This window comes from Albidovulum aestuarii, from assembly GCF_029961185.1.
Classification (GTDB): domain Bacteria; phylum Pseudomonadota; class Alphaproteobacteria; order Rhodobacterales; family Rhodobacteraceae; genus Albidovulum; species Albidovulum aestuarii.
Map to the genome: position 1 here is coordinate 279,337 of NZ_JASBQQ010000001.1, position 57,092 is coordinate 336,428.

Consider the following 57,092-nt stretch of genomic DNA (forward strand, 5'->3'; position numbering starts at 1 on the left):
GCGATGTAGTGCGTCAGATGCGCCTCATGGCCCTGCCCGAAGATGATATAATTCAGGTTTTCAGGGCGTTCGATCGAGAAGTTGAAGTGACGGAAGATCACAACATCCTCGATCGTGACCGGCACATTGTCCCACAGGACCGCCCCGGGCGTACCGCCGCCCGCATTGGAATAGCCGTCATAGATCGTCGCTTTGAACTGCCGCACTTCGCCCGCCTTGATCTCGGGCAGGGTGAACTGGTCGTCCGCGACATTGATCAGGTTATAGGCCGTGCCGGGATTTGCCGCGCGCAGCTTGCGGTATTCCGCCATCTGCTCTTCGGGCAGGCTCGCGCGCAGCACGACCTGATACATGTGCTTTTCCATCGTGAACATCGGCATGTGGAGCAGAAATAGGCTGTCCTCACCCACCATGAACATGCCGTGTAGGCCGGGTTGATCGGCCGCATCCGGGCCGGGCCCATGCGCGCGGGATGGGATGGCGAGGCCGATAAGGAGGAGGATCACGAGGGCCAGCGCGAGGGCGTAGGATATGGATCGGCTCATTCGGAAAACTCCTTGGAAATGGCTACACCGGTCACGGGCTGGCTGCTCGACGCCGTGCCGAAGAGGAATGAGAAGTCAGAGGCGAGCGTCGTGCTGCCCGCAATGGTCGCGCTCTGGTGGCAGGCATTGCAGGAAGGGCCGAGGCCGGGCGTGAAAAGCTGGGCGTAGGTCTCCATCGTCGTATTGGCGACTGGCGCATTGGCTTCGGACTGGAAGGTGCCGTAGTTCAGCGGCACGACGGCATTCGCCCCCGGTTCAGGCGACGGCGGTGCCGCGGCACCGTCCCAGAGGACGTTGACGAGTTGGTAGTACTGGAAGACCGATTGGCCGCGGCTACTGGTCGCGAAGAGCTTCTGAACCTCGCTGTTAGTCGTATCGAGACCGGTGGAGATCGGCACCTGCCGCGTCACCTGAATGGGTTTGGAATAGTCGCAGGTCTGGCCGCATTTCGGCATCACGTTCGGCGTGTCGCTGCTTTGCGGATTGTTGAAGCTGTAACCCGCGGGCGGCGTACCGTTGCCGGGTACGTTGTCCACCTGTTCAAAGGTCGACCAGATGAAATTCGGCATCGAGGCAGTCTTGTGGATGATATGCAGCCCCACCAGCCCCACGACCGTTTCGCTGCAGCTGCCGTCCGGCGCGACCAGATAGGCGGCCGAGGTCAGGTATCGGTCGTAAAGTGCTGTATTCGTTCCAAGGTTGCGCCAGGCGGCCTTGAGTTCGAAGGCGCCGAGTTGATCCTGGCCCTGCACGCTCGTCCCGGCGGGCAGCCCCTTGGGCAGCGACAGGCCCTCGGGCGTGGAGCCATCGGCATTGGTGGCGACGGCCATTTGATTGGCAGCGTCATAGAGCTTCTTGCCGACGATATAGTCGTATTCCGCCTTGCCCATCAGGCGTTCGAAGAAAACGAGGTTGCCCGATTGATCGGTCAGCCAACCGCCCGTGGCTTCGAGTATTTCGTCCGAAACGGTCGAAAGCGTCCCGGTCCCAAGGTTGAATCGGTGTACCGGATGCGTCGCGGATTTCGAGGTGGCGGTCAGCACCCTGCCCGTCCCGCCCCTGCCGAGCGTGCTATTGGCAGAGGTGCAGGTCGAGGGCGGGGGAGGCACGACGCCCCAATCCGTCGGCGTTGCGGCCCCGGGTTTGAAGACCTCGGGCGCGGCCATGAAGCTTTGCCAGACCGTGGCCCCTTCCATCGCCTGCCCACCCTGCCCCGGCAGGCCGAAATCGGCGATGGTCGCGCTGCGGTCAGGTTCACCCGCCTTGGCGGGCGTTGCGGGCCAGCCGGGATCGACCGGCCAGTTGAGCGACAGGAACATCTGCCAGGAATAGCAGTTCATATCGGCCTGGGTTGCGGTGAACGGCGTATCCCCCGTCAGGAACTTTGACGAGGTCGGATCGGTGATGAGCTGGCCGCTGCAGGACTGCGCCTGAGCGGCGCCGGTGGCGAGGAACAGGCTGATGACCAAGATGCAGAGATGAGAATGGATTTGCATGAAATACCCCTGTGCGGAGATGAAATAACAGGGCGGCCCTGGCGGTTTCGGGGCCGCCCTGTCGCTCAGGCTGACGGGATGAGGGCCAGCCCGGCTTCCCAGGGATGTTCGGCAGGCGTAGGGTTCTGCCCTTCACCGGGGTTCAGCGCCCGGACCTTGACCGGACCGGGCGCCGCCCCTTTTGCAACCGTTACACTCATCACATACCCTTGTGTGCCGCCGCCATTGGTCTGCCCCGGTACGGCCGATGCATTCTTGAGAAACTGCTCCACCACGCAGGTGACATTCGGGTCTGAAAACTCGACCCGTGCCGATGCGGGCGTCGTGTTTTCATCTGCCCCCTGCACGACCAGCACAAATCGGTTGGTCGTTCCCGGCACCAGAAGCGCGGGCAGGTCCGACGGGGATTCGCCATAAAACAGGCTTTCGGGCAGAAGCTGTACCGGCCATGGCTGAAGCCCCGTCTTCCGGTCGGCGACGCAGGCCAGCGCCGTGAGGTCGGGCGCGTCCCCGTTCGGCGTGACAGCAAGTGCGATCTTCATCTGGTTCAGGATCACGCCGACATGGCTGATCGGAATGCCGTAGATGGTGCAATCCTCGATCGAAAACCCCGCGCTGTCGGGAATGTCGAAGGTGACATGCAGAATCTGATCAGAGCCGTTCGGCCCGGTCCCGGCGGTGCCGCGGGTGATCTGCCAATAGCCCGAGATATCCTCGCCATTCGGGCCCTGCCAACCTGCGAAGCTTTGCGGCTGCTGGATGTAAAGGCCGACCGGATCGGTCAGGGTAAGTTTCGACTTGCGCGACGCCTGATTGGCGGCGAACCCGATATTTGGATCGGAGTTACGGAAGTTCTGGCCGTATTGCGCGCAGCAGATCAGCGTCTGGGGATTGGTATTGACCGAAGCCGACCGTTGTATCGTCGCTGCGGCAGCAAGATAGACCTCGGCCGAAAGCGTGTTCGGGGGTGAGGTGAGGTGCATGGCGCCACCAAAGGACCCGATCACACGGCTTGGGCCACGGTTCCACTTGTTGGTCGGGTCATAGGCCGGGTTGCCCGTCGTCGGGTCGATGACAGGATCGCCCTTCTTGCCCGTCGGCTGATCGTATTCGTAGCGCAGGTAAAGGTCCTCAAGCTGCACTGTCGGGTCGATATAGGCCTTGTAGATGCCGAGAACCGCCTTGGGGTTCTGCCGCCACATCGTCAGGTAATAGGCAGGGTTTTCGCAGGTGAAGGCAATCGACTGCATCTTTCCGGCCGCATTCCGCAGGATCGACCATTCACAATACTCATCCTGCCAGCCGCGCGGACCCGGGGGCGAGAAATCGGTGTATTTGCCGGTCCAGTTGATACTCGGGCAGCGCTCGGCCGGGATTTTCAGCAGGACCTGCCCCGGTTGCGGGTCGTAGAGCACGAAGGTCGTGCCGTTCTTCGCGATCTGCCCGGTATCGGCGAGCGCCTGCACCTCGTCCATGGTCAGCGGGGCGGTCAACTGGCCGCCATTGGTGATGCCGGGATTGGTCAGGAACTGAATGAGCCGGTTGGGAAACGGCGTCCATTCTACCACGGCGGCGGTCGCGGTACCCATGCCGGCAGTCAGCGGATTGTAATAGTTGTCGCGCGGCGCGTCGTTCAGGTTCGACCAGGGATTGCCGATGATCGACATCTCGGTCCAGCCGGCGACATTATCGCTCCAGCCCTTCTGGAACGCGGCGAGATCGGCGGCAGGCAGGCCCAGTTGCTGATAGTCCTTCGGCCCCTGATGGGCCGGCGTCGTGAAACAGGTGAAGCTCGACATTCGGAAATCCTTTCGGTCTGGGACGTCAGTGGCAGCAGGGCCGCTGTAACGACCGGTCGACGGGGGCGAAACGCAGGTCCCCCCAGTGGAAAACAGGGGTAAATCCGGGCAAAGCCCGATACTCGTCGTCACTCAATTCATGTCCGGTATGCAGATGGCTGACCCGGAGGCAGAGCCCCGGCTCCTCTCCGGCGGACAGTCCCAGCGCCGCTGTCGCGCGGGAGGCGTCCAGCATGCGCGGGACGCCATGTCGGATGCAGCGACCCTTGTCGTCCGCGATGCCCATGCCGATGCGGCTGAAACGGCCGACATAGGCGGGATTGTCGGCCCGCGCCTCTCCCGCCTTGCCACCCAGGAAGACATCGATCGCGTAGCTGTCATGGGTGCAGCGCACGCCGTCGAAGATGACCCATGCAGCACCCCGGGCGCTGGCGGACGGGGCGCTGGCGGACGGGGCGCTGGCGGACGGGGCGCTGGCGGACGGGGCAGGCCCACCACTCATCGCCTGCCCCGTCCTCGCGCCGGACCCAGCCACCGGCGCGCGCCCCGTGAACTGCGGCGCGACAGGCGGGCCATAGTCGTAGCCCAGATGTCGGCTGTCCTGCGCCAGATCGCCCAGCGTCGTAAAGCGCCACAGGTCGGGAGTCGCTTCATTGATCTCTGCCGCCACCGGGCCGGTAAAGGGCCTGAGCGCCACGCCAGCGGTGTATTGCGCCACCGGATGGGCGCGGAGCCAGACCTCCAGCATCCGGTCGATATTGGCGTGGTAGCAGATGAAGATCGGGTCGAAGGCGGTATAGGCATTGTCGGCCATGTCGGCGCCGATCCAGCCGTGGTAATTGTCATGCGGCTGCTCATAGGCGCCGTCGAAATTCTGGTCGCGGTAGGGGTAAAGGTCATCCGGCTGCGGCGGATGGAAGGCGGGAATATTGGCCCATGGAAAGCCGGGCGATCCCTGCGGTACGCTGAAAGTCGGGAATTTCAGCGCATCGACCACCTGCTGCTGGAAAATCTCCGCCATCGCGAAGAGCTTCGCCCGCTCGGCCCGGTGATCGTCACCCCTGGTGTAAAACAGCGGATCGCGCTGGACATAGGTGCAGTCGGGACCCGACATCCTGCCGATGGCGCAAATCTTCGACTGCCCGTCCTTGGCCGCCGCGTAGCGCAAAGGATTTGGCCGGGTCTCACCGGTGCCGGGATGCACATAGGTCTCATCCAGAAAGCATTGCGGCAGTCCCGCCGACGGGCTGCCATCAATGCTCGCATCCTTCGCCATCCAGTCCCAGTAAGGGATCGGGCAGCCAAGAAGCGTCTCAAGATACATCAGGTATCCGCGATGCCAGAAGGCAAAGGCCTCCTGATAGTGCAGGCACCAGTTGGTATGGATATAGGCCCATTTCTGCCAGGGCGAGGACGTGGACGGATCGCCGACCTGCATGATGTCGTCAAGCCGCGCGCGGAAATCGTCGATCTCATCAGGACGCATCGCGGCCAGATCGCGCCGGATATAGGGCTCGGAAGGCGGGGCCGGCGGTTTGGGGATACGGTCGGCCTTGTCGATCGGATCGGAGGACACCCTGCGCCAGCCCTGATTGACCCACAGCCGGAAAGTTTCAAGCGCATCGAAGGGCCAGAACTGCCGCACATCGTCCGTCAGCGGCATCGAGCGCGACGCAAGGTGATTGTAGATCGTCACCGACCATTCGCGGACAGACGCATAGTCGCCAAGGTCAATCAGATAGCCTTTCATGCAGCCGCGCCAGCCCTTGGCAATATCTGCGCGATCTTCGGCGGGCAGCCAGTAAGGGGCTGTGAAATAACAACTAATGTCGTCTGTCCATATGGGTTGCGATGCAATCATCAGGCATTCTGCCTTGAGGTAAAATTCCTCTTCCAGATGTACCCGTCTGAGGCGAAAAACCGTATCTATTTTCGCCCGAGACTGATAGTTGGTTTTCACCAAAAATGCTGTTGGGGAAAAAAACTTGCACGACGTCGATATTTCGATTCTGAAATTGCTTCAGGAAGATTGTTCGCTCTCATTGGAGGCGATCAGCGAACAGGTGAACCTCTCGGTGGCAAGCTGCCATCGCCGGATCAAGGCGCTGGAGGCAAAGGGTGCGATCAAGGGCCGACGGGCCGTACTCGACGCGAATATTCTGGGATTTCCAGTCACCGGCATATTCCTAATCAAGCTCGCCCAGGACGGACCGGATGTGGACCGCCGCCTGATGCAGCGGTTGGAACGCGAACCGGCAATCGTCACCTGCTATCTTGTGACCGGAGAGTTCGATTTCGTGATGATCGCGAAATTCCGCACCGCGGCCGAGTACACCGATTATATCTACAGTTTTCTCGACACTTACGAGGATATTCGAATCCAGAGTTACACCTCTTCACTGGTCGTCCGCACGCTCAGGGACACCGCCGCGCTGCCGCTCTGAACGGCACGCAACGGGTTGCAGGCATCAGCGTTCTGGGCAACGATCCAGCGCGTGGCAGTTAAAGGGGGACTTCATGAAACTCGTCCGTTATGGGGCTCCCGGTGTGGAAAAGCCGGGGCTGATTGACGCAGAAGGCACCTTGCGGGACCTGTCGCACCATGTGCCAGATATTGCCAGTGCAACCCTGTCGGATGCGGGGCTGGCGGCGCTTTGTGGGCTCGACCCGGCCAGCCTTCCACAGGTCGCGGGAAACCCACGTCTGGGCCCCTGTGTCGGTGCGATCGGCAAGATGCTCTGTATCGGGCTCAACTACTCCGACCATGCCGCTGAGGCAGGCATGAAGATCCCGGAAAACCCGATCCTGTTCATGAAGGCCAACTCTGCCATCGTCGGGCCGAATGACGATGTGATCCTTCCGCGCGGTTCCACCGAAACCGATTGGGAGATCGAACTCGGCGTGGTGATCGGCAACGCAGCCAAATACGTCACCAAGGAAACCGCACTCGACCATGTCGCAGGCTATTGCATCGTCAACGATGTCAGCGAGAGGCAGTTCCAGACCCGGCTCAGCGGTCAGTGGACCAAGGGCAAAAGCTGCGACACGTTCGGCCCGACCGGCCCATGGCTGGTGACACGAGACGAGGTGCCGGACCCGCAGGCACTGACCATGCGGCTTGATGTGAACGGCACCCGCCGCCAGACCGGCAGCACCGCCACGATGATCTTCACTGTGGCCGAAATCATCGCGCATCTGTCGCAGCTCTTCACGCTGCATCCGGGCGATATCATCAGCACCGGGACGCCGCCCGGCGTCGGCATGGGAATGAAACCGCCGCTATTCCTGAAACCGGGCGACGTGATGGAACTGGAAATCGACCGGCTTGGCCGTCAGCGGCAGGTGGTGCGACAGGACGCCTGAGGTCAGCCGAGGACGATCCCCAGAACGACCATCATCAAGCCGAGCCCGGACAGAAGCATCGCGCCGAGATTAAGCGCCACGGCCTTTTGCAGCTTCGCGCGCAGATCGGCATCCGGCAGGCCCGCCTTACGTGCCCGGTTGATGCCGAAGATGATCCAGACAAGCAGCGCAAGCCCCGCCAGCGTGACGACAGCGCCAACCCAGATCAGCCAGTCCATGTCGCGTCCCCCATGTAATTGCCCCGCCCTAGCGTGAAGCCGCCAGAAGGGCAAGGCCGGGCCTTGAAGCACCGCGCCCGACCGACTAGTCAGGGCGCCAGCCCGTTTCAGGAGATGACGTCATGAACCAGCCCGTATCCGATGCCACCTACAATGTCGCCGCCGACGAACTCAGGCAGTTCATCGAACGCTATGAGCATCTGGAGGCCGAGAAAAAGGACATCGCCGACCAACAGAAAGAGGTGATGGCCGAGGCCAAGGGGCGCGGTTACGACACCAAGGTCATGCGCAAGGTCATCGCCATGCGCAAACGCGACAAGGACGATCTGGCCGAAGAAGAGGCGGTTCTGGAAATGTACAAGGCCGCGCTCGGCATGGCCTGATCCGGGACGGAGAATTCACCCCCGGCGTCACGTCATTCTGGCGTGACGCACCGATCGGGTTCGCACGCTGTCCGGATCAGGGCTGAATGAAGGTCACACCCGCCATCGTGGCGATCTCGGCGCAGTCGTCTTCGTAGTTGGAAGTGACCTGCCTCAACAGTTCTTCGGTCCATCCCGGCAGATCAAGCTCGGCTTCCAGTTCTTCAGGTTTGGCGTATTTTTCCAAAAACGCGGTTGTTATGCGCCGTCGCTGCGCCAGTGTCCGGGGCGGATGCGCCTCCAGATAGGCCTTGAACTTGGTCATCCCCTCTTCCGTCATGAGGGCGGTCAGCACGTCGAAATCGCCCTCCAACGCATCCTCGGCGCCGAGCCCGGCCAGAGCCCGCAAAATCTCGGGCCAGATCAGCGGCACATCCTCGTGGCACCAGACGGTCAGGTTCACGTCGGGATGGTAGGCGAGTATGCGCCGGATTGTGGACGACCAGCGGATCTCGGTCGGTCTGGTCTGGCCCATGATCCGCTCATAGGTACCTCCTGCGGGAAGATCGATCAGCGACGGGATCAGCGTGGCCGGGTTGACAAGCGCCAGATAGAATTCCTTCGTCGCCGCCGGGAAGAGGTTGGAATAGGCCTCGATCCGTTGCGGGGCCATCGAATAGAAACCGTGTTCCGATATGACATTGGCCGGAAAGCACACAAGGGAATCGTGGCTGAAGATCACGCGCTGCGCATTCTCGACGTCAAGAACCGCGTCCAGAAGGACATGCTGAGCATCATCGACGACCTGCCCGGATTTCAGGCTTTTCGCGACCTTGGGCAGCACTTGACGATAAAGCTTGGGCGCAGGCACGGCGACACCCATCGCTTCCAGCGTCCCCCGGTTCTTCAGGAGCGCGCGAACGATCCATCCGTCATCGGTGCCGTGCGCGCCAATATGATACACGATCTCCATGTCGCCCGCTTGCCCGGTCCAGACCTTCGCCGCCTTCGGTTGACGCGACCCTATACGGGCTTTCTGGACAGTAAAACCGCTTTCCTGTAACCGCTTGCCCATGACCGATAGAAATAGTCAAGCTCTGGGGCGGACGGGGATGCACGGCGTGGCGCGTCGGGATGGAAGCGGCATCTGGTCGGTCGGCGCGCTTGCGATTGCCGCCCTCGTGATCCTGCCCATTCTGTCGGTTCTGGTTCTGGCCTTCGCGCCGACCGAGAACATCTGGCCGCACCTTATCGCAACAACCCTGCCGCGTTACGCCGCCAACACCGTCTTGATGACGCTTGGCACCGGTGCCCTGGCGGCCGCGATCGGCGCCGGGGCTGCGTGGCTGATCACGATGTACCGGTTTCCGTTGGCAGGCATTCTGGAATGGCTGTTGCTGCTGCCGCTCGCGATCCCGGCCTATATCGGGGCCTACGCGCTTGTCGATTTCCTCGATTACTCCGGCCCGCTTCAAGTTGCATTGCGGGAGACGATGGGCTGGACCTCGGCGCGCGATTACTGGTTCCCGCAGGTCCGGTCCCGCTGGGCCGCTGTGATCGTGCTGGCGGCGGCACTTTATCCCTATGTCTACATGCTGGCCCGCGCGGCGTTTCGCGAACAATCGGCCGGCAGCTACGAGGTTGCCCGCGCCCTCGGTGCCGGGCCATTCGGGCTTTTCCGGCGCGTGGGCCTGCCGCTCGCCCGGCCCGCCATCGCCGCAGGCGCCGCCATCGTGATGATGGAAACCGTGAACGATTTCGGCGTCGTCGACTTCTTCGCCGTTCAGACCCTGACAACGGGTATCTTCACGGTCTGGCTGGAAACCGGCAATGCCGGGGGGGCGGCGCAGATCGCCTGCGTCATCCTTGCAGTGATCCTCGCCCTTGTTGCGCTGGAGAAGGTGAGCCGACGCAATTCGCGCTACTACCATTCCGCGCGCCAACCCCGCCCGATCACCAAGGTTGCGCTAAGCGGCGCACCGGGCTGGATCGCGACAGCGCTTTGCGCCCTGCCGGTCTTCGCGGGTTTCCTTCTGCCCGTCGCCGTGATCGCAAGCCATGCCCTCGACCGGCCTGAAACCTGGGTGAGTTCCGGCCTGGGCCGGGCGTTTCTGAACACGCTGACCGTTGGGGGCACGGCATCGGTGCTGACCGTCGCCGGGGCGCTCTTCATGGTCTACGGCGTGAGACAGACCGGGCGGCAATTGCCGAAACTGATCCTGCCGGCCACCACGATCGGCTATGCCGCCCCCGGCGCGGTGCTGGCCGTGGGCATCCTGATCCCGGTCGCGGCTTTCGACCACCGGGTCGCAGACGCAGTTCTGTGGTTGACCGGGCGCGATCCGGGCCTGATCCTGACCGGCTCGGCCGCCGCCATCGTTATGGCCTATTTCGTGCGCTTCTTCGCCATCGCCCAGGGTGCAACCGACGCGGCCTTTGGCCGCGTTTCGCCGTCATTGCCGATGGCTGCGCGGTCGCTGGGCCGCACGGCCGGAGGAACGCTGCGCGAGGTTTACCTGCCGCTGATGAAGGGGTCGGTGGGAACCGCGCTCCTGCTCGTCTTCGTCGACTGCGTTAAGGAACTGCCCGCGACGTTGCTCCTGCGCCCGTTCAACTATGACACGCTCGCGACCCGTGCCCATGAGAAGGCCAGCCTAGAAAATATCGGCGAGGCCGCCCCACCGGCACTTCTTGTCATCCTCGTGGGTCTTGTTGCCGTCGCGTTTCTGGCGCGGACCAGTCTCGGCGCCGCGCGCCGCTGACAAACGGCGCCGGGCTTGCGCATAGGCGCGGGCCGGTCTATGTGCGGATCAGTGCCCCTATAGCTCAGCTGGTAGAGCATCTGATTTGTAATCAGAGGGTCGGCGGTTCAAGTCCGTCTGGGGGCACCAATTTATTCTATTTTTTACATAATTTACAGTTAGTTAAGAGAATTCATCGTGAGTCTATCCACCTGCAAAACCACCCTTAAAGGATCGGTAGCGAGCGAGCTTGTTTGACGCAGTGTGCTTGCCTACCCGCGACCGCAGGACTTCTGGCCCCCTGCACCGCAGACCTCTTTGACACTCCAAGACACGTTATTACAGCGGCACGCAGCCATCCGCATTCGGGGAAACTCATTGCACCCAGTTGCAACGGACGTCATTCAGACTGTCTCGCACAGCCGTCCTATGCCACGACCTTCAGAACTATTCGCCCGCTTCCTAACTCCTGTCTGTAGATGAGCTACTTTACTTTTCGGACAATACAGCCTCGGCTTGCGCGATTACAGTGCGAACAGCTTCCTTCGCGAGATCAGGTGGATAGCCGAACTTCTTTAGGATGCGCCGCACCAAGATGCGCATTTTCGCACGGGCGCTTTCCTTTTTGTGCCAGTCCACGGTCACGTTCGACTTCATGCATTCCAACAGTTCGTGAGCGATAATACGAAGCTGTTCGTTGCCCATCACTTCGACCGCGCTCTCATTTTGGGCAAGAGCGTCGTAGAAAGCTAATTCGTCGTCTGACAATCCTTCTTCCACGCCACGGTCGGCCGCTGCTTTGATGTCCTTCGCGAGATCGATCAGTTCTTGGATCATTTCTACCGTCGAGATCGCGTTCGAATGGTATCTCGCAACAGCCTCTTCCAGACGCTCCGAAAACGCTTTGCTCTGGACAACATTTCGTTTCGCCCGGCTCTTGATCTCCCCGTTAAGCAGCTTCTGCAACGCATCCAAGGCTAGGTTCTTGCGCTCCATGTTCTGCATTTCCAAAAGGAACTCACCTGACAAAATAGAAATGTCCGGCGAATTCAGGCCAGCTGCCGCAAGAATGTCGACGATTTCAGCGTTCGCAACCGATGCGTCAATAAGCTGTTCGACTGCAAACTGCTTCGATCTCGCACTTAACTTGGCGATGGGTGACGACTTCACAATCGCCGAGCGCACCGCTTGGAAGAAGCCGATTTCTTCCTTTACACCACGCGCAAATTCACTTGCAGATGCCAAGGCGAAGGCTTTTCCAAGTTCAACTACGGCCAACTGAAACCTCTGACGCTCCTTCCCCTTCGCTTCTTCGCCGTCGACGCGCGCGGCTGCTTCATGTTGCTTCTTGAAAACCCAGTCCATCGCGTCTGCTAGCGCAAGCAACCGCTCAGCAGGCTCGCCTGATACACCCCACGAATAATCGTGCCCATGAAACATTCCACGGACAACGTCGAGCTTTTCGGCCAAGACTGCGACCGTCTGTTCCTCATCGATACCTGTTCGGTCTTGGTCTGACTCCGAATACTCGGCCAGAGCTTTCTTCAAGTTCTGGAAAATGCCGATGTAGTCAACCACCAGCCCGCCCGGCTTATCGCGGAAAACCCTGTTCACTCGAGCAATGGCCTGCATGAGGTTGTGCCCGCGCATCGGCTTGTCGACGTACATCGTGTGCATGCAGGGTGCGTCGAAGCCTGTCAGCCACATGTCGCGGACGATCACGAGCTTCAGCGGGTCGTCTGGGTCGCGGGCGCGTTTGGCAAGGTCATCGCGGCCCTTCTTGTTACGGATATGAGGCTGCCAGTCGAGCGGATCGGAAGCCGACCCTGTCATCACGATCTTGACGGCACCTTTAGTGTCATCATCCGAGTGCCAGTCGGGCCGGAGTTCGACGATATGCTTGTACAGTGACACGCAAATCCTTCGGCTCATGCAAACCGCCATCGCCTTGCCGCTCATCCCTTCAAGGCGTGCCTCCAAGTGTTTGACCATGTCTGATGCAACCTGATGCATCCGCTTGTCAGCTCCGACAAGCGCCTCAACGCTCGCCCATTTGGCCTTAGCCTTTTCCTGTTCCGTGAGGGTGGTGTCTTCGAGGATTTGTTCGATCTCGGCATCGATGAGCGGCTTTTGATCTTCGTCGAGTTCAATACGCGCCAACCGGCTTTCGTAGTATATCGGCACCGTCGCACCGTCTTCCACCGCCCGGGTGATGTCGTAGACGTCAATGTCTTTGCCAAAGACTGCACGAGTGCTCTTATCCGCTCCGTCAATGGGCGTCCCCGTAAAGCCGATAAACGACGCATTCGGCAGTGCTTGGCGGACGTAGTGCGCGTATCCGTAGCGCCGAACACCCGTTGTCTGGTCGAGCTTGGCGTCGAAGCCGTATTGGCTTCGGTGCGCCTCATCAGCGATGACAATCAAGTTGCTGCGGTCGGTCAGTACAGGGAATCGTTCTTCGCCGCGCTCGGGGCTGAACTTCTGCATTGTTGTAAAGACGACCCCACCGCTCGAACGTTGAAGAAGTCGCCGCAATTCGTCCCGGCTCTCGGCCTGTTCCGGCGTCTGGCGGATCAAGTCTTTACACATCCCGAAGGTCGTGAAGAGTTGGTCGTCGAGGTCGTTCCGGTCGGTCAGTACTAGCAGCGTGGGGTTTTCCAGTTCCTCCGAGCGCACCAGAAGGCCACTGAAAAATGACATCAAAAGGCTCTTACCAGACCCCTGCGTATGCCATATCACGCCGATGCGCCGATCTCCTTCAGTTGACGACGCAGCAATCGCGCTCTTGAGGGCTTTTCGCGCGCCGAAGAACTGGTGATACCCGGCGACGATCTTGAACGGGCCATCGCCTTTGTCCGCGAACACGGTGAAGTCGCGGATCAGCGACAAGAGGTGCGTTTGATCGAATATCCCGCGCAGAAGCGTGTCGAGTTCGTGCGGCCCACTCGGTGTGAAATCGCCATGCTCGCCTGTCACCGAACGCCACGGCATGAACCGTTCCTGATCGGCTGTGAGGGACCCAACCCGTGCCGTCAGGCCATCTGAAACCAGCATCACGCCGTTAGTTCGAAATAGTGATGGAACCTGCGCCTTGTAGGTTTGCAACTGATCGAACGCCGCCTCGACGGTCGCATTCTCGCTCGCCGCATTCTTCTGTTGGTTTCCGCTGAGAAGTGACCCGGTATTTTCACCGAGATTTGACCCACCCTTGATTATGTCTCAGCGGTCATGTTGTGGTCAATGTGGGCGTCTCCTTTCTCTTTTTCTTGGCGGCCTCTGAGCTGGCTTTGTAGCGGTAACTGTCATTTCCGGTTTCCAGGATGTGGCAGCGGTGGGTGAGCCGGTCGAGGAGTGCGGTGGTCATCTTTGCGTCGCCGAAGACCTGGGCCCATTCGGAGAAGCTGAGGTTGGTGGTGATGATCACGCTGGTGCGCTCGTAGAGTTTGCTCAGGAGGTGGAAGAGCAGCGCGCCGCCGGATGAGCTGAACGGCAGGTATCCGAGCTCGTCGAGGATGACCAAGTCGATCTTTGTGAGCATTTCGGCCAATCTGCCGGCTTTCCCGAGCGCCTTTTCCTGCTCCAGTGCGTTGACGAGTTCGACGGTCGAGTAGAAGCGCACCTTGCACCCGTGATGCTCGATGGCCTGGACGCCGATGGCGGTGGCGATGTGGCTCTTGCCGGTGCCTGGTCCGCCGATCAGCACGACGTTCTCGGCGTTTTCCATGAAGGTGCCACCGTGCAATTGACGGGCGGTGGCTTCATTGATGTCGCTGGATTTGAAGTCAAAGCCTGCGAGGTCCTTGTAGAATGGGAAGCGCGCCACCTTGGTTTGGTAGGCGATTGAGCGCACTTCCCGTTCGGCCATTTCCGCCTTGAGCAGTTGGGACAATATCGGCGTTGCCGCTTCGAAGGCTGGTGCGCCCTGGGCAGCCAGGTCATCGACGGCTTGCGCCATGCCGTAAAGCTTGAGGCTGCGCAGCATGATCACGATCGAGGCGCCTGCAGGATCATGACGCATGGCGCTTCTCCCTGGCCTGTCTCAGATCATCATAGCGATCGACATTGGCTTTCGGTGCCATGTCCAGGATCAGAGCGTCTGGCGGGTCGATTTCGGGCAGATCAGTCTGCTTCTTGTCGATCAGCCTGTGCAGGAGGTTCAGGACATGCGTCTTGGTAGGCACTCCGGCGTCCAGCGCCAGTTCGACAGCACACAGAACGGCGTTTTCATCGTGGTACAAAACCAGCGACAGGATATCGACCATTTCCCTGTCACCGCCTTCCTTGCGCAAAATGTGATCCTGCAGGCGGCGGAAGGCGTCCGGCATCTCGACGAATGGCGCACCATTGCGCAAGGCGCCGGGTTTGCGTTGGATCACAGCAAGATAATGACGCCAATCATAGACCACCCTGCCTGGCTTGTGGTGCGACCGCTCGATGATGCGCTCATGGGCGCAAACGGTTTGGCCTTCGGCCACCACGACCAGCCGTTCGGGGTAGACGTGCAGGCTGACACGGCGGTTCGCGAAGCTGGCCGGCACGCTGTAGCGATTGCGTTCGAAGGTAATCAGGCAGGTCGGTGACACTCGTTTGCTTTGCTCCACAAACCCATCGAAGGCCGGAGGCAGCGCCATCAACATCGGCTTCTCTGCTTCCCATATGTCGGCAATCGTGCCCGGCAGGTCCCGGTGCTGTGTCTCGGCCCATAGAGCAATGCAGCGGTCCTCCAGCCACTGGTTCAGCTCATCCAGATCCTTGAAGATTGGCATGACCTGCCACAGGCGGTTGCGCGCATCCTGCACGTTCTTCTCGACCTGTCCCTTTTCCCATCCCGCAGCCGGGTTGCAGAACTCAGGTTCAAAGACGTAGTGGCTGGCCATGGCCTTGAAGCGGGCATTGACGTCGCGCTGTTTGCCGCGACCGACACGGTCCACCGCCGTCTTCATGTTGTCATAGATCCCGCGGCCGGGCACGCCGCCGAAGACGCGGAACGCATGCCAGTGGGCGTCGAACAGCATCTCATGGGTTTGCAGCGGATAGGCCCGCACCAGAAACGCCCGGCTGTGCGACAGCTTGATATGGGCGACCTGCAGCTTGGTCCGCTCTCCGCTGATATTGGCCCGGTCCTCGCTCCAGTCGAACTGGAATGCCTCGCCGGGCTGAAACACCAAGGGAACGTAGGTGCCGCGCCCGGTCGTCTGCTCTGCCCGGTGCCGATCGGCCCGCCAGGCCCGGGCGAAGGCCGCAACGCGACCGTAGGAGCCGTCGTACCCGAGCTTGGCCAGATCAGCGTGCATCTGCGTCACGGTCCGCCGCTCTTTGCGCGACTTCCGCGTCTGCGCCAGCAGCCAGGCTGACAGCCGATCCGCATAAGGATCCAGCTTGCTCGGACGAGGTGGTGCCTTGAACTTCGGCTCGACCACGCCCTCGCGCAGGTACTTCCTGATGGTGTTGCGAGACAGGCCCGTGCGCCGTGAAATCTCGCGGATCGGCATTTTGTCACGCAATGCCCAGCGTCGGATAACACTCAAAAACCCCATGTCGATCACTCCATATCTCCCCGACCGAATCCGTCAGGGCAACGTGTTCACATGGGTCAATTCTCGGTGGAAATTTGGGGGGCTACCGGGTCACTTCTCAGCGGAAATCAACAGCAATCACTATCCAGTTAACGTGACAACGCCCACCCTGCGGTTCGGCGTCGCATGATCGAGAATGACGCCCCGCTCGGCCATGATCTATTCAAGGTCACGAAATGACACCTCTCGGGCCAAACGCAGAAGTTTGCGACAAAACCCGATGAAGCTCCTAACAAATTTTCTAAAAAGGAATATATGTTTCTTTTTGGTTGACAGGATTCATTGTTTGACTACTCTCGATACATGAAAGAATCGTGCTGCCTAGGGAGGCGAGAATGTGCGGAATCGTTGGTCTCTTTATCAAAGACCCGGCGCTGGAGCCGAAGCTCGGCGAACTATTGACGGATATGCTGATCACCATGACGGATCGGGGGCCGGACAGCGCCGGCATTGCCATCTATTCGCGGCCCGATGACGGGCTTGCCAAGATCACTGTCCAGTCGGCGAACCCGAGTGCGGATTTCGCGACGCTCGACAAGGACCTAAAAGAAGCAATCGGCAAACCCGTCGCGCTGAAGGTCAAAAGTACCCATGCGGTCATCGAATTGCCAATGAATCAGGTCGAAGCCGCGCGCTCGGCCCTTGCACATCTGTGCCCCGACGTTCGCGTGATGAGTGCGGGCGACAGCCTTGAGATTTACAAGGAGGTCGGCCTGCCCAAGGATGTGGCAGCGCGGTTTGATCTGGCCAAGATGAAGGGTACCCATGGCATCGGCCATACCCGCATGGCAACGGAATCGGCTGTGACCACGCTGGGCGCGCATCCGTTCTCCACCGGATCGGACCAGTGCCTTGTCCATAACGGCTCACTCTCGAACCACAATTCGCTGCGCCGCAAGCTGGCGCGTGAGGGCATCCAGACCGCGACTCAGAACGACACAGAGGTTGGCGCCGCGTATCTGACCTGGAAGATGCGCGAGGGCGCGACGCTGGGCGAGGCGCTGGAATCGACCATCGACGATATCGACGGTTTCTTCACCTTCGTTGTTGGCACCAAGGACGGCTTTGGCGTCATCCGCGACCCGATCGCATGCAAGCCTGCCGTCATGGCCGAGACTGACCAGTATGTGGCCTTCGGCAGTGAATACCGCGCGCTGGTCAACCTGCCCGGGATCGACAATGCCCGTGTGTGGGAGCCCGAGCCCTCGACCGTCTATTTCTGGAATCACTGAAAACGGGAATGCCGAGACAATGAGCAAACAGACCTTCGATCTTTCGGCCCAAAGCCTGAGAGAGCTGAACTCGGCCCTCCACGCGCTTAAGGGGCAAACCAACCAGACTGCCTGGGACATCGTCAATCCGCGCGGCTCGCATGCCATCGCGGCGGGGCTTGACGCGCCACTTGATGTGACCGTGCATGGCTCGACCGGCTATTACTGCGCCGGGATGAACAAGCATGCGACCGTGCGGATCAAGGGATCGGCCGGACCCGGCGTGGCGCAGAACATGATGTCAGGCGCCGTGATCATCGATGGTGATGCAAGCCAATATGCCGGCGCGACCGGACGCGGCGGGCTTCTGGTGATCAAGGGTAACGCCTCGTCGCGTTGCGGCATCTCAATGAAGGGCATCGATATCGTCGTGCATGGCAATATCGGCCATATGTCGGCCTTCATGGCGCAATCGGGCAACCTTGTGGTTCTGGGCAATGCCGGGGACGCGCTGGGAGATTCGCTCTACGAAGCCCGGATGTTCGTGAGAGGTACGGTGAAAAGCCTTGGTGCGGACTGTATCGAAAAGCAGATGCGGCCCGAACATTACGAGCTTTTGGAAGACCTGTTGCGCCGGGGCGAGGCGGAGGGCAAGGCCAAGCCGGAGGAATTCCGGCGCTATGGCTCCGCCCGCAAGCTCTACAATTTCAACATCGACAACGCCGACGCGTATTGAGGCCCCGACATGACCAGCGAATTTCCGCATACCCCGCCACGCAAGAGCTATACCTTCTCGGATGCCGTCAACGCCGAGATCCGCCGCGCCGCGGCGACCGGCATCTATGATATCCGCGGTGGTGGCACCAAGCGCTTCTTGCCGCATTTCGACGATCTTCTCTTCCTCGGCGCCTCGATCAGCCGCTACCCGCTGGAGGGCTATCGCGAAAAATGCTCGACCGATGTCTGGCTCGGCACCCGCTTTGCCAAGAAGCCGATCCACCTCGATATCCCGGTTACCATCGCTGGAATGTCGTTCGGCGCGCTTTCGGGCCCGGCAAAAGAGGCGCTGGGGCGCGGCGCCTCGGCCGCAGGGACTTCGACCACCACGGGCGATGGCGGCATGACCGAGGAAGAGCGAGGCCATTCAAAGACGCTGGTCTATCAATATCTGCCCAGCCGCTACGGCATGAACCCCGATGACCTGCGCCGCGCCGATGCGATCGAGGTCGTGGTCGGTCAAGGTGCCAAGCCCGGCGGCGGCGGCATGCTTCTGGGCCAGAAAATCTCGGACCGGGTCGCGATGATGCGGAACCTGCCCAAGGGGATCGACCAGCGCTCGGCCTGCCGTCATCCCGACTGGACCGGCCCCGACGATCTGGAGATCAAGATCCTCGAGCTGCGCGAAATCACCGATTGGGAAAAACCGATCTATGTGAAGATCGGCGGCGCACGGCCCTATTATGACACCGCGCTTGCGGTGAAGGCCGGGGCCGATGTGGTGGTGCTGGACGGGATGCAGGGCGGCACGGCGGCAACGCAGGATGTCTTCATCGAGCAAGTCGGCCAGCCGATCCTGGCCTGTATTCCGCAGGCGGTAAAAGCTCTGCAGGATCTTGGCATGCACCGAAAAGTGCAGCTCATCGTCTCGGGCGGCATCCGCACCGGCGCCGATGTGGCCAAGGCCATGGCGCTTGGCGCTGATGCCGTCGCCATCGGAACGGCGGCGCTCATTGCGCTCGGCGACAACGATCCGGCCTTCGAGGCCGAGTACCAGAAGCTCGGTACCACCGCCGGTGCCTATGACGACTGGCACGAGGGTAAAGACCCGGTCGGCATCACCACCCAGGATTCCGAGCTATACAATCGTTTTGATCCGGTTCTGGGCGGGCGGCGGCTCAAGAACTACCTCAAGGTGATGACGCTTGAGGCGCAAACTATCGCACGGGCCTGCGGCAAGAACCATCTGCACAATCTCGAACCCGAGGACCTTTGCGCCCTGACGCTGGAAGCCGCCGCCATGGCGCGTGTGCCGCTGGCGGGCACCGACTGGTATCCGGGAAAGAACGGCTTGTAAGCCGCCACAGACGAACAGGGAGGAAAAAGAAAATGGTCAAGGACCTGGCGAGATTTGCCAAGGAAAACGGCGTCAAATACTTCATGATCTCCTACACGGACCTCTTTGGCGGCCAGCGCGCCAAGCTGGTCCCGGCCGAGGCCATCGCCGATATGCAGGAGGATGGCGCGGGCTTTGCGGGTTTTGCCACCTGGCTCGACCTGACGCCAGCTCATCCCGACATGCTAGCCGTGCCCGACTCCTCGTCGGTCATCCAGCTGCCGTGGAAGCCCGAAGTCTCCTGGCTTGCGTCGAACTGCGTGATGGAGGGCAAGGGCGTCGCCCAGGCGCCGCGCAACGTGCTCGGCCGCCTGATCGACGAGGCCGCAGCCGAGGGCCTGCATGTCAAGACCGGGATCGAGGCGGAGTTCTTCCTGCTGACCCCGGACGGCAAGGAAATCAGCGACCCCTTCGATACCGCCGATAAGCCCTGCTACGACCAGCAGGCGGTCATGCGCCGCTATGATGTGATCAAGGAAATCTGCGATTACATGCTGCAACTCGGCTGGGGCCCCTACCAGAACGACCACGAGGACGCGAATGGCCAGTTCGAGATGAACTGGAACTACGACGATGCGATGGTCACCGCCGACAAGCATTCCTTCTTTAAGTTCATGACCAAGTCGGTGGCCGAAAAGCACGGGTTCCGCGCCACCTTCATGCCCAAGCCGATCGAGGGGCTGACCGGAAATGGCTGCCACGCCCATATCTCGGTCTGGGACGCACCGGGCGCCAAGTCCAAGACAAATGTCTTTGCCGGCAAGGGCGATGGCCCAACCGGCGAGGTCGGCCTGTCAGAGCGCGGCAAATGGTTCCTTGGCGGGATCATGAAACATGCGAGCGCCCTTGCGGCGATCACCAACCCGACGGTCAACAGCTACAAGCGCATCAACGCGCCGCGCACCATGTCGGGGGCTACTTGGGCGCCGAATACGGTGACCTGGACCGGCAACAACCGCACCCATATGGTGCGTGTCCCCGGGCCCGGCCGGTTCGAACTGCGGCTGCCCGACGGTGCGGCGAACCCCTACCTGCTGCAGGCCGTTATCATCGCCGCCGGGCTCGACGGCATCCGCAGCAAGGCCGATCCGGGCCGCCGCTGGGATATCGACATGTATACCGAAGGCCATAAGGTTCGCGGCGCGCCCAAACTGCCGCTGAACATGCTTGATGCGCTGCGCGAATACGACAAGGACAAGTCGTTGAAGGCGGCAATGGGCGAGGAATTCTCTTCAGCCTACCTCAAGCTCAAGCACAAGGAATGGAACAGCTTCGTATCCCACTTCACGCGGTGGGAACACGATCACACGCTGGATATCTGACACCTACCTCCCCGCGTACCTCCGCCGCCCTTTCGGGCGGCGTTTTTTGTGTGGATTTGTGACTCCAGGTGGCTCAATTGATGGTGTGGATGCCCCCATCGGGCGGTATCGCAATGTGCCAATGTGATGAGTGTTGAAGCCGTCACAGAAGGAGAGAGCATCCATGTCCGAGGTTACGATTGTCGGGATCGATCTGGCAAAATGTAGTTTCCACCTGCACAGTGTCGACCGCATCGGGTCCGTCGTATTTCGCAAGAGGTTTTCCCGCGGCCATTAGCTAGGGTTTGTGTCGCAGGTTCCGCGATGTGTCATCGCCATGGACGCGTGCGCGACGGCGCATCACTGGGGGCGCGAGTTCGCGATGCTCGGACACGAAGTGCACCTGATACCACCGGTCTATGTGAAGCCGATCGTGAAGAGGCTGAAGAATGACTCCGCCGATGCCGAGGCGATCGTCGTTGCCGCTCTGCTTCCAACCATGCGCTTCGTCACATCGAAGACGGAGTGTCAATTGGCTTGCAAAACTGACCCCCTTGCGTCGGCGAGATCAGGCGCGGTTCTTAAAGCACCAGGAGTCATTGCCGGTCTCGATGATCTCGCAGTGGCGGGTGAGCCGGTCGAGCAACGCGGCGGTCATCTTGGCGTCGCCGAAAACGGAAGGCCATTCGCCGAAGGCGAGATTGTTGGTGACCATGACCGAGGTGCGTGCGTAGAGGCTGCTGATGAAGTGGAAGAGGAGTTGTCCGCCGGCCTGCGCGAAGGGCAGATAGCCGAGTTCGTCGAGGATGACGAAGTCGAGACGGGTGAGATAGTCCGCAAGCCGGCCCGGCTTGCCAGCGCGGGTCTCCGCCTGCCTCAGCGCAAACGCACTCTGTTCGTCCGTGAATCGTTTCTTCGGCATCTGGGCACTCCTCTCCTTCCGGAAATGTGCCTGAAAATTCGCACTCGGTTCGGATCAGTTTTCTGGGTCAAGACCCCTATCTTAGTGAAAGCCCAAATCGGTGGCCCAGACACAGGGGGCTAGAGTCAGGACTCACAACCAATAGATGACGGTCGCGGCCAGAGCGCAGGCCGAGAGGAACAGGATCGGGCAGCGGTCGTAGCGGGTGGCGATGCGCCGCCAGTCCTTCAAGCGAGCGAACATGTTCCTCTCGGCCTGCGCTCTGGCCGCGACCGTCATCTATTGGTTGTGAGTCCTGACTCTAGACACTTGAGCACTTCATTGTAGCTTGGCCTGTTCTTGGTCCTGTACATCGTAGGTGTAGATCTGCTCATGCACCCAGCTACCACGCTGGATTCACGAGATGAATCCCTCACGGGATTTCTGGAACAGAGTCCGTTGGCATGTAATGACGAACTGATTTAGATTCTCCCGACCAAATCGCACCAAAAAGCAGTGCATTTTTTGCTGGCTGTGCCAAAGATGGAGTTCTTGTATTATGTCACAAGAAGTGGAGCCGAAGACTGGTAAACGGTTTGCGCAATCATTGGATTGGAAACTTATCCGCATGTTCCACAATATTGCTCGGGCCGGTGGTGTGTCGGAAGCTGCCCGTCAGATAAACAAAGGCCAGCCAACAGTTAGCATGGCACTTCACCGACTTGAAGAGCATCTCAATACTTCTCTATGTAAACGTGGTCCGGGGGGGTTTGAGCTAACTGAGTCCGGCAAGATAGTCGCAGACGTCAGCGAACAGATTTTTGATGCGATCAGCAGAATTCCCAATACGCTCAATCAGGCGGTCGAAGAACTTCGTGGGCGGGTTCGGATTCAGATGATCACAAATTTGGTGAACGACAGGTTAAATCGTCCATTAAAGAATTTCCACAACGACCACCCAAACGTTGAGCTGTTTATCGCCATTTCCACTTGGGACGTTATCCAACGAAATGTCATGCGAAATGAAGTTGAAGCAGGCATTGGACCGGCAAGTCAGCATCTTCCTGATCTTTGTTACGAGTTGCTTTTTTCTGAGGTCTACATACCGTATTGCGGTAGATCGCATCCGCTCTATGGGAAAGAGATATCGTCCCCTTCTCAATTGGCGATGCACAGACACATTCTGACTGGTGCTGATGAACCTCTTGAGTTGATCAAGTTCAGACAGAAATGGGGGCTCGGAAAGCAGATTGCAGGTTTGTCTGAACATCTTGAAGAAGCTCGGCGTCTGACAGAGCTGGGTGTTGGTGTTTGCTTTTTGCCCACAGCTTTCGCTGCATCGGCTGTTCGCCAAGGTAGCTTGCACGAATTGATGGATGAAAAGCACGCTCCGGTTTCGAACATATATTTGATCACGAACCCGAAAGCTCCTTTTAATCGGGTGCAAAACGCCCTGATAGAGTATTTCCGCAAGGAAATTGTAGCTTAGCAACTTTATTGTTCAGAGTGTAACATGATCGATCTGGCGAGACACCGGTTTGTTTGATTATAGCTTCTCTCTGAGGGCTTCGTAAGGCGTCTTGCCGTTGTTGACCTGCCACTGAACTTTCATCCAGCGGCGATCAGAGCCTTGGCCGTTTCAGTTACGCCATCAGGCGCGGGTTGAGCAACCGGCGGAGACGCGCAGCCCATATCGAGCGAAGCCTCGGAGCCGGTTGCGGTGAGGTCTTGGGCGAAGGCCGCCGGGGTTTGGTAGCCGAGCGAAGAGTGCGGCGGATCTCTCGCTGATCGCTGGTCATGAAATACATCCTCCCTCTCCGAAACGGAGATTATCGAAGATGTCTCGCTGAATCGTACAATCCCACAACTTGGCGCAGTTTGATGACGGCCAGCCAACTTCTCGCGGCTTCTTCCCGCATTAATTCATCTTGCCTGCGGGTAGGCGATGATTGACAAGAAACGGGCCGGCAGCTTGTGAAGCTTTCTCGGCCCGTGCGGTGCGTCCGCGTCGAAAAAAAGCGTATCGCCGGGCCCCAGCCGATAGGTGTTCTGCCCATGACGGTATTCGATCTCTCCTTCAAGCAGGTAGAGCGTTTCGACCCCTTCGTGCTGAAAGGTCGGGAAGACGTCGGATTCCGAGGTCAGAGTTATCAAGTAAGGCTCCACCTGGATGCCGAAGGAGTTTTGCCCGAGATGGCCCAAGAGCTTGTATTGATGCCCCGCACGAGTACCCTGGCGCTCGATCTCGAGCCCCTCGCCGCTTTTTGTATGCACGGCCTCTTGCACGTCCTCGAAACGGCGAAAGAACAGTGTCAACGGGACGTTTAGGGCATACGAAAGGCTTTGCAGCGTCGACAGCGATGGCGAGATGTTTCCGTTCTCAATTTTCGACAACATGCCAATCGAAAGGCCGGTCCGTTTGGCAAGGACGGCAACCGTCATGCCAGCTTGATGACGAAATGCACGAATTTCGCCGCCGATCGCGATCTCGAGCACGTTCTCACGCTCTCCGCGCGCTCGATGTGGATCCTGCGCCAGTTTCGAAGCATTCATCTCCAGCTCCTTCAACATATCACGGTGTCGACGAAAAATGCCTTGGCGACCGCAGAAAAGCGTTTCATTTAACCAGAAACCTGTGGTTATTTTCTAAGAATGCCAGAGCAGAGCCTCTTTTATTTATTACTAATATCGAACTGCCAGAAGTTCAATCGCCCATGACCGGTAACGATTCTGTCGCAAACTTCTGCATTGAGCAGAACAGGACTTTGATCTCTTCCTGCTTTGCGGCCAATGCCACGAACTGGGCAAATGGGCACAATCCTGGCGTCAGCTGACCCTTGCGGATCATATTCGCCACCTCGATGCCCTCGAGTGTGGCTGAGACTGATGCGAAGGACTTGAAGCCAAGCATGTGCCGGATCCGCTTCTTGATCGTTCGGTAATCCTGCTCGACCATGTTGTTCAGATAATTTATCCGGACCATCTCGATCAGGATCTGACATCCAAAGCTCCGCAGCATGCGGTTGACCGCGTTGAGGCTTGCGGTGTTGGCTCCGCTGCGGTCAATGACGATCTTGCAAGGCAGGCCGTTCACCTCCAAGGCCCGGGCAAAGAACTTGGTCGCCGCTAGTTTATAGTGGCGCTTCGACAGCATCAAGTCCAGGATTTTGCCGAACTTGTCGACTGCTCGGTATAGCTAAACCCACTCGCCATTCACCCGGATATAGGTTTCATCCATCTACTAAGAACGATCTGCCGGAGACTTCCGGCGATGTGCTTCTGCGGCAATCTGCGGGGAATACTTGGCGACCCAACGATTGGGCGTCGCTTGCTCCACCGGCACGCCGCGCTCCCCGAGGATCTCTTCTAGGTCCCGGTACAACACCGTGTGCGAACGCAGAAGAAGACAGCGAAAGGGATGGCCTCCTTCGGCAACCGAGCGCCTTTGGACGATTTCATCTTACGCCCACCAGAAGGCGCCCCAACCTACCGGGACCCTCGATCCTCCAGCACACTTCGGTCAAGATTGTGAACGGCGGAGCAATACTCGGCCACGGTAGCGGCGGCGCAGTGCGGTCGCGGGCGGCGCAAAAGTCGTCCACTTTTGCCCTTTCCGAGAGGGGAGGGCTTGGGGATTTTCACCGTGGGCTTGTATTTGAAGGTGCGCCGGGCTCACTTCCAGGACGGGCTGAGCGGGCGGCAGATTGCCCGGGATTTTGGCCTTAGCCGTGACAGTGTCGCGAAGATGCTGGCCTATTCGGAACCGCCTGGGTATCGGCGGACGGCGCCGATCCGACGGCCGAAGCTTGATCCGTTTGCGGATCAGATCGACCAGTGGCTTGCCGAGGATCAAGGGCGCCCCCGCAAGCAGCGCCACACGGCGAAGCGGATCTTCGAGCGGCTTCGGGGTGAATGCGGGTTTGATGGCGGCTACACAATCGTGAAGGACTATGTCCGGCTCCGGAAGCGGACAGGCAGGGAGATGTTCGTGCCGCTGAGCCATCCGCCTGGACATGCGCAGGCGGACTTTGGTGAAGCGCTGGTGGTGATCGGTGGGGTCGAACAGAAGGCGCACTACTTCGCCTTCGATCTTCCGCACAGTGACGCCTGCTTTGTCCGGGCCTACCCTGCAGCCACCACGGAAGCCTGGCTTGACGGGCATGTGCATGCCTTTGCGTTCTTCGGGGCGGTCCCCCAGTCGATCCTGTACGACAACGACAAATGTCTGGTTGCCAGGATCATGCCGGATGGCACGCGGCAGAGAACGCAGCGGTTCAGCGCGATGCTTTCGCACTACGTGGTCCAGGATCGCTACGGGCGCCCAGGCAAGGGTAATGACAAGGGGGCCGTCGAGGGACTCGTCGGATATGCCCGACGGAACTTCATGGTGCCTGTCCCGTCCTTTCCGGACTGGGATGTGTTCAACGCCCATCTCGAAGAGCAGTGCCGCAATCGCCAGGGCGATGTCCTGCGCGGCCACAAGGCCAGCATCGGTGACCGGCTGCATGCTGACCTTGCCGCGATGCGGGATTTGCCCGGCGCGCCCTTTGAAGCCTGCGATCTGCAGAGCGGCCAGGTCACGTCGACATCCGTCGTGCGTTACCGCGGCAACGACTACTCGGTGCCGGTCGCCTTTGGTCACCGCGACGTCTGGATCAAGGGCTTCGTCACCCGTGTTGTCATCGGCTGCGCGGCGCAGGTGATCGCCGATCACCCCCGGTCCTACGACACCGGCGACATGGTGTTCGATCCATTGCACTACCTGCCTCTGATCGAGCGCAAGATCATGTCCTTCGATCAGGCGGCGCCTCTGCAGGGCTGGGAGCTGCCCGAGGCCTTCGCCACGCTCCAGCGGATTTTGGAGGCTCGACAGGGTAAGGCCGGCAAGCGAGAATACGTGCAGGTTCTGCGCCTTCTGGAGCGCTTCGAGCTCGCAGTGCTGCATCCGGCGGTCAGGGACGCCTTGCGGATGGGCGCGGTCAGCTTCGACGCGATCAAGCACCTGGTCCTGTGCAGGGTCGAGCGGCGGCCACCCCGGTTGGATCTGGATGTCTATCCCTTCCTGCCCAGGACCAACATCGCCACCACCTCCGCTGCGTCCTACATGACCCTGCTGGCCGGGAGCGACGCATGACCGACGCGCCCGAACTGCTGCTGGCGCATCACCTCAAGACCCTGCGCCTGCCGACCTTCCTGCGGGAACATGACAAGCTGGCCCGTATCTGCGCGGCAGAGGGCGTGGATCATGTGCGCTACCTGGCCCGCCTGACCGAACTCGAGCTGATCGACCGCGAGCGGCGCATGGTCGAGCGCCGGATCAAGTCGGCGAAGTTCCCGACCGTCAAGAGCTTCGACAGCTTCGACTTCAAGGCCATCCCGTCACTGAACAAGATGATGGTGCTGGAGCTGGCGCGCTGCGAATGGATCGAGCGCAGGGAGAATGTCATCGCGCTCGGCCCATCCGGCACCGGAAAGACCCACGTCGCCCTCGGCCTGGGGCTCGCCGCCTGCCAGAAGGGCTTGCCCGTCGCCTTCGTCACCGCGGCCTCGCTGGTTCACGAGTTGATGGAGGCCCGCGACGAGAAACGCCTGATGCGCCTCCAACGCCAGTTGGCCAAGGTCAAGCTGCTGATCATTGATGAGTTGGGCTTCGTGCCACTGAGCAAAACCGGCGCCGAACTCCTGTTCGAACTGATCTCGCAGCGCTACGAACGCGGCTCAACCCTGATCACATCGAACCTGCCCTTCGAGGAATGGACCGAGACCTTCGGCACCGAGCGCCTGACAGGGGCCCTCCTGGACCGACTGACCCACCACGTCAACATCCTCGAGATGAACGGCGAAAGCTATCGCCTCAGCCAGAGCCGCGCCCGCCTCGCCGCTACAACCCAGTAATCTTTACAGAATTGGCCTTATGGCCAATGCGCCTTGGAACGTGCCTGCCTGATGGGGGCCACACGCTCCAAGGCGCGCGCCCATGTGGCAGACTTTTGCTCCGCCTCAATGGCCGGATTTTGCTCCGCCGTTGACAGTCAAGATCCAAAGTTTGTGACAGAACCGACTCAGGAATCTAATTCGCAAAGATTCAGGGAAAGGTCTTCATTCCTGCATTTCCGTTGGTTGGTCCGGCGTGTTTTTCGTTCGCCGTCGCACTATTCCCACGACGCTGGCGATCAGCCAGAAAAACTCCAGCATAAACGATGCCAAGTTGAATTCGAAGCACAACGAAAACAGGATAAGTGCCGCGCCCACGCCGTTGAACAGGCTGTAATAGGCTGAATCGCTGTCAACGCGCTGCAATTGCAGCAAGGAAAACGCGCCCACAATCAACAAGACGCCGATTGTCCCAACTATGTCGTGAAATTCGATTTCCATTTCAACGCCACCCCGAAGCAGCCATGCTTGATACCCCCAACAGGCATGGCTCTTTGTTTAGTAGCACCGATATAGCGGCCGGACACTGCCTAGCAACTCTGTCATGCCATTGCAGATGACAGGCACCGGAGTACGCCGACGCCGACGACAGCTAGGCCGATCGCCATCGAAAAGGCAAACTCGCCCCAGGCGGATTTCTTCTGCGCCCAGCTCACGGGCACCGAAAAAACCAGCATCATGGAGGCCATGCCCAGGATCGAGCCGGCACCGAATGCCAAGACGTACCCGATGACTTGCCATAGCGTCGAAAGCGACATCGCGGTCAGCAATATGACGAGCGCCGCAGAACCCGCTACGCCATGAACGAGGCCGACAAACAGGGGTAATGCCGTTTTCCGAGAGAGGTGCACGGCGTGTCCTTGGTCATGGTCGGTCGGAGCCTTGGGCGTATGGCTGTGAGCGTGCATATGAACGCGGTCATCGTCATGGCGGTGAAAGTGGACATGTACGCGCCGTTTCTGCGCTGTCGAGATTGCACGCAACCCCAAAAAGATCAGCATGATTCCAACACCGAATTCCATCCAGTGAGACATGTTATTCGAAATCGAAAACCCGCTGCGCATCACGATTGTCACCAATGCCAGAAGCGCCAGCGTGTGACCGAAGCCCCAAGCGCATCCCTGTACAATCGCCATGGTGCGCGAGGCCGTGTTGCGCGCAATGACAGAGACGGCTGCAATGTGATCGGCTTCCAGCGCATGTTGCAGGCCGATCAAAAACCCCAGGGCCATTAATGTGAGCATAATCTGTTCTCGCGTTGAAAGCATGATGCGGGCAGAATTCTGGTTCAAAGGTCCGAACACCGCCCCTTTGTCGGCGGGGTCACCCCGCCGAAAGCAAGTCATAAGGGCGTGTGTCTACGCGTCGCGCAGCACTTGGCCACGGTGGCCGAGCTTTCCGTTTTTGATCATCGCGCTGAGCGCATCAAGGATGACGCGTGTCGCCAGCTGCGAGGTGTTGTCATTTACGTCGTAGGGCGGCGCCACTTCGACGACTTCCATCGCGCAAAGCCCGGCACCCGCAACGATGCGCACCATTTCCAGCGCTTCGCGTGGGGAAAAGCCGCCGGGTTCGGGCGATCCAGTTCCTGGGGCATAACCTGGGTCGATACTGTCAATGTCAAAGCTCATGTAGACTGCATCACAGCCATCCCAGGCCAGCTCTAGCGCTCGCTGTGCGGTTCTTTCCGGTCCCATGTCCTCGAAGTCGCGCATGGTGATCACGCTAGTGCCGCGGTCGCGCGCCACTTCAGATCCGGGACGATTGCCGTACCATCCGCCAATACCGATCTGAACCAAATTCTTGGGCGGGCAATTTGACAGTCCGTAGTCATGCATATGGTGGTGATGCTGGTGCGCCTTTGAATGATTGACACTTTCGTGATTGTTACTGGTCCAGTACCAGGGCGTCGTGTGCATGCGTTCGTCCATGTCGATATCCTGCGTATCGAGGTGTCGGTCGAAATGGATTATGCCAACATTGCCTTTGATGTTCTGCGCCACGCCGCGCACATTGGGATAGCCCAGGCTGTGATCGCCGCCCACTATAATCGGAAAGGTTCCGGAATTGTAGATATGGCTGATGGCTAGACTAACCTGATCGAATGTCTTTTCGATATTGCCAGGAATGACGAAGACGTCGCCCGCGTCACACAGTTCGAGTTCTTCGAAGATATCGACGGCGCCGTCCACGCAATAGCCATCATAAAGCGCCGAGATGCGCCGCACACCCTGCGGCCCGAAACGCGTTCCGGGGCGATATGTCGTACCAGTATCAAATGGGACACCGACAAACGCGGCCTCGTAGTCACCAACCTTGCGGATATCCTCGCAATAAGGGGTCTTCATGAACGTGTTGATGCCCGCAAAAGCCGGAAGGTGCCCGCGGCTGAACAACGAGATTGAACGATCGTTGATTGACTTGGCGGCCTCGAGTCCCAATTCCAGACCGCGCTCGATTTCCCGCTTCTGCTTAGTTTGCGAAATGCGTTCAAGCTTCTTGAGGTTTCGGTTGCCTTCGAATTCGTCGGAGGGATTGTCGGCCATTGGAAAGCCCCTTTCATTTTCTTCAGTGCAACTAGGTTTCTTTGAGAGAAAAAGCAGCACTTGAAAGCGCCGCCAGTCACGGGAAGATCAGTTGCTGACGCGCCCTATCCACGCATTGGATGTGAATGTATCGCCCAACCCAGCTGCGTTCAGTGATTCCAGAATGCCGGAATCCAAACCTTCTGATGCCGGAACTGTTGTGTCCAGAACGCCGGCTTCCTGGTAGACGGTACCAAACATGTCCCAAGTGGCGGGAAGATATCCCGCTTCGCAGTCAGGACGCCCACCGAACAGAAGCTTACCCCAGCCGCTCGGCTCGGTGGGTGGTGTAGGCGCGCCTTCGGGCAAACTTTCGCAGATGGGTTTGCCATTTCCGATTCCGAATGCGCCCAGGTTCTGGTCGAAGTTCAGCATGACCGCGCCTTCCTGGGTCAGTTCAACATCGGCAACGGGCCAGTCCAGACCTTTGGCAACAATATCGTTGCCCTCTGCAGGGTTCTCTTTCCACCAGTTGACCGCTTCGAACCAGGCGCGCACCAGCTCTTTCGCAGTGTCGGGATTCTTGGCAAGCCATTTCTCATTGCAGGCCATGGCCTCGGAAATCAAGCCGCGCTCCCATGTGCGGTCGGTCAGGCTGGTCTTCAGAACCTTTGCGCCATCCCGTTTTGCCGATTGCAGTGAGAACGGAACGTAGTTCACATCAATATCCAGGCTACCGCTGACGAAAGCGGCGGCACTATCCTGCGGAAGCATGATACGGTGATCTGCAGCGTCGAGTGGAAGGCCGGCTGCTTTGAGCGTCAGGAGCATCCACATGTGATTGAGAAATGCATAATCAGCACCAAAGCTCTTACCCTCAAAATCCTCGACCGATCCGATTGATTCATCAACGACCATTTGATCCAGCCCGAAGGACATAGCGGGAACAGCAACGACCTTGACCGGCACACCAGCGGCCCGCGCCACGACAACACTATCAAGTGTGTTCATCATACAAGCCACCGTGCCCGACGTTAGCGTAGCGTTCTTAGCGGTGATATCTTCAATAAGCCGGATATTGATGTTGATGTCTTTGGCCATCCCCTTTTCCTGCACGATGTACCACGGCGCATATGGCGAGAAAGATATAATGGCGATATCAACATCTTCCGCGGCCTGAACAGGTGCCGTCAGCGTTGCAGCGCAAACCGCACCCGGTAGCCATTTGAATTTCTTCTTGATAGACATTTTCGTGTCCTCCCAGTTTCGGACGGCTTGGGCTGTCCGTTTTTGTATTGTTTCTGTCGTCAACCTAAGCAGCTGCCGCCGCTACGATTTCTTCGCGCATCATCGCAAAGAGCTTTCGCTCCATCTGGGCGTAGCCGTCCTGATCGAACATCTCTTCTTTCTGCTTGAAGCGTTTTCCCTTCTTAAATTCCATCGGAATGCTTTCCTTGATCCGGCCAGGATTTCGCGTGAAAAATATGATCCGGTCTGCCATATATATGGCCTCTTCGATATCATGGGTCACAACTAGGACGGTCTTTTTCTCACGCTCAATCACCTCAACCATCATTTCCTGCATCTCCCAACGCACCTGCGCATCCAGCGCGCCGAACGGTTCGTCCATCAATATGATTCGTGGGTTCTGCGCCAGCGTCCGGGCGATGGCCACACGCTGTTTCATGCCGCCCGACAGGCTGGCCGGGTAGCTGTGCGCAAACTTTTCCAAATGCACCAGCTTGAGAAAATCCTGCGCTGTTTTTTCACGATCGTCCTTAGGGACGCCCATGATTTTCATGCCGTATTCGATGTTTTTTTTGGCTGTCAGCCATGGGAAGGAAGTATAGGCCTGAAAGATCATGCCACGGTCCGGGCCGGGCTTTGAAATCGGAGTGCCAAACGTTTCAAGCGAGCCTTGCGTCGGCAGCTCCAATCCTGAAATCAACCGCAGCATTGTTGTCTTGCCGCAACCGGACGGACCGATGAAGGCAACGACCTCACCCTCATGAACTTCCATCGCGACGTCGTGAAGCGCAGTGAAGGTACCATTGACGTATTGTTTGACAATACCATTGGCCGATACAGCGAGCTCTTGTGATTGTGTTGTCATGGCTCAAACTTTCTTTTTGATGTTCCACGGAAACAGAACCCGTTGAACGACGCGGAAAAAGATATCTGTCAGCACGCCCAGCACGCCAATCATGAATATGCCGGCCATGATTGTATCGACGTTAAGGAATCGCCCTGCCCGCATCATCACTGCGCCAATCCCATCGGACGCGCCAACGATTTCGGCAATCACCAGATATGTCCAACCCACGGCAATCATTGTGCGCATGCTGTCTATGATCGCAGGCATAGCCGCGGGCACCACAACTTCGAGTACGATACGCGCGCGTGACGCCCCCATGGTTAGTGCGGCTTCGGTGTATTCGCGTTGCACCGCCTCAGTATTATCCAGAACCATGGCAATCAGGAAGAACAGCACACCCAGAAACAGCAGTCCCATCTTCGCCGTTTCGGAGGGGCCGAACCAGACCAGCAGCAGGGGGATAAAGGATGCTGCCGGCAGATAGCGCCAACCCGAGACCGTGGGATTTATCAGCGCCTTGAACTTACCAAAACAGCCCATCATGATGCCTAATGGAATCGCCACAGCAGAGGCGGCAAAGAAACTGCCGAAAATCCGAATACAACTGCGCAGAACATCGTAAAAGAAACCCTTCTCTGAGAACAAGAAGATCAGTTCCCCAACAACTTGTTCGACCGATGGTAGAAAGCGCCTACCTTCTTCCGGGGTCGCATAGTGCCCGATTTCCCATACGGCAAAAAAAATGAACGCCCCAAGCAAACCTAGAATTACAGTCTGCCGTCCACTTGCAGGCGACAGCAGTTCGAAAAACCGTTCTTTATGCGCTTGGACATCAGCGGCGCGGGCAAACAGTGCTGGAGCATCGCGATTTGTAACAATTGCAGAATTCTTGGTGCCCTGAATCACTTTTTTCTCCCCCAAAACGCGCGCTTTTCGCGGTGCTACACTTTCGCGGTGCTACACTTTGCTAGAATCAGCATAAGATATTTTTTGGAGGATAAAACCGGTCAAAAAAAAGATGCCAATCATCAAAAAAAATGATGAATTTCACAAACCTAGGCTCAGGACCCATTGAACTTGCGACTACGGCGTGATTCAGCCTCCGAAAGGAGACTGACCGATGAGCAACCTTTTGTGGCTGACGGACGCTGTGAACGGCGGAGCAATACTCGGCCACGGTAGCGGCGGCGCAGTGCGGTCGCGGGCGGCGCAAAAGTCGTCCACTTTTGCCCTTTCCGAGAGGGGAGGGCTTGGGGATTTTCACCGTGGGCTTGTATTTGAAGGTGCGCCGGGCTCACTTCCAGGACGGGCTGAGCGGGCGGCAGATTGCCCGGGATTTTGGCCTTAGCCGTGACAGTGTCGCGAAGATGCTGGCCTATTCGGAACCGCCTGGGTATCGGCGGACGGCGCCGATCCGACGGCCGAAGCTTGATCCGTTTGCGGATCAGATCGACCAGTGGCTTGCCGAGGATCAAGGGCGCCCCCGCAAGCAGCGCCACACGGCGAAGCGGATCTTCGAGCGGCTTCGGGGTGAATGCGGGTTTGATGGCGGCTACACAATCGTGAAGGACTATGTCCGGCTCCGGAAGCGGACAGGCAGGGAGATGTTCGTGCCGCTGAGCCATCCGCCTGGACATGCGCAGGCGGACTTTGGTGAAGCGCTGGTGGTGATCGGTGGGGTCGAACAGAAGGCGCACTACTTCGCCTTCGATCTTCCGCACAGTGACGCCTGCTTTGTCCGGGCCTACCCTGCAGCCACCACGGAAGCCTGGCTTGACGGGCATGTGCATGCCTTTGCGTTCTTCGGGGCGGTCCCCCAGTCGATCCTGTACGACAACGACAAATGTCTGGTTGCCAGGATCATGCCGGATGGCACGCGGCAGAGAACGCAGCGGTTCAGCGCGATGCTTTCGCACTACGTGGTCCAGGATCGCTACGGGCGCCCAGGCAAGGGTAATGACAAGGGGGCCGTCGAGGGACTCGTCGGATATGCCCGACGGAACTTCATGGTGCCTGTCCCGTCCTTTCCGGACTGGGATGTGTTCAACGCCCATCTCGAAGAGCAGTGCCGCAATCGCCAGGGCGATGTCCTGCGCGGCCACAAGGCCAGCATCGGTGACCGGCTGCATGCTGACCTTGCCGCGATGCGGGATTTGCCCGGCGCGCCCTTTGAAGCCTGCGATCTGCAGAGCGGCCAGGTCACGTCGACATCCGTCGTGCGTTACCGCGGCAACGACTACTCGGTGCCGGTCGCCTTTGGTCACCGCGACGTCTGGATCAAGGGCTTCGTCACCCGTGTTGTCATCGGCTGCGCGGCGCAGGTGATCGCCGATCACCCCCGGTCCTACGACACCGGCGACATGGTGTTCGATCCATTGCACTACCTGCCTCTGATCGAGCGCAAGATCATGTCCTTCGATCAGGCGGCGCCTCTGCAGGGCTGGGAGCTGCCCGAGGCCTTCGCCACGCTCCAGCGGATTTTGGAGGCTCGACAGGGTAAGGCCGGCAAGCGAGAATACGTGCAGGTTCTGCGCCTTCTGGAGCGCTTCGAGCTCGCAGTGCTGCATCCGGCGGTCAGGGACGCCTTGCGGATGGGCGCGGTCAGCTTCGACGCGATCAAGCACCTGGTCCTGTGCAGGGTCGAGCGGCGGCCACCCCGGTTGGATCTGGATGTCTATCCCTTCCTGCCCAGGACCAACATCGCCACCACCTCCGCTGCGTCCTACATGACCCTGCTGGCCGGGAGCGACGCATGACCGACGCGCCCGAACTGCTGCTGGCGCATCACCTCAAGACCCTGCGCCTGCCGACCTTCCTGCGGGAACATGACAAGCTGGCCCGTATCTGCGCGGCAGAGGGCGTGGATCATGTGCGCTACCTGGCCCGCCTGACCGAACTCGAGCTGATCGACCGCGAGCGGCGCATGGTCGAGCGCCGGATCAAGTCGGCGAAGTTCCCGACCGTCAAGAGCTTCGACAGCTTCGACTTCAAGGCCATCCCGTCACTGAACAAGATGATGGTGCTGGAGCTGGCGCGCTGCGAATGGATCGAGCGCAGGGAGAATGTCATCGCGCTCGGCCCATCCGGCACCGGAAAGACCCACGTCGCCCTCGGCCTGGGGCTCGCCGCCTGCCAGAAGGGCTTGCCCGTCGCCTTCGTCACCGCGGCCTCGCTGGTTCACGAGTTGATGGAGGCCCGCGACGAGAAACGCCTGATGCGCCTCCAACGCCAGTTGGCCAAGGTCAAGCTGCTGATCATTGATGAGTTGGGCTTCGTGCCACTGAGCAAAACCGGCGCCGAACTCCTGTTCGAACTGATCTCGCAGCGCTACGAACGCGGCTCAACCCTGATCACATCGAACCTGCCCTTCGAGGAATGGACCGAGACCTTCGGCACCGAGCGCCTGACAGGGGCCCTCCTGGACCGACTGACCCACCACGTCAACATCCTCGAGATGAACGGCGAAAGCTATCGCCTCAGCCAGAGCCGCGCCCGCCTCGCCGCTACAACCCAGTAATCTTTACAGAATTGGCCTTATGGCCAATGCGCCTTGGAACGTGCCTGCCTGATGGGGGCCACACGCTCCAAGGCGCGCGCCCATGTGGCAGACTTTTGCTCCGCCTCAATGGCCGGATTTTGCTCCGCCGTTGACACCTCACAAGGGAATGTTGCAGCCTGCTCCAAATGCCGCAACACCATGCAAAAAAGTACCTTCATTGAAAATCGTGCTTGGATGGCGGCACCGCTCCAGATCGTATGACGGCCGCGGCGATCTGTTGGCACGGCCGCCAAAGTAATTTTGGGATCGAATAAGATCGTCAGTGAGTCCCGGCTCTTGAGCGCTTTATTGGAGCAGTGTGGTATGTTCCGATTGCATCCAAGATCTATTGGGGGATAAATAGGGGGAAGATACGCCACTCTTAGAAGAAAAATAAATATAAATCAATAACTTGGTGACATTCTTTGGTGGACCAGAGGTGAACCAGCTTCTTGGTACACTAGGTGAAGGCGAGTACGGACTGTTCGTTTGCCTTGGATCATTCAGTCGCGCCGCTTCCGACTTAGAACGAAATCGAGCAAAACTGCGATTGGTGGATGGAGAAGACTTCGTCGAGATGGTTCTTGAGAACTACCCCAGCCTTTCCCCACGGTATCGTTCGACCATTCCGCTAAAGAACATCTACGTCCCAGACCTCGGGAAATCGTGAATGCTCATATGGTATCAGCCGCAGAAAGCGTGACTGAGGAACTTGTGGAATACGGCTGGTCTGTTAGCCAGCTACAAAATCGCTGTAGGAACCAACTGCCTTCCACGATCTATCGCACCCTTATTCACTACCTGCTTCGCCCGAGAGATGGAGCGTTTCTGAATGGATGACGTCTGACGATTGCTCGGTGATCGTTCCCAGCCCTCCGAGCAGCGCAAGCATCATGTCCTGTATCCGTCTCACGTTTTCGTCCACCTCTCCTGCAACTGGTTGCAACGGATTGGCGATCCTGTTGCCGTAGAGCCCGATCATCGCGCCGAGTTTCACGGACTGGTTTTCAATCTGAGTTACAAGCTGAAGTCCTGCCCGGCGGTCTTTCGCTGTGGTGCTTTCCCGGACGGTGCGCCACGCCTCGGCGCGGGCCAATCGCAACGAGGATATGCAGTCCATCACATAGTCGCGGGCCTGCATGCCGGATGCTTCCTTGCGCAGATCTTCGATCAACCGCGCCCGCCATGCTCCGGCGGTGTTCACCGATACGCCGAACGCCTCGCTGATCTCGGATAGCGTACGGCGCTCCATGAACAGCGGGAGCAGGTCAGCTTTCACCACCTCCCAGTGCTCTTCGGTCAGAATGCGCGCGTGGCCGGTGCAAGCGACCGGCAGGTCTGCGCCTTCCAAGCCCGCTACGTCATCCGCGCCCGACGCTGGACCGCTTGTAGCGGTGCAATCGATTTCGGTCGGACGTTGAGGAACTTCGGTCATCTTGGCTCTTTCATGGGATTGCCCGAGATGCTGATGGGCGGAGGCGCGTTGCAACCCGGTGCAACACCTCCGCCCACCGCCCTTCCCTGACAGGAACTTGGTGTAACTTGGTGCCACCCCCTCACGGGGACAGGCGAGACAGGCAGAAGCCCGCAAGGCAGAACACTGGCCAGAACAGCACGAATGCGACCCATGCGCATATGGCATCCGCGCTGAGCGCCTGCACGCGCTGCTCCAAATAGAGGTGGCGTTCCAGATCGGGCGTTTCGGTCTGTTCGAGCGGGCGCATCACGATCCGCTGCCAGAGACGAATGCCAAACCGGAGATAGGCGACGCCAATCGCTGCGTAGAGGATCATCGTGGCTCTGCCTCCCGACCTTCGATGCGCTTAAGCACGCCCCAGATTTGCGCGCGGTCGGGCGTACCGACATCCGCAAACAGATTGTCGTGAAGTTCGATGATTGCATTGGTGCCGGACCATTCCGCCAGCCAACGGCTTGCTTCGCGATAGTAGGCCAGTTCGAGCGATGATGCGGGCACCATGGAATATCCCGATCTGACGTTGAGCAAGGCGCGCCAAACCAGCGCCGGAGCTTCGCCGAGCAGGGGGTTAATCGAGGCACCCAAGCTATTCCCGCCCGTCTTTGCGCGATGATCGCGGCACAGGCAATTGAACAACCGTTCCTGCGCGGTTTCGGCCTTAACGAGGTGCGCCATGATCCGCGCGTGACCCCGCTCCGATATGCCTATCTCCGGGCAATCAGGATCGAACCTGTAGCCCAGAAAGTCGAAGGGTATATTGTCAAAGTATTCCGGTTCACACAGCGCAAGCGGGCCTGCGGAGCACCGCTCAAAGTGAGCGGCCAAGGTGTCAGCCATCGTCCGCGTTCCATCCGCCGTCTTCGCCAAGACAATCAGGTTGTCGAAGCAAAGGAGCACCCGCGCATCGTCTCGCGTGGGGATGCCGTTGAGCAGCCACGCGAGGATGAGGCCGGAGAGCGGCGAGCCCTGTATGAGGCCCCTCGGCCCGCTTGCATTGTGTGTGATCAGCGTAGTACCAAGAGAGTACAGAACATGAGCAGCAACTCTGTATTTGCGATCTCTCTCAGTCGGTATTTCTCTCAAGTCTAGCGTTCGTCTTATCACCTCCTTGGGTAGTGGCAGTTCGTATAGGGCGTCGGGGTTGACCGATTGGTAGCAGTCAACGACATCGGTGACGGCGGCAAAGCAGTAGCCTTCATTCTGAAGGCGCTTGACCTCACCGGCCGCTGCATCCCGGCCAAAATGCTTTACGCCAAAGACGTTCTCGCTCCGCTGATAAAGCTGCTCTAAGACCGGCTTCAGTAGGTAGTGCACCGCCTTCAGTTCGGGCGGCAGCTCACACTTTATGCGGTGCCCTCCGCTGCGCTTAGACGAGGGCCACCACATGACGGGAGCATTGCCCGGATCGCGAGCGTTCACGCGCTCAGCGAGGCTCATGGCTTGTTCCCGCGAGGGCGTCCCGCCCAGCGCTCTCAGCGCCGCGCTGAGGCGGGCATGGGGATTTCGCAGGTAGTTCCGCATGACAGGTTGCTGACGGCATCCTGACGCCGTCGCGTTACCCACATTGGCGGCAAGCTCCGCCGCCTTCTGGTGAGCGTGGCCCTGTTCCCTGATCCAATACTTCACCGGATCAGAGCGCAGGTCATTTGATACGGGTGGTCGCACAATCATTCGGCGTCTCGTGCTTCCAAGAGGCGATTGAGCCAGTCCCGAAAGGTTTCGCTGCGAATGGGCGCACACTCCAACCATAGTTCTCGAATGCGGGAATGGATAAGGCCCTCAACCAGAATGAGCATGTTGCCGCTCCTTTGACTCAGGTTGGTCATCATACTCATTCGAACATATCGTAGCGTTTGTTCGAGAATGACCTTTTCGGCTTCGATCTCGTTGTTTTCGGGCGTAAGAGTCGTCGTCATCGCGGGGGTTCCTTTCAGAGGTCGAAGTCAGGCGACTGTTTCGGTGATCGGGGTAAAGTGGAACTTGCACCGGGTGCGGTATGTCCGTTCCCCGTAGCCATCATCGACGGCAAATTGGTCCACGGCATTGGCTTCGAGATACTGCTTCATCTCCGCGCTGATCGGGACGCCGTCGCCCCTCTTAAACACGGTCTCCACTCCAGGGTTGGGCCAGTTGAGGACGGCGTATCTCATCCCGTGCACCAAAGTCGCCAAGTGGGTCGTCAGTTCGCTGCTCATCGGTTTCACCTTACTGCTTCTTGCTCAGGCCAAAGGCGCGAGCGATGTTGGATTGCTTCGGCTGTTCTCTCTCGGGCAGCCGAATACCGAACGTGGTTTCAATCTTGCGACGCCGGGCTTTTGCGCCGCCGTCATTTGTGACTGTCTTCGGGGTGTCGGCGGCGCTGGGCAATGCCGGGTCCCGACCAAAGAGCATCGCTGCTCGCTTGCGTTCGCAGGTGGCTTTAGGTTCGTCATCCGGCTGAGCCTGCGCGGGCTTTGCTTCGGTCATCTGGTGGCGATACCAAATGCTCTGGCGGGGGTCAGTTTGTTGCTCGCCGGTGCAACCGGGTGCACAGTTTTTTTGTGCCATGGCACATGTTCCTTTTGGTTCGAATGAGAGGTGGTAGATCAGGCCGAGCGCTGAGCGTTAAGGCTGTCGCAGTGGCGATGAAGTTCCTCAGTCAGCCAATAGACACGGCGACCGATATGAACGGGTTCAGGGATATGACCCAGTTTCGTCCAGCGCCACAGGGTTGCCGTACTGATACCGTAAAAGGCTGCGGTATCCCGGGCAGAACTTAACCTACCCTTCTGCAATTGGTTTGGCATTTTACGAGACCTTCTGCTGTCTTTTGTGGGATCAAGATGGCAGAACGGTTTTTGGGTAAATACCCCCACAATATTACAATAGGGTTTCCGGCTAGGAACTAGGGTCTGTTGACGTTCAGGATTCCCATTTGATCTGAGTTCTGATTCAAGGTTGCAAACAGAGGAGAGCAGCCTTGACCCGTTTCGTATTGACCGATGCCCAATGGGCAACCATCGAGCCCTATTGCCTTGGCAAGAGGACCGACCCTGGTCAGACCGGGGGTGACCCGCGCGTGTTCATGGAAGCGGTGCTTTGGATCGTGCGCACGGGAGCACAATGGCGCGACCTACCCGACGAGTTTGGCAATTGGAACTCGGTGTTCAAACGTTTTCGCCGTTGGGTGATGGCCGATGCATTCTACCGCATGTTCAAAGCTTTGGCGGCAGCCCCGGACTTCGAATACGCAATGATCGACGGTTCCATCGTCAAGGTCCATCGTGCGGGTCAGGGCGCTAAAGGGGGACTCACAGCCAGGCCATAGGCCGATCCCGCGGGGGCGTGACGACCAAGATACTGGCGCTCACCGATGCGCTTGGCAATCTCGCAGACTTCCGCCTGCTACCGGGACAAGCGCACGATCTGCGCGGCGTGCCCGACCTGCTGGATGGCTTCTATGCCAACCACATACTTGCCGACCGTGCGTTCGACGCAGATTGGTTGCGCGACGCACTCTCAAAAAGAGAGATCGCGCCGGTCATTCCACCGCGAAAGAACCGCAATCAGCCCGCCGTATACGACGAAGAGATGTACAAATGGCGGCATCTGGTCGAAAACTTCTTCCAGAAAATCAAGGATAACAGAGGCATAGCAACCCGGTATTGCAAGACAGACGCCAGCTTTTCTGCATTCATATCTGTCGCAGCAACCGTATTGTGGCTCAAATGAACGTCAACAGACCCTAGCTACTGAAGAAATCTGGAAAGCACACAACCTTCCGGACCACAGCCTAACGTTTTGCGGGCCGCCCCGGCCGAGCGAGGTTTCCAACACCAGCTCCCCTCAGTCTCTCCCATAGTCTGCTCATGGTGTTTGACTTGGGTTCTTTTCCAAATTGTTCCGCCAGCATATTGATCGTTACGGGAGTTTCATGGTTTTCTACAAACTCGATAGCCTTGCGCAGATCGTGATCGTTTAAGATGCACAGGACCGCGCCTGTGAGACCGGCAAGCGTCGACTTAGCCCTATCAAATAATACTTGCTCGTCTGGATGGCTCGGTGACGGGAACTCCGATGGTTTCAATACTGTCCAGTCCTCATTGAGAAATGCGAAGGTGCGTTTTCTTGCGCTGGCACGCTCCAATAGACTCACCTTAACCACACTTAGATCACCAACTTTAAGAAGAGCCGCCCCATCACCCCAATCTTTTGTCGGAAAGATAATCTCCTCTCTGATGCGATGCAAACGGTCGTCAAGGTCACATAGACGCAGAAGTCCCGGAACCCTATAGATATGTTCCTCCAAAAGTATCATAGCCAAACCAATTCGGAGCTTTTCGCGAAGTTGAGAGACTTTTAGACTATCTTCAATAGTGTTTGTAGAATGCGCTACCCAAAATGAGCGCGGGGTCGGCGCGGCACAAATCCTATCGACAAAATCCCGTAAATCAGCTTTCTCTCGAACCTCGCGTAAAAAGCGCCGGTCCAGTTCGGAGACAAGCTCGCAGCCATTGGGAATTTTCATCTCGTCTGAAACCCGCCTGCAACGCGTTGCACCGTCATATTTATCCCCTCGCCATCTTCACAACCTGACCGGAAGACTTGCCGCTCACGAATTGCCCCCAGCGCTCCAGTAGCGCCCGTCGTCTTTCGAGATGGTCGGTCCGGTTATATGCCTGCGTCACCTTATTCCCCACAGAGTGCGCCAGCATCATCTCGCTGACCTCAAACGGGGCGTCGGTGACCTCGGACAGCCAAACCCGAAGGCTGGTACGGAAACCGTGGGGACGAGCTTCCATCCCCCGCCGCTCCATCAGGCGCGACATGGTGGCGTCTGCGATCACCCCCTTACGGACATTCGGGAACAGGTAGCCATCTCGGGAAAAGCGGCGCGCTTCGCCAATGACGCCCAGCGCCTCTGAAGATAACGGCACACGGAAATCCGGCGTTCGGTCCCTGAGCCCCTTCATCGCCTCGCCGGGGATCGTCCAAACGTCGCCCGCAAGCTGATCTTCGTGAAGCCACCGAACCGGGCCGCTACGTACTCCTGTCAGGATCAGGAACCGGAGCGCGAGATGGGTCACAGACCCTTCGTCCAAAGACTGGTAGAAGGCAGGCACTTCCTGCCAAGGCAGCGAAGGAATGTTCGTGATCTTGTGCCGGGACTTCCCGAGCAGAGCCCGCGCCTTCTCCGGGGCCTGCAAATCCACATTCAATCCCAGCGCCGCAGCATGACGAAGGCAAATGCCGATGCGGTTCAACGCCTTCTGGGCCGTATGTGCCTTGCTGTGCCAGATCGGGGCCAGTGTGTCGCGAATGTCGATCTGGTCGAGGTCCGACACGGGCACCTTGCCCAGCTTCGGCAGAACATGAAGCTCAAGCGGGCTGAACCACCGGCCAGCCTTGCCGTCGCCCTTAAGCTCGGCCTTGCGGCTTTCAAACGCATCCTCGGCAACATCCTTGAGCAAGTGCAGGTTCCGTGCGGCGTCACGCTTCTCTCGCTCCCGGTCTTTGATCGGATCAACATTGCTGCGCACCTTGGCCCGCGCGTCGTCCGCCTGTCTGCGCGCCTCGGCTAGAGAGACCGAAGGGTAGGCCCCGAGCCCCATCTCCCGTCGGCGTCCATGGATAGTAACCCGGAGGAACCATTGCGCTCCGCCATCATTTCGCTTGTGAAACCAGAGGCCACCGCCATCAGCATATTTGCCCGGCGCGGCTGCGGCGATACCCTTCGCGGTTAGTCGGTTCAAAGCCCGCATTCTGCATTCCTCTGTCCACCCTACCACCCACCTTTGAGCATAAGACAGTATGAGGTCAAACGAAACCCAAAAAGAGGGGATGATAGACTGATTTCAATCGCTTACGAGAATGGTGAGGCTTTATGATAGGGCGTGAAATCTTGGGTGTGTTCAATGCACTGCCGTCTGGGGGCACCACCTGCAATGGCCTTCAGCTCAATCCATGTTCAGGTCGGCGAATTTCCGGCCGTTCTTGATCAGATCATCCCAAAGCGCCGCTGGCCGCCAGAAGGCCTCGTCCTCGCGGGCGTAGTCGCGCAGCGTATCCCGCATCTCCAGCAAACCGACCTGATCGGCCATCTGCATCGGACCGCCGCGCCAGCGTGGAAAGCCGTACCCGGTCAGCATGACGAGGTCGATGTCCGATGGACGGGCGGCGATCCTCTCCTCCAGAATGCGCGCACCTTCGTTGGCCATGGCGGCCAGTGCCCGACACTGAATCTCGGCCTCGGCGATCCGCCGCGGCTCAATGCCCTTTGCCGCACGTTCAGCGGCAATGATCTCCAGGACCTCCGGGTCCTCGGCGCCAGCCCGGGACCCTTCAGCATAAACATAGTAGCCTCTTCCAGCCTTCTGACCGAGCCACCCCAGTTCGCACAGCCGGTCACCGATCGCCACGTAGCGTTCGGTCGGATCGCGGTGTTCCGCCAGCCGGGTGCGCCGCGCCCAGGAGATGTCGAGCCCGGCCATATCCAGCACCTGATACGGCCCCAGCGGAAAACCCCAGCCGACCATCGCCCGGTCGACCTGGTAGGGGCTGGCACCGTCTTCCAGCAGGAAATCCGTCGCGGTGCGATAGGCCGTCAGCACCCGGTTGCCGATGAAGCCGTCGCAGACGCCTGCCCGAACCGCGACCTTGCCCAGCCGCTTGGCCAGCGCAAAGGCGGTTGCAGTTACGTCCGGCAAAGTCTGGTCGGCTACCACCACCTCCAGAAGCTTCATCACATGCGCTGGAGAGAAAAAATGAAGACCGATCACGTCGCCCGGCCGCGATGTTGCCGCCGCGATCCGGTTGACATCCAGATAGGAGGTGTTGGTGGCAAGTATCGCGCCCGGTTTCGCCACCGCGTCAAGCTCGGCGAAAATCTGGGATTTTACGCCCTCATCCTCGAACACCGCTTCGACAACGAGATCCGCCCCGGCCAGCGCCGCCATTCCCGTCGCCCCGGACATCCGGGACCATTCGGCTTCCCTGTCCGCCAAAGACAACCGCCCTTTGGCCACTGCACGGTCCCTGTTCGTCGCAACACGGGCGAGCCCCGCCGTCAGCGCCTGATCGTCGCGTTCGATCATCGTCACACGATATCCGGCGGCGAGGCAGGCGGTCGCGATACCCGAACCCATCAGGCCGCCACCGATCACCCCGATCGCGGCAATCTCACGCGTTTTGATCCCTGTCAGATCGGGATGATGGGCAGCGCGGCGTTCGGCGAGAAAGGCGTGGCGCAGGGCGGCTGCCTCGGGCGTACCGACCAATTCATCAAACGCGGTTCTTTCGTAGGCGAATCCTTCTTCCTCAGGCAGCAGCAGCGCCGCCTCGACGCAGTCGATGATCCGCGGCGGGGCGGGCAGGCGGCTGATGCCGAGCCCCTTGCGGGCCTCGGCCACCGCCGCGAGCCATTCGGACGCATCCTTGCGGTGATCCGGACGTTCGGCAGCCGATGGCAAAGAAGCATCACCCGAGATATGGGCGGCCGCGAGACGTTCAGCCGCGAGACGGGCCCCGCCCTCGGTCACAGCGTCGATCAGCCCAAGCTCAAGCGCCCTCTCTGCCGGAATCGGCAGCCCGCTCGTCATCATGCCCAGCGCAGATCTGGCCCCGATCAGGCGCGGCAATCTTTGTGTCCCACCCGCGCCGGGCAGGATGCCCAGCGTGACCTCGGGCAAACCGAGCCGCGTGCCGGGATCGGCCAGGCGCACATGCGCGGCGAGCGCCAGTTCCAGCCCGCCGCCCAGCGCATTCCCGTGCATCGCGGCGATGACCGGTTTGGGACATGCCGCCACGGCATTGCACACTTCCGGAAGCCAGGGGTCGCGAGGCGGTTTGCCGAATTCACGAATATCGGCGCCGGCGGGCCAGGTCCGGCCAGCGGCGGCCAGAACAATCACCTTTACTGCCGTGTCGGCTGCGGCTTCACGTAAAGCCGTCATCAGGTCGCTGCGCAAATCTGCACCTAGTGCGTTGACGGGCGGGTTGTCGATGACAACCGTCATCACCCCGTCTGTCGTGCTCACACGCACTGTCTCAGCCATACTGTCCGCCCCGTTCAGCCCCGTTCCGCTTAGTCTAGATGACCCAGTCCATCTGGCAAAGCTCCATTGCCCGGCCGGGCAGGTCCAAGCCTGTTACGACGGGGCGCAGTTGCGGCAAAACGGGGTGGCAGGCAGGAGGTCTAGCCGCTCCTCAGAGATCTGGTCACCGCATTTCACGCAATAACCGTATTCGCCTTCCTCGACCCGGACGAGCGCGGCCTCGATCATCCGGATTTCCGCCTGTGCCGATTGACCGAGATCTTCCAGCACCTCGTCCGCCTCACGTTCCGTCGCCATTTCTTCCCAGTCCTTGGCCTCATGGCTGTCGAGCTCGGCCCCGATCCCGGCGATACGGTTCTCCAGATCGGCCTTGCGCGCTTCTAGTTCGCCTCTGCGTTCGGCAACGGATTTCATTCGGGTCTCCTTCACCAATCCCCAAAATCATATGTGCAGGCTCGGCTGGAACCGACCTTGATGCAAGTCAATCCTGCAACGGCCAACCGGCCGCTGCAAGTCATGCCCCGCGCATACCCTCTTCCGTCGGGAGACGGCGCTGAGTATGGTCGCGCTGCCCGAATGACGGCCATGTCCACAGGAGAGATCATGGAGATCCGCCAACTGACCCCAACTTATGCCGTGTCTCCCCAGATCGCTCCGGAGGAGGTGGCAGCCATTCGCGCTGCCGGGTTCGCCACGATCATCAACAACCGACCTGACGCCGAAATCCCGGCAGACCTGCGCGCCGATGCGATGCGTGTTGCGGTCGAGGCGGCCGGTCTGGCCTATGTCGTGAACCCCGTCATCGGCGGCGCCATCACGATGGAAAACGTAACACAGCAGCGTAATGCGATCGATGCGGCGACAGGGCCGATACTGGCCTACTGCGCCTCGGGCAACCGGTCCTCCATCGTCTGGGCACTGGCGAATGCGGGCCGTGAACCGACTGACACGCTGATAACGACGCCAGCCCGCTGGGGATATAATCTGGAGCCGTTCCGCGCGACGATCGATCAACTGGCCACGAACTGACCGTATTCCGGACGCCAGTCGTGCTGGCGGTATAGCGCCTGTATTTGTTGCCGATCGGTGGAAATCTGTATTGGCCCCGGCCCTATGGATGAGCGGCCGTGGGTGCCTTCGGCCCGGCTTTGGGCAGTACAGCAGCGGGCGTATCCGCCATCTGCTTGCCACCGGCCACCGCCGGCCGCGGCAGCGTCACCGCATCTGACCCATACGCACCCTCAGGCGTTCGATCAGGATTCGAGCTTGCCTCGGGCGTTGCGGCGTCCCTCTCAAGATCGATCAGCAACCGGACCGCAAGATTGCCCTGGCACTGACCCAGCTTGCCATGTGCGAGAAACCGGCGTCCGCGCCCTTCGATCCTAAGTCGTGTGATCATCCCCGGCGAAAGGGGTACGAAATCACCCGGCGCCAGATCAAGCAATGCCGAGAGGGGCAAGGTCACGCGGTCAAGGACCGCCTCGATATGAACGCGGGCGCCCAGGACCGCGGCTTCCAGCCGCGCGTTCCATTCGGCGGTCGCGGCGGCACTGCCATCGACAACCGTCTGGCCGTGAGCGGCAGAGCCCGTCGACTTCGGCGGCGCGCCCTGCCCGTCCGACGGCAGCGCAAGCAAGAGCTTTCCGTGCCGCCCGCCCTCGCCGCCGATTTCCAGCGTAACGCGAAACCCGTTGTAACCGGCGTCTTCCATCAGCAAGGCCAGCGGGCGCGGGTCTTCCAGATAGGATGCGTAGCGAAACCCACCGGCCCAGACAATCGCCATATCGGCGGCAAGGAGCAGGTCCAGTTCTTCAAATACCCGGTCGAGAAAGGCGGCGGACATCGCCGCGTCGGTCCGGGTCGGTCGTCTTGCGGCAATGTCCCCGGCCCCAACCTTGCCGGTCGTCTGCATTTCGATCAGGCTGGCCAACACTTCAGGCGCCAGCGCAATCAGCCCTATGGCGTCACCCGGCCCATGCAGAAGGGCGATGAGCGGCCGCTCTGGCAGGGCTTCGATGATTTCCGCAAGCGACATGCGGCCTTGCCGGATCGACGCGACACGCATGGACAGCTTCATCCTGTCCTGCGCCGCCTTTGCCAGCGACTGGCCAATGGCCTTCTCGGGCGTAAGCGCAGCGCCGGTATGGCCGCGGCTTGCTTCCACCTTGCGTTTCAAGACCGTATCGTTTGTGCGTTCGTTCATGCCTCCGTCCCGGTAACCCGTGCGGACCTCCGGCCAGACTAGGCCGGACAGGATTACCAAAGCGTTGCGGATGGTAAGTGAACGGGCCTATTCCGCAGCGGCGGCCTCGACACCGACCTCTCGCCGGACTGGAAGCGAGACACGGAATGCCGCGCCGCCCTGCCCGGGAAGATAGGCGATGGTGCCGCCGAGGTTGGCCATGATCTCTCGGCAGATGGCGAGGCCGAGCCCCGCCCCTCCGGCCCGCGCCGTATCGGTGAGGCGCGCGAATTTCTCGAAGATGAGCCGTTGCGAGGCTTTGGGGATACCGGAGCCGTTGTCGATGAAATCGACGATGATGCGTCCGCCCCGCTGACGCGCATTGATCGACAGTTCCGGCCGTTCGGCGTCGCAGTATTTACGCGCGTTCGAGACGAGGTTGATGAAGACCTGCACCAGCCGGTCGGTATCGGTGATAACCGGAATATGCTCGGCCGGGTAATCGCGATGCAACGTGAACTGCCGTTCAGGCCGCGTGTTCGACGCAGCCTGCACCGCCTTCGAGATCAGATCGTGCAGATTGGCGACCTTCACGTCGAGCTTTACCTTGCGGTTTTCCAGTACGGAAAGGTCGAGAAGGTCATCCAGAAGGCGGGTCAAACGGATCGTTTCGTCATGGATGACGCCTGCATATTTCTTCTGCATCTCGGCGGGCAGATCGGGGTCCTTGAGGATCTCCGAAAACGCCCGGATCGACGTCATGGGGGTGCGCAGTTCATGGCTGATCTGGCTCAGGAACGCATCTTTTTGCACAGACAGGTCCTTCAACTTGTCATTGGCCTCGGTCAATTGCCGGGCGGTGCGGGCCAGTTCCTCGGACTTCGCCTCCAACTGCGTTGAGTATTCAAGGATCTGCTGGGCCTCGGACGCCACTGCCATCAGGTCTTGCGCCGACACCGCGGCTCCGACAGCGAACTGGGCGATCATAGCATGAGCGGTGGCCGACCCGACCGCCCCCGCCAGCCGACGTTCGAGGCGTTCGATGAAGTCAGGCGTGGTTTCCGGCAGGAACCCCGCCTTGCCCTGCGCCCCGGCCTCGGCCTCGAAGAATCCCTGCGCTTGATCGGCGCCGAGAATGCCTTGCGCCATTGTCAGTAGATCCTCTGCCTCGGCGCCGCCCCGGCTCCATCCCCGCGCGCCGGGATCGTGGTCAAAGACATTGACGAAGGCGAGCCCCTGCATCCGTTCGACCGGGCCGGGGAAGGTGAAGAGTGAGACGCTTACGAACGTGAAGGTATTGAGCGAGAGCGACCAGAACAGCGCGTGCAGCAGAGGATCGAGCCCCTCGATGCCGAAAAGCGCCTGCGGGCGCAGCCAGCCGATGCCCCACGGGCCTTCGGACAATATGCGGGCCGAGAGAAGCCCGCCTTCGCCGAAGGATGGCAGGTAGAGCGTATAGAGCCAGGTTAGAAAGCCGACCGTCAGACCCAAAGCTGCACCGGTTCCCGTCGCCCCGCGCCAGAAAATGCCGCCGACCATCGCGGGAAGGATCTGCGCCACGCCGAGAAAGGCGATAAGCCCGATGGCGGCAAGCGCCGCCGATCCACCGGACAGCACATAGTAAATGTAGCCCAGCGCCAGAACCGCCGCGATGGAGATGCGGCGGGACATCAGGACAAGACCGCGCACGTCGCCCGGCGCCCTTGCGCCACCTTCGCGCAAACTCAGCCACAGCGGCATCACGACATGGTTCGACACCATCGTGGCGAGCGCGATTGCCGCGACGATGACCATCGACGTCGCCGAGGAGAAACCCCCGAGGAAGGCCAACATGGCGAGCTTGCCCTGCCCTTCCGCCAAGGGCAGCGTCAGGACGAAAAGGTCAGGGTTCGCGCCCTCGGGCAGTTCCGAAAGCCCGACAACCGCGATCGGCACGACAAAGAGGCTCATCAGGAGCAGATATAGAGGGAACGCCCATGACGCCGTCGAAAGGTGCCTTTCGTCGGAGTTCTCGACGACCATGACCTGAAACATGCGGGGAAGAGTCAGAACCGCGGCCGCCGAAACGAAGGTCAGGCCGATCCAGCGGCCCGGTTGCAGCGGCCAGTCGGCGATGGGTGACGCATGAACCCGTGCGGCAATGTCGGACCAGCCATCGGCCACGCCCCAGACGACGAATATGCCGACGGCGAGAAGGGCCACGAGCTTGACTACGGCTTCCAGCGCGATGGCCATCACGACGCCGTGGTGGCGTTCATTGGCGTCAAGATTGCGGGTGCCGAACAGGATCGTAAACAGGGTCAGCCCCCCTGCGACCCAGAGTGCGGTGGCGCTTTGATCCGGCAAAGCCCAGCCCTCGGGCGTGCCGCTTGCGAAGACCCCGAAGGACAGCGTCACCGATTGCAGTTGCAGGGCGATATAGGGCGTTGCTGCGACGACCGCGATCACGGTGACGATGACGCCGAGCACGTTCGACTTGCCATAGCGCGATGAGATGAGGTCGGCGATGGAGGTCACACGCTGGCTCCGGCCGATGCGGACAAGCTTTCGCAGGATCACCCACCAGCCGATCAGGACCAGTGTCGGTCCGAGATAGATCGTCAGGTATTCAAGCCCCGATCGCGCCGCATACCCCACCGCGCCATAAAAGGTCCAGGCTGTGCAATAGATCGACAGCGACAGCGTGTAGACCAGAGGTGAGCGGAGCCAGCCGACCCTCCCGCGCTCAGCCCGTCTTTCGGCGGCAAAGGCAACGAGGAAGAGAAGCCCCACGTAGACGAGGCAGACCGCGACAAGGATATTGAACGGCACCATCAGCGCGGCTCCTCGTCACCGGAAGCGTCTTGCGATGGCGGTGCGGAAAGGAGGCGGGAGAGGAAGAGCGCCGCGGCAATAAGGACAAGCCAGACGGTGAAAAGGTAAACCCCGCCTCCGGCGGTATCGGCTTCGGAGCTTTGCGCGGGGCGCCAGAGGATCGGCAGAAAGACAAGAAACACACCCAGTAGCGGCAGAAGTCGCGCGGCATCGGCCATGCGCCGCCGCCGGTAGCTTTGCCGGGCAAGAAATCGCGGTTGCTTTAACGGCATGGCTTCAGTCTCGTGATGGTCTGCCCCCTCATGCAGGTGTCATCTGTCGTAGCGTCGCAACGATCTCGTCGTTGGCGAAGGGTTTGGCCATGAAACGCGACGCTCCGGCCTGTTCCACCCTGGCGCGGGTATCGGCACTCCCACGGGCGGACAGGACAAGGACCGGCAGCGTGGCAAAGGCGGGGTCTACCCTGAGATCGGTGAGAATCTCGTGGCCCGAGCGGCCGGGCAGCAGCAAATCGAGGATGACGATATCGGGCGATGCGCGCTTGATCATCTCGACCGCATCCGCGCCGTCGCTGTGACTTGTCACCACCCAGCCTTCGCGGTCCAGCAAGAACCGGATCGCCTCGGCAATATGCGGCTCGTCTTCGATCAGGAGGACATGTCGTCCCATCCGGCGGTTTCCTCCCCATGGCCGTGCCGCCACATTGATCCGACTATCGCCGAACCTGACCTCACCTGTCAAAACCGATTGCACGGAACGATCCGACTCTGCGGATCAGCCGCGCGCCAGCCCGCCGTTGTCAGGGGCGCCGGGGATACTGAGAGCACGGGGGGTGGGCAGGTGTCAGTTGCCGCCAACCAGGATCGACGGCTCGCGACGTGCAGCGCAATCGGGTCGGGGGCAGATGCGGCATGACGGCCCCACCGCCTTTGGTGAACCGTCCTGCACTTCGGGTGGCGGCAGAATCAGCATCAGCGATTCGACCACCTGAGGACCATCATAGCCACCTGGAAAGCTTGGCTCAGAGTAGGCGTAGATCGTGAACCGCTGCGGCACCCGCCCGGCCATTTCAACTACCGCCCGGATCGGGGCCATGGGACGGACGAGGGCTTCGTAGAGCGGCCAGAGCGGACAGGCTGCGCCGTGGCGCGGCAAGGCAAACCCCGGGGCGGGACGGCGGAAGGTGAGTGTGCCGGACGCGTCGCAGGCGACCAGACCGAGCGGCGGGCCCATCCCTTCGGGCAACGTCGCCAGGCGCCGGAACACCGGCCCAAGCCCAGTCCCAAGGCGACTTGCAAGCGCGGTCGGGTCGGACCCTGTCTCCGCAAGGATCCTGACGAACCGGTCGAGCGGCAACGCCAGCGCATCGGACCGGTAGCGCCTGATATGGGCCAGAGCGAGATGCCGCGCCGCGCCACTGGCCAGTTCCGGCACACCGGCGATCAGGTTCTCCGGCGCGGGCGACTGGGCGCGTTCCAGCGGCGCAAGGTGATACTGGGTGCGCGCCAGCCATGCCTCGACCTCTTCCTGAGGCGACGAAAGGCCGGTTTCAGCCTCTTGCGACGTGTCGAGATAGGCGACAAGAGCGGCCGCCGCCTCGCTGAGGCGAATGCTGTCTTCATAGACGTTGCGGTGAAACCGGGCTCGCCATTCCGGGGCGATCTCCTCGCTTTCGGCAAGGATTGCGGCGGTGGACCGAACCGACGTGACCGCCGAGACAACCTCGTGCAGCGAGGCCGACAGAAACGGATCGTGGGCCATGCGTTCATGCAGGGCCTCGACCGCGCGCTCAAGCGCGGCAATCCTTGTTTGTTGCGCGGCGACGAGGCTTGCCCAGCCGGGAAAGCGGCTGACGAATTCCTCGACCCGTCCGATCTCTGCCGCGCCGTCTTGGGAAGTGACCGCTGCCGCGGCCTCGCGCAACCCGTCGAACAACGCGCTTTCTGCACCTTCGGCGAGCGCGGTCTCTTCCACCCCCAATGCATCTGCGAGACGGTTAAGCAACTCTGCCCCGACGCGGCGCCGGTTGTGTTCGATAAGATTGAGATAGGCCGGAGAGATGCCAACGGCCCGCGCCAGATCGGCCTGCTTCATGCCAATGAGCAATCGGCGCTCGCGAACCCGCGTTCCCGTAAGAGCCGATCGCGCCACAGCACCTCTCCCGAAGCCGGGCCGCGTGGACCCGCACCGCACTTTACAGCTTTTTCAAGCGATCCAAAAGTGTTGCAGGGCGCTTTTCAGCTTTTCAGCAATTCGGCGGGGCGACATCGTGGATGCGTTCGACCGCAGGCTTTCCGTCGATGCATTCCGTCAGCTGATAGGGGTTGCGTTCGCAGCCCTGTACCAGAAGCAGAATGGCCGTCGCGAAAGACATCACCGCCGCCCTGTGCCTGAAACCTGTCTTGTTCACTGCCGTCACCCGTCCAGCGCGGGTCGAAGTCCCGCTATTCCTGACCGAGATAGACCGTGAACAGCGCCCGAGAGCAAGCAAAAAGCACGGTAATCGCGTCGGCCGCTAGCAGCTCGGGGGCACCACATCCGACATACGGCTGAGATCGCTGACGCCCTCCTCGCATTCACCCACCCCGGCATCCGGTGTCTCGCATCCGGCGAGTATCACGAGTGTCAGTAACGCAAACCCGCGCAACATCCAGATTGAGATCGTGGTCATTCCTGTTCCTTTCCAACTGCATCCGTGGCTGCCGCATCGACCTGCCACCGCCGACATCTGGGCCTGACCAAGGTGGCACGCGGGCCGGATCAACGCCTTGACCGGGATCAATCCCGAATCGGCAAAGCCGCAGGGTCGACATGGATGCTACATGCGATCGCAAGAGCCCGGATCAGAACCGAAATCACCTGATGCTCCGTTTCGGTCTGGAAAGCCAAAGACGACGGAAAGACCCTGTTGGTGGCCCCATACGCTTCGTGGCATCAGCCGGGTGACCTGAAACGGAATAATCTTTACATTCGAGAGCAATCTTGGATCATAAACCCCTATGGAATCTGCGGAAAACAGGTCTGTTACCTTACGGGGACTGGAAGTCTTCGACGAACTGGCGCGGACCGGGTCGCTCCACGATACAGCACGCAGGCTTGGGCTCAGTGCGCCAGCCGCATCGCAGCAACTCAAGAATCTGGAAACGGCCCTCGGTGAAACGCTGGTCGACCGCAACCGTCGCCCGCTGGAACTGACCGAGGCCGGACGCGGTTACCTCCTGCACGTTCGTCATGCACTTCAGCACCTGCGTCAAGGCGCGGCCGAGGTGTCGCTGAAAGATCTCGGCCGCCTCAGGACGTTGCGCATCGGCTATATCGACGATTTCAACGGCGAGGTGATCCCGAGCCTTGCCGTGTCGCTCGCGCGGCTCCTGCCATATTGCGACATGTCGATCATGACCGCGTCGAGCCACGTCATCATCGAAGACCTGCTCGCACGAGAAAACGAAATCGGTATCGCCGCGCGGCCGCCGGAGCTTCCTGCCGGACTGGTGGAATGGCCGATCCTGCGCGACCCCTTCGTCATCATCATCCCGCGCGGTTACCTACCAAGTGCACCACAGGACATCGCGGAGCTCGGCGACCTGCCGCTGGTGCGTTACGACCAAAGGCAACTCGTGGGCCGACAGATCTCTGCCCATCTCAGGCGTCGGCGGCTGGAACCGCCTACCCGGATCGAGATCGACAGCAATCAGGCGATGTTCGGCATCGTCGCCAGCGGCGCTGGCTGGGCGATCACCACACCGCTCGGCGTCCTGCAAGCCCGGCGATTTCTGGGTCAGGTCGATATCCACCCTCTGCCCTTCGCGGGATTTTCGCGCACGATCTCGCTCTATCACAGGGTCGACTGGAACGATGAGATTTCAGAGGTCCTCTGCAACAAGCTGCGTGCGACCATCAAGACAGCCGTGATAGAGCCCGGAGTTGCCGCAATGCCCTGGCTTGCAGGTTCATTGACCATCTTGACCGAGTGAACACCCAATGCCAGCGGTGTAATGAGGTGGATTTTGGCACATATGCCAGATGCCGGTGTGCGGGCACTGTCGCCGGTGGCATTGCTTACCACTCCACGATCTCGCCGTTCCACGTCCGAAAGCTTCCGCTGTCTTTCGGCGCAGCATCTGAGATGCAGGCGGCGAGGCCGCGGGCCGCTTCTGTGACATCGAGATCCGCCTCCGGTCCGCCCATATCGGTCCTGATCCAGCCGGGATGTAGCAACAAGACCGTCAGCGCGGGATCATCATAGGCCAGTTTGCGCGCGCCCATGTTGAGCGCGGCCTTCGAGCAGCGATAGGCATAGTCGCCATCGGGGTCGAGCCCTTCGGACATCGAGCCTGCGCGAGATGAGATCATGGCGACCGCCCTCTTCTCCCCCGCCATAAGGTTCGATCTCAGTTCACGCGTGAGGATCAGCGGGGCCGCAGCATTGATCCGCATCACCTTTTCAAAATCGGCGAACCCCACATCGGCAAGCCCGCCCGTCGCCCCCCGTATCGCGGCATTGTGGATCATGATGTCGATCGCCGCCCCGCGCAGCAGCGTCGGGAAAGTCATGATCGCGGCTTCGTCCGCAAGATCCAGCGGCAACCAGCGAATGTCGCCCGCGATGTCCTCCCCCCGGCGTTCGGGATCGCGACAGCAGGCGATGACTTCGTCTCCATTTGCCGCATAGAGGCGGGCTAGTTCGCGCCCGAGCCCCCGGTTCGCGCCGGTGATGAGGACCGTGGCCATCAGCCGCGCGCGCCCCGCGCGATACGTCCGAAAACCTCGCCCGACAGTTTCAGCCGCCGGTCATGTGTGCTCGGATCAACTTGGGCCAGACCGAAGGGCACGGTATAGCCCGAGGCCCATTCGAAATTGTCCATCAGCGTCCAGGCGAAATAGCCTTTCACCGGAACACCAGCGCGCGCGGCTTCGGCCACATGTTCGAGGTGTTCGACAAGGTAGCGGGCGCGTTCAGGATCATGCACCTGTCCGTCCGGCCCCGGCACTTCGGGCGGCGTCGCCATGCCGTTTTCGGTGATCAGCAGTTTCTTCGGCCCGTATTCCCGGTGCACGAAATCCAAGGCATCGCGGATACAACGCGGCCAGATTTCCCAACCGGTGGCTGTGTAGCGGCCGGGCGGGTTCACCCGGGCGAAGTTCAGGGGCGGCAATTCGGTCCCCGCCCCGATGACCGAGCGGCGATAAATATTGACCCCGAGATAGTCGAGCGGCTGGCAGATCGTAGCCGTGTCTCCCTCCCGAATCTGGGGCAGAAGGTCTGCGCAAAGGTCCAGAATGTCCGCCGGATAGTCGCCCTTGAAGACCGCGTCGAGATACCAGCGGTTCTGCACACCCTCGAACCGTTTCGCCGCCGCCACATCCCCGGGCGCATCGCTCGCCGGGCTGACGACGTTCAGGTCAAGCACGATCCCCACCTCTGCCCCCGGCGCGGCGGAGCGGATGCGGGGCACGGCCAGCCCATGGGCCAGCAGCGCATGGTGGCTGGCCGCCAACCCGCCCCTCACCCCATCGGCCAGACCCGGAGCGTCCTCGCCGTAAGCATGGCCGAACCAGCCAAAGGTCCAGGGCTCGTTCAGCGTCGTCCAGTGGCCCACCCGGTCGCCGATGGCGGCGACGGCCCTTTCGGCGTAGTCGGCAAACCGTTCGGAGGTGTCCCGGCTATACCAGCCGCCCTTGTCCTGCAGTTCCTGCGGTAGGTCCCAGTGGTAAAGCGTGACATAGGGCGCGATGCCCGCCTGCAGAAGCCCGTCGATCAACCGATCGTAATAGGAGACGCCTTCGGGGTTGAGCGCCCCCTGCCCGCCCGGCTGCATCCGCGCCCAGCCGAGCGAGAAGCGGTAGGCACCAAGGCCCATCTCCTTGAGCAGCGCGATATCGTCCGGCGAGCGGCGATAGCTGTCGCAGGCCGTCTCGCCCGACGCACCGTCAACGATCACGCCGGGGCGGCGGGTGAAGCTGTCCCAGATGCTCTCGCCCTTACCATCCGCGTGAATGGCACCCTCGATCTGATAGGCCGCCGTTGCCGCGCCAAGGATGAAACCTTCAGGCAGGCGCAAAGCTGATGCGCGATCCTCCAGTGGGAAGTCGTCAGCGGCGTTTGACATCGTAGCGCCTTTCGATACTGGCAATCAGGCTCGCCGCCGCAAGCGTCAGGCAGACATAAAGGATCGCGGCGGAGTTGAAGGGGGCGAAGGGCAGGAAGCTCGCCGACTGAAACTCGCGCATCCTTTGGGTCACGTCGCGGACCGACAGGATCGACAGAAGGGACGTATCCTTCAGGATCGCGATGAATTCGTTGCCTAGGGGCGGGATCACAATCTTCAGCGCCTGCGGCAACACGACAAGACGCGCCACCTTGTAGTTGTTCAGCCCCAGCGACCGCGCGGCCTCAACCTGGCCCTGCGGCACCGCCTCGATCCCGGCGCGGAAGATTTCTGCGAGGTAAGCGGAATAGCCGATCGCGATGGCGATGACCCCCCTCAGCACGTTCGGCATGTCGATCGTGCCACCCGACACATCCTTGAGCGCGCCTGCGAAAGGCAGGCCAACGAAGAGGATGATCACCAGCATCGGAATGCCGCGCACCGTGTCGATGAAGAACTCCGCACTGACCGACAGCGGGTGGCGGCCATGCTGGTGGGCCGAGAAGGTGAGGACGCCCAAGAGGAGGCCGCCGACGAACAGGAAGACCGCCGGAATGCGGAACCGGTCGGGCAACTGGCTGGTCTGCCACAGAACCGGCATACCCTCGGGCGCAAGTTCGGCGGGTAGGAGCGCTGCGGAGACCTGCGAACCATCCGCGATCAGCGTCAGCGCATTGTCGTTTGAGGCCGTACTGCGCAGGCCGATCTCCCGCTCCGGC

At 60.2% G+C, this 57,092-nt stretch carries 53 protein-coding genes, 1 tRNA gene and 4 pseudogenes (2 of these 58 only partly in view); 18 read left to right on the forward strand and 40 right to left on the reverse strand.

Translation table 11 applies throughout. The features are described from left to right. The 4 genes from QKW60_RS01410 to QKW60_RS01425 all read right to left on the reverse strand — a co-directional run. On the reverse strand, nt 1–545 hold the 5' portion of the coding sequence (locus QKW60_RS01410) for a hypothetical protein (protein WP_282365876.1). Its footprint begins 268 nt before the window's first position; only the first 545 of its 813 coding nucleotides appear in the window; it begins with the start codon at nt 543–545; its stop codon lies off the left edge, out of view. Next, nucleotides 542–2,041, reverse strand: a complete 1,500-nt coding sequence (locus QKW60_RS01415) for a hypothetical protein (protein ID WP_282365878.1) — start codon at nt 2,039–2,041, stop codon at nt 542–544. Before QKW60_RS01415 ends, QKW60_RS01410 begins: the two co-directional genes overlap by 4 nt. A 65-nt stretch (nt 2,042–2,106) precedes the next feature. Continuing rightward, nucleotides 2,107–3,840 carry a hypothetical protein gene (locus QKW60_RS01420; RefSeq protein WP_282365879.1) on the reverse strand — a complete coding sequence of 578 codons (1,734 nt, stop codon included), beginning with the start codon at nt 3,838–3,840 and terminating at the stop codon, nt 2,107–2,109. 25 nt (nt 3,841–3,865) lie between these two features. After that, complete coding sequence (locus tag QKW60_RS01425; RefSeq protein ID WP_282365880.1) at nt 3,866–5,590, reverse strand: tyrosinase family protein; 1,725 nt, start codon at nt 5,588–5,590, stop codon at nt 3,866–3,868. A 235-nt stretch (nt 5,591–5,825) separates the two neighbouring features. Between QKW60_RS01425 and QKW60_RS01430 the strand changes: the two genes are divergently transcribed. Both QKW60_RS01430 and QKW60_RS01435 read left to right on the forward strand, forming a co-directional pair. Beyond that, nucleotides 5,826–6,284, forward strand: a complete 459-nt coding sequence (locus QKW60_RS01430; RefSeq protein WP_282365882.1) for an Lrp/AsnC family transcriptional regulator — start codon at nt 5,826–5,828, stop codon at nt 6,282–6,284. A 73-nt stretch (nt 6,285–6,357) separates the two neighbouring features. Further along, nucleotides 6,358–7,203, forward strand: a complete 846-nt coding sequence (locus QKW60_RS01435; RefSeq protein ID WP_282365884.1) for a fumarylacetoacetate hydrolase family protein — start codon at nt 6,358–6,360, stop codon at nt 7,201–7,203. Between the two features lie 2 nt (nt 7,204–7,205). Here QKW60_RS01435 and QKW60_RS01440 read toward each other — a convergent pair whose 3' ends face one another. Then, on the reverse strand, nt 7,206–7,421 hold the full coding sequence (locus QKW60_RS01440; RefSeq protein ID WP_282365885.1) for a hypothetical protein: 216 nt from the start codon (nt 7,419–7,421) through the stop codon (nt 7,206–7,208). Between the two features lie 122 nt (nt 7,422–7,543). Here QKW60_RS01440 and QKW60_RS01445 point away from each other — a divergent pair, with 122 nt between their 5' ends. Further along, nucleotides 7,544–7,804, forward strand: a complete 261-nt coding sequence (locus tag QKW60_RS01445) for a DUF2312 domain-containing protein (protein ID WP_282365886.1) — start codon at nt 7,544–7,546, stop codon at nt 7,802–7,804. 76 nt (nt 7,805–7,880) lie between these two features. On the opposite strand, the gene QKW60_RS01450 is transcribed toward QKW60_RS01445, so the two are convergent. Then, complete coding sequence (locus QKW60_RS01450) at nt 7,881–8,756, reverse strand: hypothetical protein (RefSeq protein WP_282365887.1); 876 nt, start codon at nt 8,754–8,756, stop codon at nt 7,881–7,883. Between the two features lie 139 nt (nt 8,757–8,895). On the opposite strand from QKW60_RS01450, the gene QKW60_RS01455 reads away from it, so the two are divergent. Beyond that, a complete protein-coding gene (locus QKW60_RS01455) occupies nt 8,896–10,545 on the forward strand; it encodes an ABC transporter permease (RefSeq protein WP_282365889.1) in 1,650 nt (549 codons plus the stop codon). Between the two features lie 53 nt (nt 10,546–10,598). Next, nucleotides 10,599–10,674, forward strand: a tRNA-Thr gene (locus QKW60_RS01460). 339 nt (nt 10,675–11,013) lie between these two features. Here the strand turns inward: QKW60_RS01460 and QKW60_RS01465 are convergent. Genes QKW60_RS01465 through istA (QKW60_RS01475) form a run of 3 tightly spaced genes read right to left on the reverse strand, consistent with a single transcriptional unit; the run spans nt 11,014 to nt 16,061 of the window. Then, entirely contained in the window at nt 11,014–13,740 is a 2,727-nt protein-coding gene (locus QKW60_RS01465) for a type I restriction endonuclease subunit R (protein ID WP_336619149.1), read from the reverse strand. 10 nt (nt 13,741–13,750) lie between these two features. Then, nucleotides 13,751–14,542, reverse strand: coding sequence for an IS21-like element helper ATPase IstB (gene istB / locus QKW60_RS01470; RefSeq protein WP_282365891.1), 792 nt, complete (start codon nt 14,540–14,542; stop codon nt 13,751–13,753). Beyond that, nucleotides 14,532–16,061: an IS21 family transposase gene (istA, locus tag QKW60_RS01475; RefSeq protein WP_282365892.1), complete on the reverse strand. Its 1,530-nt coding sequence runs from the start codon at nt 16,059–16,061 to the stop codon at nt 14,532–14,534. The genes istB (QKW60_RS01470) and istA (QKW60_RS01475) overlap by 11 nt, the downstream gene beginning before the upstream one ends. Before the next feature lie 374 nt (nt 16,062–16,435). On the opposite strand from istA (QKW60_RS01475), the gene QKW60_RS01480 reads away from it, so the two are divergent. From QKW60_RS01480 to glnT, 4 genes are read left to right on the forward strand one after another with little or no spacing between them, the layout of a single operon-like run. Continuing rightward, nucleotides 16,436–17,332 carry a class II glutamine amidotransferase gene (locus tag QKW60_RS01480; protein WP_282365893.1) on the forward strand — a complete coding sequence of 299 codons (897 nt, stop codon included), beginning with the start codon at nt 16,436–16,438 and terminating at the stop codon, nt 17,330–17,332. A gap of 19 nt (nt 17,333–17,351) precedes the next feature. Next, nucleotides 17,352–18,047, forward strand: coding sequence for a GXGXG domain-containing protein (locus tag QKW60_RS01485; RefSeq protein WP_282365895.1), 696 nt, complete (start codon nt 17,352–17,354; stop codon nt 18,045–18,047). 9 nt (nt 18,048–18,056) lie between these two features. After that, nucleotides 18,057–19,385 (forward strand): FMN-binding glutamate synthase family protein, encoded by a 1,329-nt coding sequence (locus tag QKW60_RS01490; RefSeq protein ID WP_282365897.1) that lies wholly within the window; start codon nt 18,057–18,059, stop codon nt 19,383–19,385. Nucleotides 19,386–19,417: 32 nt separating this feature from the next. Further along, nucleotides 19,418–20,746, forward strand: a complete 1,329-nt coding sequence (gene glnT / locus QKW60_RS01495; protein WP_282365899.1) for a type III glutamate--ammonia ligase — start codon at nt 19,418–19,420, stop codon at nt 20,744–20,746. A gap of 547 nt (nt 20,747–21,293) precedes the next feature. On the opposite strand, the pseudogene QKW60_RS01505 reads toward glnT, so the two are convergent. Further along, nucleotides 21,294–21,632: pseudogene (locus QKW60_RS01505) on the reverse strand (ATP-binding protein); the annotation flags it as partial. Between the two features lie 147 nt (nt 21,633–21,779). Next, a pseudogene (locus QKW60_RS01510) lies at nt 21,780–21,890 on the reverse strand (IS5/IS1182 family transposase); the annotation flags it as partial. Between the two features lie 295 nt (nt 21,891–22,185). Between QKW60_RS01510 and QKW60_RS01515 the strand changes: the two are divergent. Next, complete coding sequence (locus QKW60_RS01515; protein ID WP_282365901.1) at nt 22,186–23,115, forward strand: LysR family transcriptional regulator; 930 nt, start codon at nt 22,186–22,188, stop codon at nt 23,113–23,115. 119 nt (nt 23,116–23,234) lie between these two features. Here the strand turns inward: QKW60_RS01515 and QKW60_RS01520 are convergent. The 3 genes and pseudogenes from QKW60_RS01520 to QKW60_RS01530 form a co-directional block, all read right to left on the reverse strand. Then, nucleotides 23,235–23,399: pseudogene (locus tag QKW60_RS01520) on the reverse strand (IS3 family transposase); the annotation flags it as partial. Between the two features lie 150 nt (nt 23,400–23,549). After that, nucleotides 23,550–24,179 (reverse strand): helix-turn-helix domain-containing protein, encoded by a 630-nt coding sequence (locus tag QKW60_RS01525; RefSeq protein WP_282365902.1) that lies wholly within the window; start codon nt 24,177–24,179, stop codon nt 23,550–23,552. Nucleotides 24,180–24,411: 232 nt separating this feature from the next. Then, a pseudogene (locus QKW60_RS01530) lies at nt 24,412–25,085 on the reverse strand (IS6 family transposase); the annotation flags it as partial. 175 nt (nt 25,086–25,260) lie between these two features. Between QKW60_RS01530 and istA (QKW60_RS01535) the strand changes: the two are divergent. Continuing rightward, nucleotides 25,261–26,760, forward strand: coding sequence for an IS21 family transposase (gene istA, locus QKW60_RS01535; RefSeq protein ID WP_419762640.1), 1,500 nt, complete (start codon nt 25,261–25,263; stop codon nt 26,758–26,760). Beyond that, nucleotides 26,757–27,521, forward strand: a complete 765-nt coding sequence (gene istB / locus QKW60_RS01540) for an IS21-like element helper ATPase IstB (protein ID WP_282365903.1) — start codon at nt 26,757–26,759, stop codon at nt 27,519–27,521. The genes istA (QKW60_RS01535) and istB (QKW60_RS01540) overlap by 4 nt, the downstream gene beginning before the upstream one ends. A gap of 204 nt (nt 27,522–27,725) precedes the next feature. Here istB (QKW60_RS01540) and QKW60_RS01545 read toward each other — a convergent pair whose 3' ends face one another. From QKW60_RS01545 to QKW60_RS01570, 6 genes are all read right to left on the reverse strand, one after another. Continuing rightward, nucleotides 27,726–28,001, reverse strand: a complete 276-nt coding sequence (locus QKW60_RS01545; protein ID WP_282365905.1) for a CBU_0592 family membrane protein — start codon at nt 27,999–28,001, stop codon at nt 27,726–27,728. Between the two features lie 101 nt (nt 28,002–28,102). After that, nucleotides 28,103–28,852 carry a HoxN/HupN/NixA family nickel/cobalt transporter gene (locus tag QKW60_RS01550; RefSeq protein ID WP_282365908.1) on the reverse strand — a complete coding sequence of 250 codons (750 nt, stop codon included), beginning with the start codon at nt 28,850–28,852 and terminating at the stop codon, nt 28,103–28,105. 66 nt (nt 28,853–28,918) lie between these two features. Continuing rightward, the gene (locus tag QKW60_RS01555) at nt 28,919–30,106 is read right to left on the reverse strand and encodes an agmatinase family protein (protein WP_282365910.1); all 1,188 of its coding nucleotides are present in this window, start codon (nt 30,104–30,106) and stop codon (nt 28,919–28,921) included. An 87-nt stretch (nt 30,107–30,193) separates the two neighbouring features. Then, nucleotides 30,194–31,333, reverse strand: coding sequence for an ABC transporter substrate-binding protein (locus tag QKW60_RS01560; protein ID WP_282365912.1), 1,140 nt, complete (start codon nt 31,331–31,333; stop codon nt 30,194–30,196). A gap of 64 nt (nt 31,334–31,397) precedes the next feature. Then, complete coding sequence (locus QKW60_RS01565; RefSeq protein WP_282365914.1) at nt 31,398–32,198, reverse strand: ABC transporter ATP-binding protein; 801 nt, start codon at nt 32,196–32,198, stop codon at nt 31,398–31,400. A gap of 3 nt (nt 32,199–32,201) precedes the next feature. Beyond that, nucleotides 32,202–33,086, reverse strand: a complete 885-nt coding sequence (locus tag QKW60_RS01570; protein WP_282365916.1) for an ABC transporter permease — start codon at nt 33,084–33,086, stop codon at nt 32,202–32,204. Nucleotides 33,087–33,436: 350 nt separating this feature from the next. Here QKW60_RS01570 and istA (QKW60_RS01575) point away from each other — a divergent pair, with 350 nt between their 5' ends. The 3 genes from istA (QKW60_RS01575) to QKW60_RS21010 all read left to right on the forward strand — a co-directional run bounded on the left by istA (QKW60_RS01575) (nt 33,437) and on the right by QKW60_RS21010 (nt 36,388). Continuing rightward, nucleotides 33,437–34,936, forward strand: a complete 1,500-nt coding sequence (gene istA / locus QKW60_RS01575; protein WP_419762640.1) for an IS21 family transposase — start codon at nt 33,437–33,439, stop codon at nt 34,934–34,936. Beyond that, nucleotides 34,933–35,697 (forward strand): IS21-like element helper ATPase IstB, encoded by a 765-nt coding sequence (gene istB / locus QKW60_RS01580; protein ID WP_282365903.1) that lies wholly within the window; start codon nt 34,933–34,935, stop codon nt 35,695–35,697. Before istA (QKW60_RS01575) ends, istB (QKW60_RS01580) begins: the two co-directional genes overlap by 4 nt. Before the next feature lie 460 nt (nt 35,698–36,157). Next, nucleotides 36,158–36,388 carry a restriction endonuclease gene (locus QKW60_RS21010; RefSeq protein ID WP_419762636.1) on the forward strand — a complete coding sequence of 77 codons (231 nt, stop codon included), beginning with the start codon at nt 36,158–36,160 and terminating at the stop codon, nt 36,386–36,388. Between the two features lie 120 nt (nt 36,389–36,508). Here the strand turns inward: QKW60_RS21010 and QKW60_RS01590 are convergent, their stop codons facing one another. From QKW60_RS01590 to QKW60_RS01615, 6 genes are all read right to left on the reverse strand, one after another. Further along, nucleotides 36,509–37,153, reverse strand: a complete 645-nt coding sequence (locus QKW60_RS01590; RefSeq protein WP_282365918.1) for a hypothetical protein — start codon at nt 37,151–37,153, stop codon at nt 36,509–36,511. A 121-nt stretch (nt 37,154–37,274) separates the two neighbouring features. Continuing rightward, complete coding sequence (locus QKW60_RS01595; protein ID WP_282365920.1) at nt 37,275–37,511, reverse strand: hypothetical protein; 237 nt, start codon at nt 37,509–37,511, stop codon at nt 37,275–37,277. Beyond that, nucleotides 37,508–38,632, reverse strand: a complete 1,125-nt coding sequence (locus tag QKW60_RS01600) for an RNA-dependent RNA polymerase family protein (RefSeq protein ID WP_282365921.1) — start codon at nt 38,630–38,632, stop codon at nt 37,508–37,510. The genes QKW60_RS01595 and QKW60_RS01600 overlap by 4 nt, the downstream gene beginning before the upstream one ends. Nucleotides 38,633–38,862: 230 nt before the next feature. After that, entirely contained in the window at nt 38,863–39,111 is a 249-nt protein-coding gene (locus QKW60_RS01605; protein ID WP_282365922.1) for a hypothetical protein, read from the reverse strand. Nucleotides 39,112–39,138: 27 nt separating this feature from the next. Beyond that, entirely contained in the window at nt 39,139–39,390 is a 252-nt protein-coding gene (locus QKW60_RS01610) for a hypothetical protein (RefSeq protein ID WP_282365924.1), read from the reverse strand. 10 nt (nt 39,391–39,400) lie between these two features. Further along, on the reverse strand, nt 39,401–39,742 hold the full coding sequence (locus QKW60_RS01615) for a hypothetical protein (RefSeq protein WP_282365925.1): 342 nt from the start codon (nt 39,740–39,742) through the stop codon (nt 39,401–39,403). Between the two features lie 412 nt (nt 39,743–40,154). On the opposite strand from QKW60_RS01615, the gene QKW60_RS01620 reads away from it, so the two are divergent. Next, nucleotides 40,155–40,906 (forward strand): IS5 family transposase gene (locus QKW60_RS01620; protein WP_282365926.1). Its coding sequence is split into 2 segments (ribosomal slippage): nt 40,155–40,485 and nt 40,485–40,906, totalling 753 coding nucleotides; the frame shifts between segments, so codons are not numbered across the junction. A gap of 61 nt (nt 40,907–40,967) precedes the next feature. Here the strand turns inward: QKW60_RS01620 and QKW60_RS01625 are convergent. The 4 genes from QKW60_RS01625 to QKW60_RS01640 all read right to left on the reverse strand — a co-directional run bounded on the left by QKW60_RS01625 (nt 40,968) and on the right by QKW60_RS01640 (nt 45,642). Beyond that, nucleotides 40,968–41,702, reverse strand: a complete 735-nt coding sequence (locus QKW60_RS01625) for a hypothetical protein (RefSeq protein ID WP_282365927.1) — start codon at nt 41,700–41,702, stop codon at nt 40,968–40,970. A gap of 40 nt (nt 41,703–41,742) precedes the next feature. Further along, nucleotides 41,743–42,936, reverse strand: a complete 1,194-nt coding sequence (locus QKW60_RS01630; RefSeq protein ID WP_282365929.1) for a tyrosine-type recombinase/integrase — start codon at nt 42,934–42,936, stop codon at nt 41,743–41,745. 195 nt (nt 42,937–43,131) lie between these two features. Next, nucleotides 43,132–45,228 carry a 3-hydroxyacyl-CoA dehydrogenase NAD-binding domain-containing protein gene (locus QKW60_RS01635; RefSeq protein WP_282365930.1) on the reverse strand — a complete coding sequence of 699 codons (2,097 nt, stop codon included), beginning with the start codon at nt 45,226–45,228 and terminating at the stop codon, nt 43,132–43,134. A 93-nt stretch (nt 45,229–45,321) separates the two neighbouring features. Further along, nucleotides 45,322–45,642, reverse strand: coding sequence for a TraR/DksA family transcriptional regulator (locus tag QKW60_RS01640; protein ID WP_282365932.1), 321 nt, complete (start codon nt 45,640–45,642; stop codon nt 45,322–45,324). Nucleotides 45,643–45,831: 189 nt separating this feature from the next. On the opposite strand from QKW60_RS01640, the gene QKW60_RS01645 reads away from it, so the two are divergent. Then, a complete protein-coding gene (locus QKW60_RS01645) occupies nt 45,832–46,257 on the forward strand; it encodes a protein tyrosine phosphatase family protein (RefSeq protein ID WP_282365934.1) in 426 nt (141 codons plus the stop codon). A gap of 82 nt (nt 46,258–46,339) precedes the next feature. Here the strand turns inward: QKW60_RS01645 and QKW60_RS01650 are convergent, their stop codons facing one another. From QKW60_RS01650 to QKW60_RS01680, 7 genes are all read right to left on the reverse strand, one after another. Then, nucleotides 46,340–47,431: a flagellar motor switch protein FliM gene (locus QKW60_RS01650; RefSeq protein WP_282365935.1), complete on the reverse strand. Its 1,092-nt coding sequence runs from the start codon at nt 47,429–47,431 to the stop codon at nt 46,340–46,342. 87 nt (nt 47,432–47,518) lie between these two features. Next, a complete protein-coding gene (locus QKW60_RS01655) occupies nt 47,519–50,221 on the reverse strand; it encodes a sensor histidine kinase (protein ID WP_282366846.1) in 2,703 nt (900 codons plus the stop codon). Between the two features lie 2 nt (nt 50,222–50,223). Next, a complete protein-coding gene (locus QKW60_RS01660) occupies nt 50,224–50,496 on the reverse strand; it encodes a hypothetical protein (protein ID WP_282365937.1) in 273 nt (90 codons plus the stop codon). A 28-nt stretch (nt 50,497–50,524) separates the two neighbouring features. Beyond that, nucleotides 50,525–50,893, reverse strand: a complete 369-nt coding sequence (locus tag QKW60_RS01665; protein ID WP_282365939.1) for a response regulator transcription factor — start codon at nt 50,891–50,893, stop codon at nt 50,525–50,527. 174 nt (nt 50,894–51,067) lie between these two features. After that, nucleotides 51,068–52,375 carry a helix-turn-helix transcriptional regulator gene (locus QKW60_RS01670; protein WP_282365941.1) on the reverse strand — a complete coding sequence of 436 codons (1,308 nt, stop codon included), beginning with the start codon at nt 52,373–52,375 and terminating at the stop codon, nt 51,068–51,070. 94 nt (nt 52,376–52,469) lie between these two features. After that, on the reverse strand, nt 52,470–52,598 hold the full coding sequence (locus QKW60_RS01675; RefSeq protein ID WP_282365942.1) for a hypothetical protein: 129 nt from the start codon (nt 52,596–52,598) through the stop codon (nt 52,470–52,472). 141 nt (nt 52,599–52,739) lie between these two features. After that, entirely contained in the window at nt 52,740–52,895 is a 156-nt protein-coding gene (locus QKW60_RS01680) for a hypothetical protein (protein ID WP_282365943.1), read from the reverse strand. A gap of 328 nt (nt 52,896–53,223) precedes the next feature. Here QKW60_RS01680 and QKW60_RS01685 point away from each other — a divergent pair, with 328 nt between their 5' ends. Further along, a complete protein-coding gene (locus QKW60_RS01685) occupies nt 53,224–54,198 on the forward strand; it encodes a LysR family transcriptional regulator (protein ID WP_282365944.1) in 975 nt (324 codons plus the stop codon). A gap of 85 nt (nt 54,199–54,283) precedes the next feature. On the opposite strand, the gene QKW60_RS01690 is transcribed toward QKW60_RS01685, so the two are convergent. The 3 genes in view from QKW60_RS01690 to QKW60_RS01700 are tightly spaced (each overlapping or abutting the next) and all read right to left on the reverse strand, a layout consistent with a single transcriptional unit that may run on beyond the window. Further along, complete coding sequence (locus tag QKW60_RS01690; protein ID WP_282365945.1) at nt 54,284–54,955, reverse strand: SDR family oxidoreductase; 672 nt, start codon at nt 54,953–54,955, stop codon at nt 54,284–54,286. Next, complete coding sequence (locus QKW60_RS01695) at nt 54,955–56,334, reverse strand: GH1 family beta-glucosidase (protein ID WP_282365946.1); 1,380 nt, start codon at nt 56,332–56,334, stop codon at nt 54,955–54,957. The genes QKW60_RS01690 and QKW60_RS01695 overlap by 1 nt, the downstream gene beginning before the upstream one ends. Beyond that, nucleotides 56,318–57,092 carry the final stretch of an amino acid ABC transporter permease gene (locus QKW60_RS01700; RefSeq protein ID WP_282365948.1) on the reverse strand. It continues 881 nt past the right edge of the window, so the window shows 775 of its 1,656 coding nt (coding positions 882–1,656); its start codon lies off the right edge, out of view; its stop codon occupies nt 56,318–56,320. Before QKW60_RS01700 ends, QKW60_RS01695 begins: the two co-directional genes overlap by 17 nt.

Coding starts and splice junctions, on each gene's coding strand:
- QKW60_RS01415 (WP_282365878.1), bottom strand. CDS start 2,041: ATGCAAATCCATTCTCATCTCTGCATCTTGGTCATCAGCCTGTTCCTC.
- QKW60_RS01420 (WP_282365879.1), bottom strand. CDS start 3,840: ATGTCGAGCTTCACCTGTTTCACGACGCCGGCCCATCAGGGGCCGAAG.
- QKW60_RS01425 (WP_282365880.1), bottom strand. CDS start 5,590: ATGAAAGGCTATCTGATTGACCTTGGCGACTATGCGTCTGTCCGCGAA.
- QKW60_RS01435 (WP_282365884.1), top strand. CDS start 6,358: ATGAAACTCGTCCGTTATGGGGCTCCCGGTGTGGAAAAGCCGGGGCTG.
- QKW60_RS01440 (WP_282365885.1), bottom strand. CDS start 7,421: ATGGACTGGCTGATCTGGGTTGGCGCTGTCGTCACGCTGGCGGGGCTT.
- QKW60_RS01445 (WP_282365886.1), top strand. CDS start 7,544: ATGAACCAGCCCGTATCCGATGCCACCTACAATGTCGCCGCCGACGAA.
- QKW60_RS01450 (WP_282365887.1), bottom strand. CDS start 8,756: ATGGAGATCGTGTATCATATTGGCGCGCACGGCACCGATGACGGATGG.
- QKW60_RS01455 (WP_282365889.1), top strand. CDS start 8,896: ATGCACGGCGTGGCGCGTCGGGATGGAAGCGGCATCTGGTCGGTCGGC.
- istB (WP_282365891.1), bottom strand. CDS start 14,542: ATGCGTCATGATCCTGCAGGCGCCTCGATCGTGATCATGCTGCGCAGC.
- istA (WP_282365892.1), bottom strand. CDS start 16,061: ATGGGGTTTTTGAGTGTTATCCGACGCTGGGCATTGCGTGACAAAATG.
- QKW60_RS01480 (WP_282365893.1), top strand. CDS start 16,436: ATGTGCGGAATCGTTGGTCTCTTTATCAAAGACCCGGCGCTGGAGCCG.
- QKW60_RS01485 (WP_282365895.1), top strand. CDS start 17,352: ATGAGCAAACAGACCTTCGATCTTTCGGCCCAAAGCCTGAGAGAGCTG.
- QKW60_RS01490 (WP_282365897.1), top strand. CDS start 18,057: ATGACCAGCGAATTTCCGCATACCCCGCCACGCAAGAGCTATACCTTC.
- glnT (WP_282365899.1), top strand. CDS start 19,418: ATGGTCAAGGACCTGGCGAGATTTGCCAAGGAAAACGGCGTCAAATAC.
- QKW60_RS01515 (WP_282365901.1), top strand. CDS start 22,186: ATGTCACAAGAAGTGGAGCCGAAGACTGGTAAACGGTTTGCGCAATCA.
- QKW60_RS01525 (WP_282365902.1), bottom strand. CDS start 24,179: ATGAATGCTTCGAAACTGGCGCAGGATCCACATCGAGCGCGCGGAGAG.
- istB (WP_282365903.1), top strand. CDS start 26,757: ATGACCGACGCGCCCGAACTGCTGCTGGCGCATCACCTCAAGACCCTG.
- QKW60_RS01545 (WP_282365905.1), bottom strand. CDS start 28,001: ATGGAAATCGAATTTCACGACATAGTTGGGACAATCGGCGTCTTGTTG.
- QKW60_RS01555 (WP_282365910.1), bottom strand. CDS start 30,106: ATGGCCGACAATCCCTCCGACGAATTCGAAGGCAACCGAAACCTCAAG.
- QKW60_RS01560 (WP_282365912.1), bottom strand. CDS start 31,333: ATGTCTATCAAGAAGAAATTCAAATGGCTACCGGGTGCGGTTTGCGCT.
- QKW60_RS01565 (WP_282365914.1), bottom strand. CDS start 32,198: ATGACAACACAATCACAAGAGCTCGCTGTATCGGCCAATGGTATTGTC.
- istB (WP_282365903.1), top strand. CDS start 34,933: ATGACCGACGCGCCCGAACTGCTGCTGGCGCATCACCTCAAGACCCTG.
- QKW60_RS01590 (WP_282365918.1), bottom strand. CDS start 37,153: ATGACCGAAGTTCCTCAACGTCCGACCGAAATCGATTGCACCGCTACA.
- QKW60_RS01595 (WP_282365920.1), bottom strand. CDS start 37,511: ATGATCCTCTACGCAGCGATTGGCGTCGCCTATCTCCGGTTTGGCATT.
- QKW60_RS01600 (WP_282365921.1), bottom strand. CDS start 38,632: ATGAGCCTCGCTGAGCGCGTGAACGCTCGCGATCCGGGCAATGCTCCC.
- QKW60_RS01605 (WP_282365922.1), bottom strand. CDS start 39,111: ATGACGACGACTCTTACGCCCGAAAACAACGAGATCGAAGCCGAAAAG.
- QKW60_RS01610 (WP_282365924.1), bottom strand. CDS start 39,390: ATGAGCAGCGAACTGACGACCCACTTGGCGACTTTGGTGCACGGGATG.
- QKW60_RS01615 (WP_282365925.1), bottom strand. CDS start 39,742: ATGGCACAAAAAAACTGTGCACCCGGTTGCACCGGCGAGCAACAAACT.
- QKW60_RS01625 (WP_282365927.1), bottom strand. CDS start 41,702: ATGAAAATTCCCAATGGCTGCGAGCTTGTCTCCGAACTGGACCGGCGC.
- QKW60_RS01630 (WP_282365929.1), bottom strand. CDS start 42,936: ATGCGGGCTTTGAACCGACTAACCGCGAAGGGTATCGCCGCAGCCGCG.
- QKW60_RS01635 (WP_282365930.1), bottom strand. CDS start 45,228: ATGGCTGAGACAGTGCGTGTGAGCACGACAGACGGGGTGATGACGGTT.
- QKW60_RS01640 (WP_282365932.1), bottom strand. CDS start 45,642: ATGAAATCCGTTGCCGAACGCAGAGGCGAACTAGAAGCGCGCAAGGCC.
- QKW60_RS01645 (WP_282365934.1), top strand. CDS start 45,832: ATGGAGATCCGCCAACTGACCCCAACTTATGCCGTGTCTCCCCAGATC.
- QKW60_RS01650 (WP_282365935.1), bottom strand. CDS start 47,431: ATGAACGAACGCACAAACGATACGGTCTTGAAACGCAAGGTGGAAGCA.
- QKW60_RS01660 (WP_282365937.1), bottom strand. CDS start 50,496: ATGCCGTTAAAGCAACCGCGATTTCTTGCCCGGCAAAGCTACCGGCGG.
- QKW60_RS01665 (WP_282365939.1), bottom strand. CDS start 50,893: ATGGGACGACATGTCCTCCTGATCGAAGACGAGCCGCATATTGCCGAG.
- QKW60_RS01675 (WP_282365942.1), bottom strand. CDS start 52,598: ATGTCTTTCGCGACGGCCATTCTGCTTCTGGTACAGGGCTGCGAACGC.
- QKW60_RS01680 (WP_282365943.1), bottom strand. CDS start 52,895: ATGACCACGATCTCAATCTGGATGTTGCGCGGGTTTGCGTTACTGACA.
- QKW60_RS01685 (WP_282365944.1), top strand. CDS start 53,224: ATGGAATCTGCGGAAAACAGGTCTGTTACCTTACGGGGACTGGAAGTC.
- QKW60_RS01690 (WP_282365945.1), bottom strand. CDS start 54,955: ATGGCCACGGTCCTCATCACCGGCGCGAACCGGGGGCTCGGGCGCGAA.
- QKW60_RS01695 (WP_282365946.1), bottom strand. CDS start 56,334: ATGTCAAACGCCGCTGACGACTTCCCACTGGAGGATCGCGCATCAGCT.